Source organism: Spirosoma sp. SC4-14 (assembly GCF_037201965.1).
Taxonomy (GTDB): domain Bacteria; phylum Bacteroidota; class Bacteroidia; order Cytophagales; family Spirosomataceae; genus Spirosoma.
The window spans coordinates 3,306,371-3,364,041 of the sequence record NZ_CP147518.1 but is presented as its reverse complement, the minus strand read 5'-3'; the positions used below and the strand labels follow the sequence as shown (position 1 = coordinate 3,364,041).

49 protein-coding genes (2 of these 49 running past the window's edge) are annotated in these 57,671 nt (G+C 48.1%); 25 read left to right on the top strand and 24 right to left on the bottom strand.

Annotated elements, in window-relative coordinates:
• A protein-coding gene (locus WBJ53_RS13590) for a M28 family peptidase (protein WP_338876681.1) crosses the window boundary here: on the top strand, positions 1–554 show its final stretch. 952 nt of this gene lie to the left of the window's left edge; the window shows 554 of its 1,506 coding nt (coding positions 953–1,506); the start codon falls outside the window, past its left edge; its stop codon occupies positions 552–554.
• Between the two features lie 39 nt (positions 555–593).
• Here the strand turns inward: WBJ53_RS13590 and WBJ53_RS13585 are convergent, their stop codons facing one another.
• On the bottom strand, positions 594–2,453 hold the full coding sequence (locus WBJ53_RS13585) for a hypothetical protein (protein WP_338876680.1): 1,860 nt from the start codon (positions 2,451–2,453) through the stop codon (positions 594–596).
• A gap of 218 nt (positions 2,454–2,671) precedes the next feature.
• A complete protein-coding gene (locus WBJ53_RS13580; protein ID WP_338876679.1) occupies positions 2,672–4,066 on the bottom strand; it encodes a hypothetical protein in 1,395 nt (464 codons plus the stop codon).
• Between the two features lie 418 nt (positions 4,067–4,484).
• Here WBJ53_RS13580 and WBJ53_RS13575 point away from each other — a divergent pair, with 418 nt between their 5' ends.
• The 6 genes from WBJ53_RS13575 (at position 4,485) to WBJ53_RS13550 (ending at position 11,524) form a co-directional block, all read left to right on the top strand.
• A complete protein-coding gene (locus tag WBJ53_RS13575) occupies positions 4,485–5,663 on the top strand; it encodes a serine hydrolase (RefSeq protein WP_338876678.1) in 1,179 nt (392 codons plus the stop codon).
• A gap of 182 nt (positions 5,664–5,845) precedes the next feature.
• Positions 5,846–8,521 carry a glucosidase gene (locus WBJ53_RS13570; protein ID WP_338876677.1) on the top strand — a complete coding sequence of 892 codons (2,676 nt, stop codon included), beginning with the start codon at positions 5,846–5,848 and terminating at the stop codon, positions 8,519–8,521.
• Positions 8,522–8,601: 80 nt separating this feature from the next.
• Complete coding sequence (locus WBJ53_RS13565) at positions 8,602–9,126, top strand: GNAT family N-acetyltransferase (RefSeq protein ID WP_338876676.1); 525 nt, start codon at positions 8,602–8,604, stop codon at positions 9,124–9,126.
• A 50-nt stretch (positions 9,127–9,176) separates the two neighbouring features.
• Positions 9,177–9,725, top strand: coding sequence for a Sua5/YciO/YrdC/YwlC family protein (locus WBJ53_RS13560; RefSeq protein ID WP_338876675.1), 549 nt, complete (start codon positions 9,177–9,179; stop codon positions 9,723–9,725).
• Positions 9,726–9,797: 72 nt separating this feature from the next.
• Positions 9,798–11,309 (top strand): HD domain-containing protein, encoded by a 1,512-nt coding sequence (locus WBJ53_RS13555; RefSeq protein ID WP_338876674.1) that lies wholly within the window; start codon positions 9,798–9,800, stop codon positions 11,307–11,309.
• Positions 11,310–11,317: 8 nt separating this feature from the next.
• Positions 11,318–11,524: a hypothetical protein gene (locus WBJ53_RS13550; protein WP_338876673.1), complete on the top strand. Its 207-nt coding sequence runs from the start codon at positions 11,318–11,320 to the stop codon at positions 11,522–11,524.
• Positions 11,525–11,592: 68 nt separating this feature from the next.
• Here the strand turns inward: WBJ53_RS13550 and WBJ53_RS13545 are convergent, their stop codons facing one another.
• Both WBJ53_RS13545 and WBJ53_RS13540 read right to left on the bottom strand, forming a co-directional pair.
• Positions 11,593–12,384, bottom strand: a complete 792-nt coding sequence (locus WBJ53_RS13545) for a M23 family metallopeptidase (protein ID WP_338876672.1) — start codon at positions 12,382–12,384, stop codon at positions 11,593–11,595.
• Positions 12,385–12,531: 147 nt separating this feature from the next.
• Positions 12,532–13,380 carry an AraC family transcriptional regulator gene (locus WBJ53_RS13540; protein WP_338876671.1) on the bottom strand — a complete coding sequence of 283 codons (849 nt, stop codon included), beginning with the start codon at positions 13,378–13,380 and terminating at the stop codon, positions 12,532–12,534.
• 158 nt (positions 13,381–13,538) lie between these two features.
• Here WBJ53_RS13540 and WBJ53_RS13535 point away from each other — a divergent pair, with 158 nt between their 5' ends.
• Positions 13,539–14,516 (top strand): phytanoyl-CoA dioxygenase family protein, encoded by a 978-nt coding sequence (locus tag WBJ53_RS13535; RefSeq protein ID WP_338876670.1) that lies wholly within the window; start codon positions 13,539–13,541, stop codon positions 14,514–14,516.
• Positions 14,517–14,590: 74 nt separating this feature from the next.
• Here the strand turns inward: WBJ53_RS13535 and WBJ53_RS13530 are convergent, their stop codons facing one another.
• The 6 genes from WBJ53_RS13530 to WBJ53_RS13505 form a co-directional block, all read right to left on the bottom strand.
• On the bottom strand, positions 14,591–15,262 hold the full coding sequence (locus tag WBJ53_RS13530) for a DUF6089 family protein (RefSeq protein ID WP_338876669.1): 672 nt from the start codon (positions 15,260–15,262) through the stop codon (positions 14,591–14,593).
• A gap of 3 nt (positions 15,263–15,265) precedes the next feature.
• Positions 15,266–16,288, bottom strand: a complete 1,023-nt coding sequence (locus WBJ53_RS13525; RefSeq protein WP_338876668.1) for a DUF6089 family protein — start codon at positions 16,286–16,288, stop codon at positions 15,266–15,268.
• A 192-nt stretch (positions 16,289–16,480) separates the two neighbouring features.
• Entirely contained in the window at positions 16,481–17,356 is an 876-nt protein-coding gene (locus WBJ53_RS13520) for an NAD kinase (RefSeq protein ID WP_338876667.1), read from the bottom strand.
• A gap of 119 nt (positions 17,357–17,475) precedes the next feature.
• Complete coding sequence (locus WBJ53_RS13515; protein ID WP_338876666.1) at positions 17,476–18,144, bottom strand: CBS domain-containing protein; 669 nt, start codon at positions 18,142–18,144, stop codon at positions 17,476–17,478.
• Positions 18,145–18,312: 168 nt separating this feature from the next.
• Positions 18,313–19,107, bottom strand: coding sequence for an alpha/beta hydrolase (locus tag WBJ53_RS13510; protein WP_338876665.1), 795 nt, complete (start codon positions 19,105–19,107; stop codon positions 18,313–18,315).
• The gene (locus WBJ53_RS13505; RefSeq protein ID WP_338876664.1) at positions 19,104–19,736 is read right to left on the bottom strand and encodes an aminodeoxychorismate/anthranilate synthase component II; all 633 of its coding nucleotides are present in this window, start codon (positions 19,734–19,736) and stop codon (positions 19,104–19,106) included. The genes WBJ53_RS13510 and WBJ53_RS13505 overlap by 4 nt, the downstream gene beginning before the upstream one ends.
• Positions 19,737–19,957: 221 nt before the next feature.
• Between WBJ53_RS13505 and WBJ53_RS13500 the strand changes: the two genes are divergently transcribed.
• The 3 genes from WBJ53_RS13500 (at position 19,958) to WBJ53_RS13490 (ending at position 23,786) form a co-directional block, all read left to right on the top strand.
• Positions 19,958–21,307 (top strand): FAD-dependent oxidoreductase, encoded by a 1,350-nt coding sequence (locus WBJ53_RS13500; protein ID WP_338876663.1) that lies wholly within the window; start codon positions 19,958–19,960, stop codon positions 21,305–21,307.
• A 41-nt stretch (positions 21,308–21,348) separates the two neighbouring features.
• On the top strand, positions 21,349–22,869 hold the full coding sequence (locus WBJ53_RS13495; RefSeq protein ID WP_338876662.1) for an NAD(P)/FAD-dependent oxidoreductase: 1,521 nt from the start codon (positions 21,349–21,351) through the stop codon (positions 22,867–22,869).
• 80 nt (positions 22,870–22,949) lie between these two features.
• A complete protein-coding gene (locus WBJ53_RS13490) occupies positions 22,950–23,786 on the top strand; it encodes a hypothetical protein (RefSeq protein WP_338876661.1) in 837 nt (278 codons plus the stop codon).
• 30 nt (positions 23,787–23,816) lie between these two features.
• Here WBJ53_RS13490 and WBJ53_RS13485 read toward each other — a convergent pair whose 3' ends face one another.
• Both WBJ53_RS13485 and WBJ53_RS13480 read right to left on the bottom strand, forming a co-directional pair.
• A complete protein-coding gene (locus WBJ53_RS13485) occupies positions 23,817–26,966 on the bottom strand; it encodes a T9SS type A sorting domain-containing protein (protein ID WP_338876660.1) in 3,150 nt (1,049 codons plus the stop codon).
• Between the two features lie 145 nt (positions 26,967–27,111).
• Positions 27,112–28,059, bottom strand: coding sequence for a LysR substrate-binding domain-containing protein (locus WBJ53_RS13480; RefSeq protein ID WP_338876659.1), 948 nt, complete (start codon positions 28,057–28,059; stop codon positions 27,112–27,114).
• A gap of 204 nt (positions 28,060–28,263) precedes the next feature.
• Here WBJ53_RS13480 and WBJ53_RS13475 point away from each other — a divergent pair, with 204 nt between their 5' ends.
• Complete coding sequence (locus tag WBJ53_RS13475) at positions 28,264–29,052, top strand: hypothetical protein (protein WP_338876658.1); 789 nt, start codon at positions 28,264–28,266, stop codon at positions 29,050–29,052.
• Positions 29,053–29,177: 125 nt separating this feature from the next.
• Positions 29,178–30,239 (top strand): ferrochelatase, encoded by a 1,062-nt coding sequence (gene hemH, locus WBJ53_RS13470; protein WP_338876657.1) that lies wholly within the window; start codon positions 29,178–29,180, stop codon positions 30,237–30,239.
• Between the two features lie 65 nt (positions 30,240–30,304).
• Here hemH and WBJ53_RS13465 read toward each other — a convergent pair whose 3' ends face one another.
• The 3 genes from WBJ53_RS13465 to WBJ53_RS13455 all read right to left on the bottom strand — a co-directional run bounded on the left by WBJ53_RS13465 (position 30,305) and on the right by WBJ53_RS13455 (position 32,888).
• Positions 30,305–30,892 carry a carboxymuconolactone decarboxylase family protein gene (locus WBJ53_RS13465; RefSeq protein ID WP_338876656.1) on the bottom strand — a complete coding sequence of 196 codons (588 nt, stop codon included), beginning with the start codon at positions 30,890–30,892 and terminating at the stop codon, positions 30,305–30,307.
• 73 nt (positions 30,893–30,965) lie between these two features.
• Positions 30,966–31,520 (bottom strand): peroxiredoxin, encoded by a 555-nt coding sequence (locus WBJ53_RS13460; RefSeq protein ID WP_338876655.1) that lies wholly within the window; start codon positions 31,518–31,520, stop codon positions 30,966–30,968.
• A 288-nt stretch (positions 31,521–31,808) separates the two neighbouring features.
• A complete protein-coding gene (locus WBJ53_RS13455) occupies positions 31,809–32,888 on the bottom strand; it encodes a hypothetical protein (protein WP_338876654.1) in 1,080 nt (359 codons plus the stop codon).
• A gap of 214 nt (positions 32,889–33,102) precedes the next feature.
• Between WBJ53_RS13455 and WBJ53_RS13450 the strand changes: the two genes are divergently transcribed.
• Positions 33,103–34,044, top strand: coding sequence for an OmpA family protein (locus WBJ53_RS13450; RefSeq protein ID WP_338876653.1), 942 nt, complete (start codon positions 33,103–33,105; stop codon positions 34,042–34,044).
• A gap of 13 nt (positions 34,045–34,057) precedes the next feature.
• Here WBJ53_RS13450 and WBJ53_RS13445 read toward each other — a convergent pair whose 3' ends face one another.
• A complete protein-coding gene (locus WBJ53_RS13445; RefSeq protein WP_338876652.1) occupies positions 34,058–34,942 on the bottom strand; it encodes an EamA family transporter in 885 nt (294 codons plus the stop codon).
• A gap of 231 nt (positions 34,943–35,173) precedes the next feature.
• On the opposite strand from WBJ53_RS13445, the gene WBJ53_RS13440 reads away from it, so the two are divergent.
• On the top strand, positions 35,174–35,380 hold the full coding sequence (locus tag WBJ53_RS13440) for a dodecin family protein (RefSeq protein WP_338876651.1): 207 nt from the start codon (positions 35,174–35,176) through the stop codon (positions 35,378–35,380).
• Between the two features lie 61 nt (positions 35,381–35,441).
• Here WBJ53_RS13440 and nadE read toward each other — a convergent pair whose 3' ends face one another.
• The 5 genes from nadE to WBJ53_RS13415 form a co-directional block, all read right to left on the bottom strand.
• Positions 35,442–37,526, bottom strand: coding sequence for an NAD(+) synthase (gene nadE / locus WBJ53_RS13435; protein ID WP_338876650.1), 2,085 nt, complete (start codon positions 37,524–37,526; stop codon positions 35,442–35,444).
• A gap of 218 nt (positions 37,527–37,744) precedes the next feature.
• Positions 37,745–39,061, bottom strand: coding sequence for a gluconate:H+ symporter (locus WBJ53_RS13430; RefSeq protein WP_338876649.1), 1,317 nt, complete (start codon positions 39,059–39,061; stop codon positions 37,745–37,747).
• A 55-nt stretch (positions 39,062–39,116) separates the two neighbouring features.
• Positions 39,117–40,400 carry an McrC family protein gene (locus WBJ53_RS13425; protein WP_338876648.1) on the bottom strand — a complete coding sequence of 428 codons (1,284 nt, stop codon included), beginning with the start codon at positions 40,398–40,400 and terminating at the stop codon, positions 39,117–39,119.
• 287 nt (positions 40,401–40,687) lie between these two features.
• Positions 40,688–41,470 carry a GTP cyclohydrolase I FolE gene (folE, locus tag WBJ53_RS13420; protein WP_338876647.1) on the bottom strand — a complete coding sequence of 261 codons (783 nt, stop codon included), beginning with the start codon at positions 41,468–41,470 and terminating at the stop codon, positions 40,688–40,690.
• On the bottom strand, positions 41,433–41,864 hold the full coding sequence (locus tag WBJ53_RS13415) for a 6-carboxytetrahydropterin synthase (protein WP_338876646.1): 432 nt from the start codon (positions 41,862–41,864) through the stop codon (positions 41,433–41,435). Before WBJ53_RS13415 ends, folE begins: the two co-directional genes overlap by 38 nt.
• Positions 41,865–42,150: 286 nt before the next feature.
• On the opposite strand from WBJ53_RS13415, the gene WBJ53_RS13410 reads away from it, so the two are divergent.
• The 5 genes from WBJ53_RS13410 to WBJ53_RS13390 all read left to right on the top strand — a co-directional run bounded on the left by WBJ53_RS13410 (position 42,151) and on the right by WBJ53_RS13390 (position 47,547).
• Positions 42,151–43,236 carry an MBL fold metallo-hydrolase gene (locus WBJ53_RS13410; protein ID WP_338876645.1) on the top strand — a complete coding sequence of 362 codons (1,086 nt, stop codon included), beginning with the start codon at positions 42,151–42,153 and terminating at the stop codon, positions 43,234–43,236.
• A 73-nt stretch (positions 43,237–43,309) separates the two neighbouring features.
• Positions 43,310–44,674, top strand: a complete 1,365-nt coding sequence (locus WBJ53_RS13405) for a Gfo/Idh/MocA family oxidoreductase (RefSeq protein ID WP_338876644.1) — start codon at positions 43,310–43,312, stop codon at positions 44,672–44,674.
• A gap of 100 nt (positions 44,675–44,774) precedes the next feature.
• Complete coding sequence (locus WBJ53_RS13400) at positions 44,775–46,001, top strand: sugar MFS transporter (protein WP_338876643.1); 1,227 nt, start codon at positions 44,775–44,777, stop codon at positions 45,999–46,001.
• 212 nt (positions 46,002–46,213) lie between these two features.
• Positions 46,214–46,441: a type II toxin-antitoxin system MqsA family antitoxin gene (locus WBJ53_RS13395; RefSeq protein ID WP_338876642.1), complete on the top strand. Its 228-nt coding sequence runs from the start codon at positions 46,214–46,216 to the stop codon at positions 46,439–46,441.
• The gene (locus tag WBJ53_RS13390; protein WP_338876641.1) at positions 46,438–47,547 is read left to right on the top strand and encodes a galactokinase family protein; all 1,110 of its coding nucleotides are present in this window, start codon (positions 46,438–46,440) and stop codon (positions 47,545–47,547) included. The genes WBJ53_RS13395 and WBJ53_RS13390 overlap by 4 nt, the downstream gene beginning before the upstream one ends.
• 75 nt (positions 47,548–47,622) lie before the next feature.
• Here the strand turns inward: WBJ53_RS13390 and WBJ53_RS13385 are convergent, their stop codons facing one another.
• A complete protein-coding gene (locus WBJ53_RS13385; protein WP_338876640.1) occupies positions 47,623–48,831 on the bottom strand; it encodes an ABC transporter permease in 1,209 nt (402 codons plus the stop codon).
• 61 nt (positions 48,832–48,892) lie between these two features.
• Positions 48,893–49,270: a 30S ribosome-binding factor RbfA gene (gene rbfA / locus WBJ53_RS13380; protein WP_338876639.1), complete on the bottom strand. Its 378-nt coding sequence runs from the start codon at positions 49,268–49,270 to the stop codon at positions 48,893–48,895.
• 267 nt (positions 49,271–49,537) lie between these two features.
• Here rbfA and WBJ53_RS13375 point away from each other — a divergent pair, with 267 nt between their 5' ends.
• Positions 49,538–50,950, top strand: a complete 1,413-nt coding sequence (locus tag WBJ53_RS13375) for a hypothetical protein (RefSeq protein WP_338876638.1) — start codon at positions 49,538–49,540, stop codon at positions 50,948–50,950.
• Between the two features lie 85 nt (positions 50,951–51,035).
• The gene (locus WBJ53_RS13370; protein ID WP_338876637.1) at positions 51,036–51,827 is read left to right on the top strand and encodes a queuosine precursor transporter; all 792 of its coding nucleotides are present in this window, start codon (positions 51,036–51,038) and stop codon (positions 51,825–51,827) included.
• A 32-nt stretch (positions 51,828–51,859) separates the two neighbouring features.
• Here the strand turns inward: WBJ53_RS13370 and WBJ53_RS13365 are convergent, their stop codons facing one another.
• Entirely contained in the window at positions 51,860–52,621 is a 762-nt protein-coding gene (locus WBJ53_RS13365) for an RNA methyltransferase (RefSeq protein WP_338876636.1), read from the bottom strand.
• A 31-nt stretch (positions 52,622–52,652) separates the two neighbouring features.
• Here WBJ53_RS13365 and WBJ53_RS13360 point away from each other — a divergent pair, with 31 nt between their 5' ends.
• The 3 genes from WBJ53_RS13360 to miaB form a co-directional block, all read left to right on the top strand.
• Positions 52,653–55,256, top strand: a complete 2,604-nt coding sequence (locus WBJ53_RS13360) for an outer membrane protein assembly factor (protein ID WP_338876635.1) — start codon at positions 52,653–52,655, stop codon at positions 55,254–55,256.
• Between the two features lie 332 nt (positions 55,257–55,588).
• Positions 55,589–56,131 (top strand): sigma-70 family RNA polymerase sigma factor, encoded by a 543-nt coding sequence (locus tag WBJ53_RS13355; RefSeq protein ID WP_338876634.1) that lies wholly within the window; start codon positions 55,589–55,591, stop codon positions 56,129–56,131.
• A 270-nt stretch (positions 56,132–56,401) separates the two neighbouring features.
• Positions 56,402–57,671 carry the 5' portion of a tRNA (N6-isopentenyl adenosine(37)-C2)-methylthiotransferase MiaB gene (gene miaB / locus WBJ53_RS13350; protein WP_338876633.1) on the top strand. Its footprint extends 194 nt past the window's final position, so only the first 1,270 of its 1,464 coding nucleotides appear in the window; its start codon is at positions 56,402–56,404; its stop codon lies off the right edge, out of view.

The following is a 57,671-nucleotide window of genomic DNA, read 5'->3' as shown; positions in this document are numbered from 1 at the left end:
GCTGCGTGGCCACGATGGCTATTGGACGGGCTTTTGCCAAACAACCCGGAAAACGCTCGGCCCTGTTTGTTTTCCACGGTGCCGAAGAACGCGGTTTGCTGGGGTCGCGTTATTTTGTGGAGAAACCTACTGTGCCTAAAGGATCGATTGTAGCCGTTCTGAACGCCGAAATGATTGGCCGAAACGCTCCCGACAGCGCCTGTATTCTGGGCCAGCAACCACCCCACCGAAACTCTACCGATCTGGTCAATGCCGCGCTGGCCGTCAATCAGTCGGAAGCCCATTTCAAACTCGATACGCTCTGGGACAAACCCGACCATCCCGAAGGCTGGTATTTCCGGTCAGACCACCTGCCCTATGCCCGGGCCAATATTCCGGCCATTGCCTTTACAACCCTGCTCCATGCTGATTATCACACGCCCAAAGACGAACCCGATCGCATCAATACAGAAAAAGTTACACGGATAGCCCGCTGGATTTACCTTACGGGCTGGGATGTGGCCAACCGTCCTCAGCGCGTCCGGGTCGACGATGGCTTTAAGCTGGAACGCTAGACCATACCGAACCCACGTTCCGGCTCGCAAACGGTGTTCTTATTTACTGGCTTTAATCAAAACATTATCAATATAAAACGATGTTGGTGCACAAGGCTCGTCGGCCCCTTTGAGCGGAGGGTCGTTTGTTTCGTTGGGGGTTTGTCGGGTAGGAGAATCCCGAAACGCCCCCGTTCGAACCGACAATCGTTCGATGGATTTCACGGCTTCGGCTAACTGAGCCTTGTTCAGAACCTTTTTACCATCAATTGTCAGCGAATAAGTTCCGTGCAGGGTAGCCTCGGTTTCAATTTCAACACGATACCACTTCCGTTTTTGGTAAACGAGAACCGATTTCTCAACATGGCCATCCGTAGCCATAATTTGTCCACTTTCGTCAAAACGAATGCGTACGGGTCGGTTTCCAAATTGGTCGGCCAGATCAAGTTCAAGTCGACCCGTATTGGAGGCTTCGGCATAAACATCGATGGTTGTATGCACCTTAGTTCCCTCTTCAAAAACCCGAATAGCCCGCGCATAGTCATACAAATCCTGATCGAATAGTTTAAGTGCCTGCCCTGCTTTACCCGGTGTTTTAACCACCGAAACGGGTGCCCAGAGCGGTGCGTAAATATTCCAGTCGGGTACCGAACCATCCAGTATCAGCCCGTCAAATGTATCATTGACAGTACCTTTCACGGCATAGGTTATCGGCACGGGAATTCGGCTAATCCACACATCTTCTTTGTTGACAGTATAACTTAGCCACATATCACTACCGGGAGGATTGCCATTGCCTTCCACAATACCTCGCATGTAGCACGGGCCAAAATCCTTCCAGCGCCCACTAAAACGCCGGGGAGGCACTTCGCTGTGAACCAGCAGCATGTTATCGAACAGAATGCCGTCGTCGCCAGTAATAACAACCAATGGGTAGCGATATTCCGACTGCTCAATAGGGTTATAGCTAATCGCATACCGTCCATCTTCGGTGCGCTGGCCCCATTGTTTTCCTCCCGACATCAATAAGGTCGGCACATTCACAGGTTCGGAAAACGTTTTGCCTTCGTTGTCAGACAAGCCAGCCAGGGCATGTTTCCAGAGAGCCACCACCCTACCGTCTTTGCGGTGGTAGTAGGATAACGCCTGTCCCGATTTGTTATAGTTGTAAAACCCATCAACCCCATGATCTTCGTCGTACCATTGGAATGTTTTCAGCCGGTCCTGCAGCAGCGCATCGCAGGCAGCAATAAAGCCCGCATCAGGCGATTTTTTGTAGAATGGATAGCTGGTATTGGTTTCATTCCAGGATGCCTCGCTTTCATAACGAATAAAAAAGATCGGCCCGAAACGTCCATCCTTATATATTTCCCGCACTACGCGCCCAATTCCTCCCTCTCCAAAAGGGTCTTCGGTATGACCATAGAAACCCAGTACTAAAAGTCGACCATTGGGCGCTACATAAAACCCCATGCGCTGATGCATCATGTAGCCATTATACCCTTCCTTAATTTTTACGCCTTCCGGTGCTTTATAAGGCGGAAACACCACTTCGGGCGTTGCCCAGTGGCGTCCATCTTTCGATTTAATCAGTAGCGTCTGGCCGGGAGCAATATGTTCGTCAACTGGATTACTGAGATACTGCTGGAAAAACGTTCCCTCCCAGTAACAGAGGTTCGACGCATGGTTATACGTCCATCCATATTTTTCGGCATAGTTGGGGTGCGTTCGATTAGCCCGTAATGTCTGACGATTTTCGGTGCCAATAGCATAGCGCAACCGCCCTTCATGCAAGCTGGGGTCTACGGTCTGCCCACCCACGTATCGAACAGGTTCATTTGGGCTACCGGTCTGAGCGATGCCCGGAATTGTACTGAAAAGAAGAACGGAACAGGTTACCGACAGGAAGACTTTTACCATGAAACGTATATGTATAAAACTTCAGCAAAGCTAGCCAGCTCTGTTCTATACTACTGAATTAACCTCGTTTCATACTACTCCTTCAAAAACACGCACACACGCGGCCTACTTTGGGCAGAGCAGTTCTATAACAACTAAATCAGGCCAAAGCTAAGCGAGCTCTGACCTGATTTCCAGTTACAATTTACGGTAAGTTCGGCTTGATTTCGACCATCGGCTTAGCGTCGGCCACCACCGTGGAAACCACCGCCACCGAAGCCACCACCGTGAAAGCCACCACCACTAAAACCTCCGCTGCGGAAACCACCACCATTATAGGTACGAGCACCACCCCAGGCCTGCATATGATATCCACCAGCGTTTGCATTCATGTTAGGGCGAACAACCGTACCCCGTGATGGCGCACTCCAGTTCTGAGGACGATGATACTGACCGGCATTGGTTAGCCAGTTACCACGTGCATTGTTAAAGCCTGCCGTTGGAGCAAATGCCCGACGAGCCGCTGTCATGAAGCCTGCGTTGGCCGGTGCCCAGAAACGGTGTGCCCCGATGTTGCGGGAATAATAGGTGTTAAACCGATTATACAGGTGCGGATAATTGTAGTACCCCCGTCCAAAAAACCAGTTTGAAAAACCAAATGAGGGCAGACCAAACACAACCATATTGCCACCTAAGCCATAATAGAAACCCGTATTATACCACCAGGCTCCCGGATACCACATCGGCGACCCATACCAGTATGGATACCCAAACCAGAACGAATAGGGATTCTGGTAATAGTACGAACTATTAACCCAGGCCGGATTTGGGTTGATGCCGGTGTTGTACCCATTTGCCTGTGCATAGGCCTGCCCGGCCTGCTGTAGCTCCTGACGAGCCTGCGGATCGTTGTTGAGCTGATTCTGATAATCGGCCAGTTCCTGCTGATTCTGTACATCCAGACTATCGTGCAGGGCGGTCAGATCTTTCGTAACCTGGTCGGGATTAGCCATATAGGCTTCTCCCAATTGCGTAGTCAGGTCCAGGTGGTCGGTCAATTGGCTCAGCACGTCGGGCATATCAATCAGTTGCCGAAATGCGGTCTGAGTCGATACATCGAGGGGAGCAATCAGCTCTTCAAAATTTTGCTGAGCCCGCTGATTCAGATTATCGACCTCAACCAAATCGTTGTTGTGATGGCGATATAGTTTCCAGGCTGCCTCCTGCAAATCAGCAGGCAAAGTATTCGTTAAGGCATTTACCGACGATTCGCTACTACCCGCAGGCAAAGTAGCTAACGTGTGCATAAGATCGGGGTACCGTGACAGGGTATAGAACCAGCTTTGTTTATTCTGACCATACGATTGAATCAAGGTAGTAAATGCCTGCTGACTGGCCTGTCGTTGCTGAGCCAGTTTATCGAGTACTAGGGGCTGTGCACTCACCAATAGAATGGATCGACGAACATCGTCGCGATAAGGAGCAATGGCCGGAACAATTGTTTTATCGGTATTGACAATCGACTGCTGCCCGGCGTCTGGTGCCTGAGCAACAGCTAGTTGATACCCGCCTACTAGTAATCCAACAGTAAGCAGTAACGACTTGGCAGGTGTATTCAAAAAAAGCGTTTTCATGATTGACAATCTAGCTTAGGAATGTGCTTCCTCGTCTTGAATGATCTTGTTTAAAACCACAACGAGCTAGCCCGGTACCGCGAAAACCGACACCGTCTGTATCGGGCATCGGGGAGGTTCATTGTCTGTACATAAAACAGAAATAGTACCCAAAACGTAATAAAATGGAGGTTAATGTTTCGTTAAAAATCACAAAACCCAATCGTCTGTTTTCTCCATTCTGTTAAATTATCCTACTATATATATAGAAAAATTATACTTACTCGGCTTTTATAGTACATACCTAAGAGGGTTTATAAATTGACAAAGAAGCTTTAGATTCTCGTCCTCAAACGGGCTAAATTTTTCCTTAAATCCTATAACTTAGAGCTTTAGTTTCTCAAAGCAGTACTGGGAAAACACCGATTCAATAGTGAAGATGCCCTTACCTCTTTTCCGAAGACTTGCTTTCATTGCGTTAGCGCTGCTTGTTTTAGCAGGCTGTCGTCGATCGGCTTCTGTATCGAAACTTTATTTCCCTCCTGAAGGTGATAACTGGGCACACCTTGCTCCGGAAAAAGCGGGTATGGATGCGGCTTTGCTCAACGAAGCAGTTGCCTTTGCCAAAACGCAGGAAACCAAACAGATGGCTCCTGACTTTTCAACGCAGGAAGAAATTTTTGGCAAGCTGCTAGGCCCAATGCCCTCCAGCCGGGCAGCCACGAATGGCATTGTTCTACGGCATGGCTATATTGTTGCCGAATGGGGCGACACCAGACGCCCAGATCCTACTTACAGTGTTGCCAAGAGCGTTTTGTCGACTGTAGCGGGCATTACGCTGGAGCGCGGTATGATTCCCGACATTCACGAACCGGTGGCCAATTTGATTCATGACGGCGGTTACGAATCGGCCCAAAATAAACCCATAACCTGGGAAAATCACCTCCAGCAAAGTAGCGAATGGGAAGGCACTCTCTGGGGGAAAAATAGTGATTTCGTTGGTAAAGAAGCCTTTGGCAAAGGCGAACGCAAACCGCGTACACTTCAAGAGCCGGGTTCTTATTATGAATATAACGACGTTCGGATCAACCGACTGGCACTATCGTTGCTGCGATTATGGAAGAAACCCCTGCCCGAGGTCGTTAAAGATGAAATTATGAACCCTATTGGGGCATCAACTACCTGGCAATATGTGCCTTACCCAAATGCAGTTGCAGAGGTCGATGGTAAGCAAATGCCATCCGTAAGTGGTGGAACTCGCTGGGGCGGTGGCCTCTGGATCAACACCCGCGACGAAGCCCGTTTCGGCTATCTGTTTTTGCGTCAGGGTCGTTGGAAGAACCAACAGATTGTTTCAGCAAATTGGGTGAAACAGGCAACAACGCCAAGTCCTGTTGGTCCTGATTATGGCTACCTGTGGTGGCTAAATACCGGAACGAGCAAAACGGGTAAAAAAGCATGGCCCGATGCTCCTGCCACCAGTTTTGCGGCCCTGGGAGCTGGCTCAAACACTATTTGGGTCGATCCCGAACATGATCTTGTGATTGTCTGGCGATGGCATAATGGTAATCCTAACGAACTGATCAGGCGAGTGCTGGCAGCAGTAAAGGAAAAATGAGACGGTGCTGTACTTTTTCAGTCTAAGGAGATATGCTCTGCCATCGACTTACAGAAACCTATCTAGTAATCAATTAGTTACCAAAACAGGCGTTTTTGCAACTCTTTCAATGTAACTACATGATTTGTTTTTGTTTCAATGCAAGGATAAAAACTAACAACTATTAACCTACCGTACAACAAATGCCAACAGCAGAGCGCGAACGTATTTACGAACGAGCCGACAACAAAGGCTGGAAAAAATGGGGTCCTTATCTTTCAGATCGTGCCTGGGGAACAGTCCGCGAGGACTATAGCCCCTATGGTGATGCATGGAATCATGTAAACCACGATATGGCCCGTTCCCGTGCGTATCGCTGGGGCGAAGAGGGAATTGGGGGCATATCGGATAATAAAGGCCATATCTGCTTTGCGCTGGCGTTCTGGAATCATAAGGATAACATTCTGAAAGAACGCTTTTTTGGCCTGTCAGGCCCGGAAGGTAATCATGGCGAAGATGTGAAGGAATTGTACTACTATCTGGATAGTACACCGACCCATTCGTACATGAAAATGCTGTATAAATATCCGCAGCAGGAGTATCCCTACAATCGGCTGGTCATCGAAACATCGCGCCGGGGCCGTCAGGAGCCTGAGTTTGAGCTAATGGACACGGGCATCTTTAACAATGATGAGTATTTCGATATATTCATTGAATATGCCAAAGCCGACCAGAATGACTGGCTGGTAAAAGTAACGGCTCATAACCGTTCGGAAAAGCCTGCTCCTCTGACTCTGTTGCCTACCATCTGGTTCCGAAATACCTGGTCGTGGGGGTATGAACAATACAATGCCAAACCAATGCTCAATGGCATTGGCAACCGGCAAATCGAGGTCAATCATAAACAGTTAGGAAAATACAAACTGTATTGCGAAGACGCCGACGCCCTGCTTTTCTGCGAAAACGAAACCAATACCGAACGGCTCTATGGTCGTCCTAACCTGTCGAAACACCCAAAAGACTCAATCAATAACTATATTACCTCGGGAGGTAAAAAAGGGTTTATCAATCCAAATCAAATTGGCACAAAAGCCTCAGCGCAGTATACCCGACAAATACCGGCCGGGAGCAGCGTAAGCATTCGCCTTCGTTTTAGTGACCAAACCCATTTGGCTCAACCCTTTGCCGATTTTGATGAAATCTGGAACAAACGGCTGACCGAAGCCAACGCTTTTTTTGGGGAGCTGCAAAAAAACGTTACCGACACCGAACTGCTGGCCATTCAGCGGCAGGCTTATGCGGGTATGCTCTGGAACAAGCAGTTTTATTACTACAATGTGAACGAATGGCTCAAAGGCGACCCTAAAATGCCAGTGCCTTTTCAGGGGCGTGTATACGCACGTAACGAAAGCTGGCGGCATATGTATACGGCCAACATTCTGTCGATGCCCGACAAATGGGAATATCCGTGGTTTGCCGCCTGGGACCTGGCTTTTCATACACTGACGCTGGCCCGGCTTGACCCTCATTTTGCCAAGCGGCAATTGGCCGTTATTCTGCGGGAATATTATATGCATCCCAACGGCCAGATACCTGCCTACGAGTGGAACTTCAGCGATGTAAACCCGCCGGTTCATGCCTGGGCAACCTGGAAAGTCTACGAGATCGACCGCGACCTCAATGGCGTTGGCGACGTAGGATTCCTCGAACGGGTGTTTCATAAGCTCCTGCTGAATTTTACGTGGTGGGTCAATCGAAAAGACGTAGCCGGAAATAATATTTTTGGGGGTGGGTTCCTGGGGCTGGATAATATCGGCGTTTTTGACCGGTCGCAGCCTCTGCCCATGGGCGGACGCATCGAACAGGCCGACGGCACGGGCTGGATGGCAATGTATACGCTGAATATGCTTCGGATAGCCTGCGAGATTTCACTGACCCGCCCCTCCTATCAGGATATGGCCAGCAAGTTTTTCGAGCACTTCCTGCACATTGCGTCGGCTATGAATAACCTCGGCAAACAAAATATTAGCCTCTGGGACGAAGTCGATCAGTTTTATTATGATGTATTACATACACCCGACCAAAACGCCCGCCTGCTCAAAATCCGCTCTATGGTGGGCCTGATTCCCTTGTTTGCTGTTGAGATTCTGGACGAAGAGCTGTTGTCTAAGCTCCCAGATTTTAAACGGCGCGTGGAGTGGGTGCTTACCAACCGACCCGACCTGGCCTCACTGATTTCGCGCTGGCACGAACCTGGCAAAGGCGAAACACACTTATTGAGTCTGCTGCGGGGCCATCGGATGAAAATGATCATGAAACGGATGTTCGACGAAACCGAATTTCTCTCTGATTATGGCATCCGGGCTTTATCGAAGTACCACGAAAAAACACCGTATCAATTCGAACTGAACAGCGAGATCTTCCAGGTTCGCTACGTACCGGCCGAATCGGAAATGAGCATGTTCGGTGGTAATTCTAACTGGCGGGGGCCCATCTGGTTTCCGGTAAACTTCCTGCTGGTCGACGCTTTACTTAAGTTCTACCAGTACTATGGCGACGATTTTGAAATTGAATATCCGACCAACTCAGGGCAGGTCATGAGCATTAAGGAAGCTACGATTCTGGTCGTTGAACGATTAATGAATATTTTCCGACGCGATAGCAATGGACGAATTGCCGCCTATGGCCATCAGGAAAAAATGCAAAACGACCCTAATTTCCAGGGCCTTTACCTATTCTACGAATATTTTCACGGCGATACAGGTGCTGGCCTTGGCGCGAACCACCAAACCGGCTGGACTGGTCTGATAGCCGATCTGATCGAATACTGGTATAACTATCAGCCCGAGGCCGTAACAGCCTTGAATGCAGGAAAATAGCATTCATTAACCAGTTTCTTTACGGGCAAGCCCCGCGGCTCATGCTCGTAAAGAAACTGGTTAATTTCTCTTCTACGTGTATGCTGCCTATTACCACTACCCGCTTAACATTACTTCCGCTCGACCTGCCTACCTACGAAGCTCTCTTTGCTGGTCCAACCGAGCTGAGCCAACACCTTTCGATTAAAGTACCGGCTGTTTTGAGCGAGTTTGGCATGGACATATTTCGGTATACTCACGCCGTTTTGGCCGACGATGCGAGTGAAGGCCCCTGGTGGCTTTATTTATTCATCCATCGGGCTGATAATGCGCTTGCTGGAGTTGGCGGCTACAAAGGCAAACCTGACTCAGCAGGTATGGTCGAAATTGGCTATGAAATCTACCCTATCTACCGTGGACAGGGGCTGGCTACCGAAACGGCCCAGGCACTGATTGACCATGCATTTGAGCACCCCAATGTGTTGATTGTGCAGGCACATACACTGGCCGAAATGAATGCATCCGTACGAGTACTTGAAAAATGCGGTATGCGCTTTAACGATGCCTTTGACGATCCGAACGAAGGCCCTGTCTGGCAGTGGAAAGTCGTTCGACCATCCAAATAAAACTTAGGCGCGCGGTTTTCCTAAACTTGCTGTATTTTCGCGGGTTAATTATGACCTCTAGCATCCGCGATATCACTTACCAACTCCGACAGGGACAACTCATTGCCCTTGCCGACGAAACGGGCTGGTCTCTTGTTGCCGACCCAACCAACAACGCTGCCGTTCAGCAACTACTATCATTTCGGGCTAGTATGCCCGCTGGCCAGTATCCAACTGTAATCATTCAGAGTGCAGACCAACTAGTCTTGTATGTCGCTACGCTTCCAGACATTGCCTACGACGTGGTTGAATTTGCCGAAAATCCCTTAACAATCGTTTATGATCAGGGGAAAAATGTCTCCAGCGAATTACTTGCCTCCAGCAACACACCAGAAACCCTGGGTGAACTTGCCGTTCGGCGAGCACTGAATCCCGACGTTCAACAACTGATTGGGGGGTTTGGGCGTGGATTGCTTAGCATCCCTTTCGAGTCGCTGACGTTACCACCAGCCGCCAAAGCCGCCAGTAAGGGCCAATTTGGCACCCTGCCCGGAATGCCACGACGCCCGCGTATTATGCGATTGGGCATTGGCGGAGAAGTAAACTTTATACGAAAATAATCCGTTTGTGGTCTACAGTTTTCGGTCTGGTTATGGTACTATAAACCCGATCGTAAGCCTGATACCAGAGTTATGAATTTCAGCGACACTTTACATAAAAATCCAGTTTTTGACCTTATTGCCCGTGAGGCTAGTCGGCTTGGCGTGCGAGCTTATGTCATTGGTGGATTTGTGCGCGATCTGATCCTCAATCGTCCGTCAAAAGATATTGATGTTGTTTGCATAGGTAGTGGTATTGCACTAGCCGAAGCCGTTGGGCGTACGCTACATACCAACGTATCCGTATTTGAAAACTTCGGAACAGCCATGCTCCGGACTTCGCACGACCGTACGAGTAGCGATGACTGGGAAGTAGAGTTTGTGGGTGCCCGTAAAGAATCCTATCGCAGCGATTCGCGCAAGCCCATTGTGGAAGACGGTACGCTCGAAGATGATCAGAACCGGCGCGATTTCACCATTAATGCAATGGGTATTAGCCTGAATCGCGATGATTATGGCGACCTGGTTGACCCGTTCGATGGATTGAAAGACATCAAACGCAAACTGATTCGGACGCCCCTCGATCCAGACATTACGTTCTCCGACGATCCATTACGGATGATGCGGGCCATTCGGTTTGCCTCTCAGTTAAACTTCGATATTGAACCCGATACGTTTGATGCCATTGTGCGCATGAACGAACGGATCAGCATTGTGTCGCGCGAGCGGGTAACTGACGAACTGAACAAAATTATTCTGTCGCCAACGCCCTCCTATGGTTTCAAGCTACTGTATCATGCGGGTTTACTGGATCGTATTTTCCCCGAACTGATTGCCCTGAAGGGTGTCGAAACCATTGAAGGGAAAGGGCATAAAGATAATTTTTATCATACCCTGCAAGTGCTCGACAACATCGCCAATCGCGCCGACCAGTCGGAACTATTGCGACAGAATGAACTCTGGTTGCGTTGGGCAGCCCTTTTACACGACATTGCCAAACCTGCCACAAAACGATTTGATGCAAAAGTTGGCTGGACATTCCATGGTCACGAAGATATGGGAGCGCGTTGGGTTCCGGGTATTTTCAGAACCATGAAGCTGCCGCTAAACGAGCATATGCGTTTTGTTCAGAAACTCGTTCGGCTGCACCTTCGCCCTATTGCGTTAACTAAAGAGCAAATTACCGATTCGGCGCTCCGTCGTTTGTTGGTTGAAGCAGGCGAAGATCTGGACGGCCTGATGGCTCTCTGCCGGGCCGATATCACCTCGAAAAACTACGAAAAAGTGCAGAAACACCTGCGCAATTTCGACCGCGTCGAACGAAAATTACATGATCTTGAAGAACGCGACAAACTCCGTAATTTTCAGCCAGTTATCACGGGCGAGCTAATTATGGAAACCTTCAACTTACCCCCCTCAAAAGAAATAGGTGAAATCAAATCTATTGTTCGGGAGGCAATTCTGGATGGTGTAGTGCCCAATAACCTTGAAGCGGCTTTTCCGTTTATGCTTGAAGAGGGACACAAACGGGGCCTGACACCAGTTAAAACCCTGCCGGAGCTCAATCTAAATACGGAATCAACTGAATCTGAAAAATCTGCTTAACTGAATCAATGGAGAATCGAACCAATTTCCGACGTTTTTTTGGTGCCTCGCTCACCATTCTGGGTGTTGTTGTGATCCTGTTTGCATTAATTGCTTTCCTGTCGAATAAAAAACCAATTCTGGGCCTTACGGTATCGAAAGCCGAATCAGCTGCTCCATTCATTGTGGGCATGATTTTCCTGATCACAGGCGTCAATCTGGTGCGGGAAAGTTGATTGGGTTTATGGTTGCCCTGTCCATTAGTATACGTTCTACTACTACAGTGCAACCGCAAACCGTACACTTATTTTGACAATTGGGCTGTTAGTAGCCACTGGTAGGTATTTAGGGGCAGGGGCAGTCCATTGGGTTGAATCTGAAGATACATCAGGTGCAGGTGTGTTGGCGACCGGGCCTTGTAGGCATTAAACCCCGATCGTCCCATTTCGGCAAGTTTCTGCCCGGCCTGCACCCATTGGCCCGGAGTAACCAGCACCTTATTGTTATGGGCATAATAAAACAGACCATGCAAAATTGGGTCATACACCCAAATCCAATTGCCCCCCCGGTATTCGGAACCAGGATGCCAGTCGGTTTCAATAGCTAACACAAGTCCGCTGCTCATGGCCAGCACTTCGACCGGCTCGCCCGTACGGTCGTCAATATTATCCTGATTCCGGTCAACCACAAAAATATCCTGAGCCGGATGACTTCCTCTTACATTATAATCGAACAGGTCGAAGCCATTGCCCCGATAGCCTTCGCCATGTGAACCACCAATAGCGGTTGCTGTATAGCCACGAATCGGAAACGAAAAATAGGTTCCGGACCGGTACAAGCTATCCCGTTGCAGGCTATCGCTCGGAATAGTTTCCGAGCTCAGAAAGCGCTCTTTCAAGCCTTTCATGATACCACTGAATTCGAGTCGGGCCGAATCCGGCGTTATGGTCTGCTCCCGAATTTTGGTATATAGTATCTGATATTGCTGGCAGTAATCGTAAAGCGTAGGCTCATCCGAATAGTTGGTAATCACCTGCGATGATGCTTCATTAATTCCGCCCAGCAGCACTGCCGCTATCAAACCTGCTATTCGCATGAACGACGTCAAACCAATCTTCACTAATTCATTTTTTCAGTTACAGGCTCAAAAATACGCAAAGTCGGCTTCAAACGCAGTGTCTTCCTTTTTCAACCGATAATAAAGCCGTATAAAGCAGCAAAGAACCCTGATAAAAGAAGCTTATTATTGGTCGATATGCCTTTTTTTAAACTGCATTGGATTCTCACCGGTTATTTTTCGGAATGTTTTGTTAAAATACGAAACACTCTCAAAACCACTGGCGAAGCAGGCTTCTGTTACATTATAATCGAGCAGCAGTAATTTTTGTGCCTGATTTATCCGATACTGATTCACAAATTGTGTAAACGTTAATCGGGTCATTTTTTTAAAGTATCGACAGAATGCCGCTTCGGTGAGGTTCACGCGAGCTGCCATTTCCTGTATGTCGATCTTCCGTTGAAAATTTTCCTCTATGTACCGGTGAACCAGCTTCAGTCGTTGTTGCTCTTTCAGATTATATTGATTTTCAATGGGCTTTCCGTCGAGTAGCGTCATTTCGGTACTCGTAGCCAGGTACTGAAAAATGTTTAGTAAGCTCATCAGTCGGTCAAAATGCGACGATTCCACGAGCTGCTCAAGCTTTTCGCCCACAACACGTTTGGTTTCTCCATGAAATGAGATCCCGTGCCGGGCCAGTTCAAACAATTGAGCAATGTCCGAAAACTCTGGAATCTGCAAAAAATGCGGTCCTAAAAAATCTTCTTTCATCTGAACCACTACTTTCCGATGATCGGTCTTCACGCCATAATCGAAATTGAGATGCGGAATATTAGGGCCAATAAAGACAAGATCGCTGCCTTCGTAACGTGAGATATGATCGCCAACGTGCCGGGTTCCGCTCGCTCCCGTAATATAGACGATCTCATATTCTGGATGATAGTGCCAAAGAAAGACCTCGTTGAGATGCGGAGTCAGCAGAATATGAAATGAGCTGTTCAGATCAGGACTGATTTCCTCCCGTTTAACTTTCATAGAGCAGTCAATTTTGTACTAAACTATACTCTTTCCTGATTTAATAACAAACCAAGAGCAATATAGTACAAAAAAAGGCCATCATGGGAGTAGAAATCAGGCATTCAGCAGGAATATCTTTGTTATAACCAAAAAACGCAAAACCCTGATACTTAGCGATGGATACGCAGACAACCATGACTCCAACCATGATTCCCAACAATGCTCATAAAGAGATACCAGGCAATCCGTCAACTGCTACAAGCAGCAAAATAAAGCTCAACGATCGGTCGAATGGCGCGCCCTTACGGGTATTGTCGGAAGCCGACTGGAAATTCTGGCAGGAAAACGGCTACATTGTCATTAAACAGGCCGTCCCTAAAGAAAATGCAGAACGGCTGGCTAAACTGCTATGGGAGTTCGAAGAAAAAGACCCAGCCGATCCTGAAACCTGGTATGCCCCCGCCCGCGCCGAAATGAAGATGAAAGAGCTTACGAACAGCGGCATGGTAGAGCTTTATAATCACCAGTATGAGTGGGATAACCGGCAATATCCGCGCATTTATAATGCCTTCGTCGACATTTGGGGCACCGAAAAGCTTTGGGTGACTATTGACCGAGCAAATCTGAATTTTCCGGTTCGGCCGGGGCATGAGTTTAAAGGATTTATCCATTGGGATTATGACCCGGAAACAAAACCACAGAATGTTCAGGGTGTTCTGGCGCTGGCCGACCAGACCGACGAGAATATGGGAGGTTTCCAGTGTATTCCAGAGCTATACCGCACTTACGATACGTGGAAATTAACCCAACCCGCCGACCGCGATCATTTCAAACCCGATGTTACGGGCTTTGAGCTGGTAAAAGTGAAGATGGAAGCGGGCGATCTGCTGATTTTTAACAGCACACAGCCACACGGCATACGGCCTAATCTATCGAAAGATAAAGTTCGGATTGCTCAGTATATTTCTATGATGCCCGCCGAAGAAGACAACGAAGCCCTGCGGCAGTGGCGCATCACCTCCTGGCGCGAACGGCAGGCACCCGAAGGCTATGCGTTCCCTGGCGACCCTCGCAATTGGGAAAAAACCCGCTACCAAACCGCTACCCTCACCGAACTGGGCGAGAAACTGCTGGGGTTGAAGAAGTGGGATTGAGAAAAGTTATAATGCGCAAAGCCATCCGCAATTTTAGTTTCTAATTCGCGGATGGCTTCATGATATTGGGCAGATTATGGGCAAAAAATCGTATAGAAGGTGTAGCTGACCGTAATAGCAGTATATGTATAACTGTCGTTCAGGGCCGGATTCCCCTGGGCCAGTTTATTGGTTGTTACCCCAAAAGTTCGCTCGCCGAGGCCATCGAGGTAGTCATTATTCGTAAATCGGGTACCAAATTCAATCCCGACGCTCCAGGGGCGTTTGATCTCGTATTTGACTCCTACACCAAGTGGAAAATTAAGCAGGGCGCGTGCTTTAACGACATGATTGGTGTAACTATACAAACCCAGGCCCGCAAAAACATAGGGAGTCCAGTTTTTAACTTTAGGTGTCTGCTTATAGTTAAGAAAGTTATACTCCATATCAACCGTAGCTTCGCTGGTAGTGCTCCTGAATGAGAAATCGCGTGCCTGCTGCAGGGGATCATTACTAAATTTGTCGTCGGCCTGAAAGCTCCCAATAGCAAGGCCTGCCCGCAGCGAAAACGATCGGGTAGCATTATAACGAAAAAACATATTAGCTGCCGGACGATAAAAGCGAGGGTTCAGATGAGGAGAGACATCTCCTTTATAGAGCATCCCCCCTAACCCACCACCGACTTCCATCTTCTGGGCACTGGCACCGAAGCTGATAAAAAGCCCGACTAGCAGCAGTCGGGCCGTAGAGATATGGGCTTTCCTCACAGTTTATTTAATGGGCGGACATTTAATTTTACCCGGAATAATATAATGAATTTGAAAACTCGTCAGCATATAGCCGTCTTTCAAAAAGCCCAGGATATTGCTTGCTGACCCACGAGTTGGCGAGTTTATAGCGGCCAGAACTGATGTCTGACTATCGCCCCCGGCATTGTACATATCTTTTAGGACCTGGTAGCGATCGGGAGGATTATTGTAACGAGCGGCAAACTGCTGTTGCCGACGATCGGCCATTTTCGTTGCTAGCCCGGTTAACACCGCCGGATCAGCATAGGGTCCGCCTACATCATCCAGATAATCTGTAAAGGTATAGCGATAACCTATTTCAAAGCCAAGATTAAAGTTTTCATTTAACCGATACCGAAGCCCGAAGCCAACCGGAATCGATGCCGTAACGAGAGAATACGGTTTGTCGTATCCTGGCTGCCCCTGCCCTTCGGTATGCAATGGCTGTAATTTAACCCATTTTTGAGGATCGTAATCGCCATTGTCAGGCGGAGCTGGAGTCCGCGCTTCGGGACTATGTGCCAGCAAGGCAATTCCGCCAAAAACGTATGGCGTTAGTTTAGCCCGCACGTTTGAGTTTCGCCCATCGGCTACAAAGTTATAAATCCCAGAAATGGCAAATTCCTTAAGGTCATTCCGAAAATGTAGATTTCGGGTGTATTGAACCAGGTTTTCGTTGCTCTTATTTATGCTGCCCTTATTGAAGGTATAATCGTCGCCCGCAATTCGGGCCCAGGTAAAGGAGGCTCTTGCCGCAAAATGAGGAGTAAATTGCCGGGTATACCCCAGGCCAACATTCCAGCGCGGCATAATGTAGGTAGCTTTAATAAACTGCCGGTAACCGGCCAAATCGCCATAGTAGTGGGATGAACCAACGCCAAAACTCACTGACGAATAGGGAACAAATTTGGTGTTCGGCCGTCGTTGGGCCTCACTGTCTGACACACCGCTGAGTAAACATACTCCTGTCAGAACACCCGCTGCCAGATAATGGTATCGCTTCATGTGGTTAAGTTTCGTGAATCAACCGGGTTGCCCCGAAGGTCAGCCATTTCCGAAACGGCCGCCAAGCCGGTTTTATTGGAAAAGACGACCGAAAAATATACAATGGAATAGCAAAGAGAGTGCCAGTATAGCCAAACATGCACTCCAAACCACATCTGCCAGATATGTCTTATCTACATTAACGTGGTTTTATTAATTTCTGATGTCCCAGCCCCAATTTAACTTACTCCGAAGGGTGTTCAGGAAGTTATCGTCGCTGAGTTTCACCAGTCGGGCCTTGAAGGCTTCTTTCTGAACGCTGATCCGGGCCGATACCTCCACCGTAAAGGAGCGGGAATCGAGGGCTGCCAGAAAATTTCCGCTGCGACTTTCAACTTCAAACGCCAGTTGGCAGGTATCCATCACAATCATGGGCCGCACATTCAGGTTGTGTGGGCTAATGGGCGTAATGATAAAATTATTCGTTTGGGGCAGCAAAACGGGTCCACCGCAGCTTAACGAATAACCGGTAGAGCCAGAAGGAGTCGAAATAATTATACCATCGGCCCAGTAGGAGTTCAGAAACTCGCCATCGAGATAGGTGTGTACCGTTATCATCGACGAGGTTTGTGTACGGGTAATGGTAAAATCATTGAGGCCAAAAGGCAGATTACCAAAAATATCCGGATTAGATCGAACCCCAACCAGTACGCGTTCGTCGATGCTGTACTGCTCATTAAAGAGCGCGTCAATCATCAGCCGAATAGACGATGGGGCAACTGTAGCCAAAAAACCTAGTCGGCCAATATTGATGCCTACTATCGGGATTTGTTGAGGTCCCACGTGAGTGACAGCATCCAGCAGCGTGCCATCTCCCCCTAAACTGAAAATAAAATCAACGTCAGAGATACCCTGATCGGTTTGATAGGTGGCTTCGCTGTTGTGGGAAACGGCAGCACTATCTAAGAATTCGCGGTAAACATGAGAGAGAACAACTTCGACCTGACGTTTAGCCAGCTCGTCAAACATAGATTGAATATACGGCCGGGCTTTCTCGGGAAAGTTGCGCCCGTGAATGGCGATTTTCATGGAAAAAGGTTTCGGTTTTCCGTTTATGCTCTACAGGAGTACCGGTTACGATAATAGTCCCGTTTCAATCCAGGCGCCATCGGGCAACTTCTGTAGGCAATAAACCAAAAACCTTAAAACTAGGTATTTAGATAACGAAGCAGCGAATCGAGCCGCTCCTGATCAATGCTTTCGACGGGGGCGTTGGCAAATGCGGCTTCGATATGATAACCAAAGCGCTCAAAGGTAGAAATAACAGACGTAATATCCCGACGATTTAGTTTGAGTGTTAACCGAGACCGGTCTGGCATACCATAGGCAGCGCTGGAGAAATAACTACTGATTATTTTGACGTTATTTGATTCAACCAGTCGGCTTATTTCGGCCATGGAGTAGTCACGCTCATTTAGATTTAGAATCAGAATAGCGCCTGCTTCCTGAACGCCAAGTTCCTGCGCAAACTGTTTTAGCAGTTCATTGGCCGAAATGGTTCCTGAAAACTCACGACCTTCGTTCAGAACGGCGATCACATCCATCCGGTGTTGAATGATCAGACTCATAATCTCATATAAGTGCTGATCCTCATATACGTATATCTGCTCAAACAGGCGCATTGCATTGCTCACTGGTTGATCGATATCGGGAATATCCATCAATAATTCTTCACTAACCACACCCCGGTATTCTCCCTGGTCGATCAGCACGAGTTGCCCGGTACGGTGCTCCTGCATCCAATCCAACGCCTGCTCTACCGTGTCGGTAGGTTTCAGGGCTGGTAGCATCGGGTCTATGAGTTCGGCAGCCAGCATACGAATTGAAATTAAAAGAAACTGTGTGGCAGAAAACTACGGAAATTCTGCCATAGTTTCCAAAACTTAGCGAAAAACAGTTTATCCTGAATTACTTCATTAAGGTATTTACCCCAAAATAGAATAATAAATACCCATTTAATCTAAAAATAGCCAGAACATTTGTCTTTATTGTAAACTACCTACCGACATCGATTCGTTGACAACGGGATGTCGTTCGAGCCAGTCATTGAGCAGTTCGTTAAAGCGACCGGGATGTTCCATCATGGGTGCATGGCAGCACTTGTCGATAAAATGTAATTCCGAATCGGCAATCAATCGATTAAATTCATAGCCAACCTCTGCTGGCGTAATGGTATCATTCAACCCCCAAACCAATAGCGTGGGCACGTTAATTTTGTATAGATCTTTGGCCACATTGTTGCGTTGCGCCGATTTCGCGATACCAACGATGCTCATGCATTTGGGGATGCTGCTGGTAATCTCAAACACCTCATCAATTAACTCCTTGGAAGCAACTTCAGGATCATAGAATGTGTAGGCCACCCGCTCAGCAATGTAGTCATAGCTACCACGTTTGGGAAATGAGCCACCCATGCCGTTTTCAAACAGGCCCGAACTACCCGTAAGCACCAGCCGCTGAACATCCTCGGGATGTTTGAAGGTATACAGCAGGGCCAGATGCCCTCCCAGCGAATTACCTAACAGTGTTAGATCGGTTAATTTCTTTTCCGCTACGAATTTCTCGATAAATGCCACAAGGCCTTCCAGACTGGCTTCCCGAATAGGCATTTCATAGATCGGCATCATAGGAATAACTACCCGATAGCGGTCAGAAAACTCGTTAATAACACCATCCCAGTTGCTGAGCGCACCAAACAGGCCATGGAGCAACAGCAACACGTCGCCCTGTCCCTCATCTACGTAGCGAAATCCCGCTTCTTCCCGAATCTGATAGTTCATACGATGCTGTGTCTTTTATGCAGTAACTCGGCCGAAGCCAATGTTTCCTGCTTAACTGTACTAAATTTTAAAAAATTAATCCAATTCAACAAAATATCGAGTCCAAATGCTGTTAAAGCGGCCTCAGGGTGAAACTGTACACTCCATATGGGTAGATACCGGTGTCGCATTGCCATTAGCTCATACTGATCTGTATGGGCCGTACAAAGCAGTGTATCAGGCAAGCTATGCAACAGCAACGAATGGTACCGCGTTACTTCAAATCGGCGGGGCAATCCACGAAACAATACATCGCTGGTTTGCACCTCAACAGTCGAGACTTTACCATGCATGGGGCGAGCTGCCCTGCTGAGTGTAGCCCCAAAAAACTCGCCGATAGCCTGATGGCCAAGGCAAACTCCCAACAGAGGCACTTGCTGGTAATAATACGCAATTACCTCCATCAGACGGCCTGCATGTTGGGGTGTTCCTGGTCCTGGCGAAAGCACAACACCATCGACAGGCTGCTGCGTCAGGCGATCCAGTGATTCATTGTTTCGTACAACATAACAGGTCGCTCCTGCCTGATGCAGATAGTCTACCAGTGTATACGTAAACGAATCAAAATTATCGACGACTAACAGATTCATGCCCCTATAACACAATCTGCCGCGACAAAATTAACGGTTTCTAAAAAAAAGCATCAAGCTATATTACCTATCTCCTGATTATCAATATATTATTTTTTTATTATCTTTAAATTATACAATAGTTCTAAAAAAAATACTAGACAAATCGTGCCTACTACGCGGTATAGGTTGCAGGATAGTCTAATTTTGGCATTTATTCGGCACTTTAAAACCTGTCTAATATGCCAACGAATTCGTCTGCTTTATCCGCCAACCAGCCTCGTGTTAAGCCATCCGCAGCCGAGGTCAATACGGCTGACCTGGAAACGTCCGTTATCATTGTTGGCGGAGGGATTGCTGGCTTGACCTGTGCTAATTACCTCAAACAGGCAGGCATCCGGGCGCTTATTCTTGAAGCATCAGATGGGGTAGGCGGGCGTGTTCGCACCGATCACGTCGATGGCTTCCGGCTCGACCGGGGGTTTCAGATTCTTTTGACGGCTTACCCCGAAGCACAGCGTTTACTAAACTATGCGGATCTTAATCTTAACCATTTTCGGGCTGGAGCCATGGTTCGTCATCAGAACAACTGGCTTAGCCTTCTCAATCCGTTTCAGGAACCGTTATCAACTTTTCAGGCGCTTGCGTCATCGGTAGGGACAGTTGGCGACAAGCTCCGCATCGTTGAACTCATCCGACGCACACAGGGACTTAGCCTCGACGAACTGTTTCAGCAATCGCCAACCACTACGCTGGCTTTTCTGCGCGATTTCGGTTTTTCAGATCAAATTATTGAGCGGTTTTTCCGGCCCTTTTTTGGCGGTGTTTTTCTGGAAGATGGCCTCACAACCTCCAGCAACTTCTTCGAATTTTGCTTTCGATTATTTTTTACGGGACAGGCTGCACTACCCGCAAACGGTATAGGTGCCATTGCCGATCAACTGGCCAGTCGGCTCTCGCCCGATCAGATTCGGCTCCACAGCGCCGTTGCCCGGCTAGATGGAAAAACCGTTTACCTCACCAATGGCCAATCGCTCATCGCCAACACCATTGTTCTGGCCGTCGATGCTGCTCAGGCGGCTGTTTTGCTGGGACGTCAGGCTCCTGCCGAACACGCCTTTAACCATACAACCTGCACGTATTTTGCCAGCTCTACTCCCTTACCCGATGTGGCCCGGCAAAAACTGCTGTTGCTGAACGCTACCCGTTCTACGGCCGTTCATAATGTGGCTATTCTGAGCGATGTAGCACCTAACTATGCTCCTGCCGGACAAACCCTGGTATCGGTTAGCACGCAGGGCCTCGAAACCGTAAATGCAACGGCTTTAACGGAACAAATAAAGCAGGAATTAACCAGTTGGTTTGGCGACGACGTAAACCACTGGCGACACCTGCACACCTATCACATTCCACATGCGCTACCGGCTTATCCACCCGACCGCGCCGGTACAGATGCAATTCATGAACTACTGAAACTATCCGAAAACCTCTATCAATGTGGTGATCAAACCGCCTATCCATCGCTGAACGCGGCTATGCAAACCGGACGTCTGGTAGCCGATATGATCCGTAAACAGGAAATTCACGTGTAATTAGCAGCTATAGTCTGCAACTCTTTCTCTCAACAAAATCTATGAAAGCTGCTTTTGATGTAGCTATTATTGGTGCGGGGTTTGCCGGACTCACTGCGGCTGCCCGGCTAAAAAAACGTACCCAAACGTCGTTTGTGATTTTTGAACGAGCCAATCAGGTTGGCGGAACCTGGCGCCAGAATAGTTATCCTGGTTGTGCCTGCGATATACCATCCCATTTGTATTCGCTCTCGTTTGCCATGAACCCGAACTGGTCACGAATGTATTCGACCCAGCCCGAAATTCTGGCTTATACCAATCAGATTGTCGACCAGTACGACCTGAACGCGCATATTCGCTATAATACCGACATTGTTAGGGTGGTATTTTCAGATGCTCATTGGCACCTTACCGACCGAACGGGTAATCAGACAACGGCCCGAACTGTAATTCTGGCCGTTGGGCCGCTCAATTATCCGAGTATTCCGAAACTGCCAGGCTTGCAAACATTTGCCGGAACAACCTTTCATTCATCCAACTGGAACACTCACTATGAGTTGACCGGCAAACGGGTCGCTGTGGTGGGTACGGGAGCAAGTGCCATTCAGTTTATCCCTAAAATTGCTCCGCTCGTTAAACAGCTGACTATTTTTCAACGAACGGCTCCGTATGTATCGCCCCGGCGCGACCGGGCCATATCGGCAGTAGAACAACATCTTTTCAGGAAACTCCCGATCGCTCAAAAAGCCTACCGATCGCTGATTTACTGGTACAATGAACTCCAGGGAATGGCTTTTCTGGGCAACGAGGGGTTCAATAAAATCGGCACAAAACGAGCGCTGAAGCACCTGAATCAATCCATTAAAGATCCTGAACTACGGCAGAAAGTAACGCCAACCTACAAACTGGGCTGCAAGCGGGTTTTGATCTCCGATGATTACTACCCTGCGCTCAACCGCAATAACGTTGACCTAATAACGGCGGGCATTACGGAGGTAACAGCCAATTCGATTATCGATGCAGACGGGCACGAACATTCCGTGGATGCGATTATTTTCGGGACGGGGTTTGTTGTAGGCGGTGCCATCGCAAACCTGAACATTACCGGACGTTACGGTCAGAATCTCTTCGAGCACTGGTTAACCAAAGGTGCAGAAGCCTATTACGGCATAGCCATGTCGGGGTATCCGAATATGCTCTTCATGGTAGGACCCAATACCGGGCTGGGTCATAACTCAATTCTTCACATGATCGAATCGCAGGTGAACTATGCACTCAGCTACCTGGATTTGCTCGAAAAAAAACCAGCAGACGCTTATCTGGATGTTAAACCGGAGGTCCAGCAACAATACAATAGCCAGATTCAGCAAAAAATGCAGAACACGGTCTGGGCATCGGGCTGTCAGAGCTATTACCTCGACTCAAAAGGACGAAATACCACAATCTGGCCAGGACTTAGCTCGACCTATCGGAAAGCGACTCAATGCATAAATCCAGCCGACTACGAGCTGGTTTGCCGTAATCGACCCAAGCCCGAAGCTGTTTTCCAGCCGGATCTCATCCAACCTGGTTCGAATCATTGACTGAGCTGTTTTAGGAAAAGTGGCACCATCCTCCTTACTTCGTGTAGTAGCCCATAAGCCGGGCCAATTTTTTATTTTTCATGCGTGGAAACGTGTTTCTCCGGTATGTGCTCCCTCCACTGATTGCCCTGCCGATTGGTTTTTTATTGTTATACCCGCAATTGATTCGGTGTATGCGCATAAGCCAATCGGCAGCTTTTCGATCGCTTAGTCATACTCAGGGAGTGTATGTCAGCCGTAAAACTACGCCCAAACAGGAAATAGTGCTCCGGCAGCATGTTCTGACCGCCCGCGACCGTATTCGACGGTTCTGGAGTGGCCAGAAAGGAAAAGCTATTCTTATTTACTGCCCCTCGCAATCCGATTATGAACAGTATTGCATTGGTGGCGAAGGAGCCGGTTGTAGTCTCGGTTTGCCCTGGGGCGATTCGTATCTGGTTCTGGGTCCAGACGGTAACAATACGGATGTAATTGCCCATGAATTGTGCCACGACGAACTCTTTGCCCGACTTGGCTGGTGGCGTGTCAAACGGCAGATTCCGCAGTGGTTTAACGAAGGGCTGGCCCTAATGGTCGATTATCGATTCAGTAGTCCATCTGTTTGGGAACATCCGGATAGCATACAGACCGAAGATCCTCTGTTTGAACGCCAAGCCCCTGTCTACCGAAATCCTGTAATGATCAAACTTAAGGATCTGGAAACAACCCGCGACTTTTTTGGCGGAGGTTCTGAACACGTGATGCGGGCCTATCAGACGGCGGCCGAAGAAGTAGCCCGCTGGCTTTCTCTGGTGGAGCAACCGGGTGTTCCGGCCCTGGCCAATGCCATTCTGGCTGGAAAACCATTTAGCAAAGCTTATCAGGAGTTGGAACGTACCCATCGGAACAACCAAAAACGCCAGAGCAGCAAGCCATGATGTTTTTGGTTGTTCCAATAAACCGATTAGTTATAGCTTCACAATTCGTTTGGAAGCCGTTCGGTCGCCAACTCGTATTCGTAAAATATAGGTACCAGCCGGATGCTGATCCAGCGTTAAGATCGAAGTAGCCTGGCGAGTCTCCTGCCGGATTGAGGTCCGCCCCGACAGGTCTGTCAATTCCAGCAAAGCAGGCTGACTGGCACTAAGGCCGTTGATCCGAATTGTAAGGGTTGTAGTGGCAGGAACGGGATAAATCTCAAGCGCGTCGACCAGCGACTGGTCTTCGATTCCTAATGGATTCAGGACACTCACAACTGCCACGCCACTCACTTTCGGCCCTACGCCACAATCGTTACTTACACTGGTTAAATAATAGGCTGTTGTCTGGCCAGGACGGGTTTCGAACACATACGGGTTTGTGCTGGCAATAACCGTTTTTATTGTTCCGAGTGTTGTTGTGCTATCGCGGTAGGAAAATTTCCAGGGCCCATCGCCCGTAAATGCGACCGTTAGGCTGGCAGGCTGCCCTTCATACAGGTTCTGATTACCGGTTAGCGTTGCCGTTGCCAGCGGGCGAACCATTAGCTGGGTGGGACTGATATTTCCATATACAGGAATTTTCGGGTTTGTTGCACTTACCCGCACCCAGTATGTTCCGCCCGCCAGCGTATTGGAAAGGGCACCCGTGATCTGTCCATTTTCGGTCTGACTGCTCACCACATCCTGAAAAATTGCGGTGGACGTATCGGCACTAACCGGCGCAATCTGTAATTTAAATACACTACCAGAATTAAACGCCCCCGCTGTCAGAAACCGGGCCGACAGCGTAGTTCCTGCGCATACAGTGGTACTTGTCAGGCCCAGAGTTTGAATGACGGGAACAGTTACGGTTATGGTTGCCGTAGCGCCATTGCCCGGTAATCCAACTCCGCATTTGTTAGCCACCTCCAGCACCTGATAGGTAGTTGTACGCTCTGGTATCACCAAAATAGTGGTGTCTTTAATACTGGTTCCGCTCAATCCGTTCGACAGTTTGTAGCGATAAGGCCCTACGCCGGTAAAACTCAGTTTTAGTGGTACTTCCATGCCCAGATTTACCGTTGTTGTTCCGGCAATAGACATGGTGGGTGGCGTTTGTACAAATACGCGGATTGCTACTTTCGGGCTTTCACAACCATTAGTCCCCGTCTGCGTAACGTAGTAAACATCACCATCAGGTTTCACGGTGGCATTCAGCGTTGGCGGAGTCGGAGCGGTGGTGGTAACGACTCCATTGGGATCTGTCCATTTCAGGTTCTGGCCCACTGCTTCCAGTGGTTGCGCTGTTGCCCCCAGGCAAATTTCAATGATTGGATCGCTCACTGTCGGCGCGGGCGTTGTCAGAATAGTAACCGAAAACAATGCCTTATTACTTTCACAACCATCTACCGTTTGACTCACCAGATAAAACAGTGTATCGCCCTGATTGGTGACAGGTGTAGGGGCCGACAATAGTGCCGTTCCATCAGCAGCATACCATTTCAGATTCTGGCCTGTTGCCATTATGGGTTCAGCATCGGTAAACTGGCAGAGCGTGGTCGATGTAACTCCTGGCGTACTGGGCTGCATTTTTACAGTCACCAGCACCGACGCCCTTGCACTTTCGCAACCATCAACCGTCTGGGTAACGTAGTAATTCGTCTGGCCTGTCAAACTCGTACTGGCCATTGGCGTAATGGTTGTGCTGGTTCCACCTGTGCTAACCATATACCACCGCAAATTCTGCCCATCGGCCGTTAGTAGTTGAGCTGGTGTATTCTGGCATACGGTCAGTGGTGTTGTACCTGGAGCATCGGGAGCCGCCTTTGTAATAACGCTAATTTCGGCACGCTGACTTTCGCAGTTATTGACTGTCTGGGTTACAAAGTAGCTAACCGTACCAGGTTGATCAGTCGAAGGCACCGGAGCATTGCTCAACCGGTTGCCCAACGCATCGTACCAGGTTAAAGCCGTACCAGTGGCAGTAAGGGTAGCAGACGTGGCATTCTGGCAGAAACTGTACGTATTGGTAGCTATTGGTTTGCTGGGCTGAGCCGATACCAACACGGTAACGCTACTCCGCGAACTTTGGCAACCATCAACAGTCTGGCTAACATAATACACAAAACTGCCTACTGAATCCGTTTTGGGGGTAACACTACCGCCAAGCGACGTACCTCCCAACGGCACCGAATACCAGTTCAGATTCTGACCAGCCGCCGTCAAGGGAGCAGCCGATGAGTTTTGACAATAGGCGCTCCCCACCGAATCGACGGTTGGTGCAGCCGGAAGTGGTTTTACCGTTACGGCAATGACTGTGCGTGGACTTTCGCATCCATTAACGGTTTGACTCACGTAGTAGTTTTGGGTACCTGTAACGGATGTAACGGGCGTTATACTGGTCAAACTGGTTACGCCCGTTTCTGATTCATACCATTTCAGATTTTGGCCCGTTGCCGACAGGGATGTGCTTTGCGCATTCTGACAGTAAGCAATCGAATTGGCTTGTACTATTGGCGAAGCGGGCGACTCTTTGATGGTAACCGTAAGGGGCACTCGATCACTTTCGCAGTTATCGCCTACGGTTTGCGTCACATAAAAAGTCTGATTGCCAGCCATACTGGTGTTCGGTATAGGAGCTGTAGCAGAACCAAATCCACCCGAAGCTGCCGAATACCAGTTCAGCGAACCACTGTTCGCAGTTGTTGCCGATAAGGAAGTCGCCTGTGCATTCTGACAGTAGATTACTGCCGATGTGGTTGGTGTGGGCGATACTGCTTTAACGGTCAGGGTAGTTGAACTGGGAATACCCACAACAGACGGATTACTGGCCGACACCCGCACCTGATAATTTGTACCGGCTGCCGTAGTGGCCGGTACAGTGGCCAACACGCTCCAAACAGCCGAAATCCGGTTGGTTTGGATCACATGAGGCATTCCGGTTTCCAGCTTGCTAAAACCAGTTCCATCCGAAAGTTCTACCGTAAATACATTCCCACTATTATACTGACTATCCGTTGTAAACAAAACCTCCAGCGAAGAGCCCGGACAGACCGACGTAACACTGAGCGAATTGGTCAAAATTGTTTGCCCCCGAACAGCGGACGAAAGATTGACTAACAAAAACAACAGGAAGAGCCAACATAAACATCGAAACATACTGCAAAAGATTAGTAGTACTAGCGAACAAATCGGGTGGCAAATATAAAACCCACTTATGAGCTCTTGATAGGCCATAAGCCTTTCTTTTAAGCAACGGTTGGTTCGCCCTATAGAACTATATACCCTTTTGCATAAAGTTTTGTTATTGGGATACTCGTATAACCCGCCCTTTTCCGGAACTAGCCGTTGTTAGTTCGGCAGGTATGTGAAGTAGTATCTCCTGTTTTAAGGCATTGATCAGCTTTCGCTTCAAAAAACTCCGGTGCATCACCAGACTCACCTCCCGCACAGGGTCGGGCTCACTAAATGATCGCAGACGAGCCCGGCGAATGTCGTCCATATCCAGTGTAGCCAGATATGGTAACAGCGTGAAACCATCCTGCTTGTCAACCAGTTTGATGAGGGTTTCGAGCGATCCGGTTTCATAACGCAGGGTCGAATTGGTATTGCTTTTCCGATCGGCACCACAAATGTCTACAACCTGATTGCGGAAGCAATGCCCCTCTGTCAGCAACCAAAGACCCGTGCTTTGCAAGTCCGTTGGTTTCACCCGATCGACCCTGGCAAGCGGATGCGAGTTTGACGTATAAACCACAAATGGCTCCCGAAACAGAGGAATTTCGGTAATACCATTTTCGGCTAAGGGCGTTACCACCAATCCTACATCGATGAGGCCATTGCGCAATCGCTCAATGATCTGTTCTGTAACCAACTCCTGAATCTGCACCGATACGGCAGGATATTTACCCACAAATTCGCCAATAAAATAGGGTAACAGATACGGAGCCAGGGTCGGAATAATTCCCAGTTTTAATTCACCCTGAAAATCATTTTTCGATTCGTTAACGATTTCGGGAATTCGCCGGGCAGCCCGTAAAACTTCTCTTGCCTGGGCCAGTACCGCTTGCCCTGTTTCGGTAGGAACAACAGGTTGTTTTGAGCGATCGAAAACGAGTATACCCAGCTCATCTTCAAGCTTTTGGATCTGCATACTGAGCGTTGGCTGAGTTACATGGCAATTTTCGGCGGCCGTTGCAAAATGCCGGTATGTATCAACGGCAACAATATAATCGAGTTGAGAAAGCGTCATGAGTAGTTACACGATCTGATATTGAGCATTAGCTACTGGACAAAGGCAATATGCTTATTTTTGCGATCAACCACCTTTTATCCATTAGCCCCGTCTTCCATCTATCGAATGTATATCAGTAAAATTTATGCAAATCTAAATCTTATCGCACCAAACAATAACCGTTGTGTTCTACTTTTGTCTAAGAAAGCTTTTCTCCATCTCATGAAACTATACACTCTACTTCTACTAGTCGTTTTTGTTGGCGGAACGCCGGTCTTTGCTCAATCCAAAAAATCGGCAAACCCGCCTGCACAGGGGTTCGACCTGGCAGGCTCCGATCCTAAAGCCATTCAACTGGCCGATCAGGTGATGCAGGCAATGGGTGGCCGCAAAGCCTGGGATAATACACACATCATTGCCTGGAATTTCTTTGGCGTTCGTAAGCTCGTCTGGGATAAATGGTCGGGCGATGTGCGGGTCGATAATCTTCGCGACGACCAAACGGTTATTCTGAACATTAACAACAACCAGGGGCGGGTATTCAGAAATGGAAAAGAAATAACGGAACCCGATTCGATAGCCAAGTACGTAAAACAGGGCAAAAGCGCCTGGATCAACGATTCGTACTGGCTGTTTATGCCCTTTAAACTCAAAGATTCAGGAGTTACACTCAAATACCTTGGCGACGACGCAACCAAAGATGGGAAACCCGCCGACGTTATTCAGCTAACGTTCAAAAATGTGGGCAACACCCCGGATAATAAATACAAGGTCTGGGTCGATAAACAATCGCACCTGGTAACGCAATGGGCACACTACACAAAGTTTACCGATGAACAACCTCGCTTCACACTTCCCTGGGCCGATTATCAGCGGCATGGCGACATTCTGCTTTCGGGCGAACGGGGCGACCGCGACATTACCGACATCATGGTATTTTCGGGCTTACCCGGCGAAGTTTTCAGCGACTTTACGCGTACCGATTTCAGTCGATACCCGCAAGCCAAGTAAACGCCTATACGATCGTTTACCTTTTTTCTTTTCGATCGGTTAATTTTGCAGTAGTCAATGTATTGCCCAATGCCCAATTATAGCCTTGTGGCAAACTAACCTCAACCTATCGTGGTTTTCCTGGCATGGAAGCACCTGTTTTACAACCACCCGTTGCCCGTGTAAAAACACCCGGCAAAACGGGCGTTCTGATTGTTAATCTCGGCACCCCCGACAGTCCGTCTGTATCTGATGTACGCAAATACCTGCGCGAATTTCTGATGGATGGCCGCGTTATCGATATACCCGTTCTTCAGCGCACTCTGCTCATCAATGGCATCATTGCTCCGTTTCGCGCGCCTAAATCGGCCAAAGTGTATAAAGAACTATGGACTGAAAATGGCTCTCCCCTGAAACATTATGGGTATGTTGTTGAACGGGAACTTCAGAAAGAACTAGGCGACGCCTATATAGTGAAACTGGCAATGCGCTATCAAAGCCCCAGCCTCGAAGCCGGGCTCAACGAACTCCAACAGTTGGGGCTGGCCGACATTGTAGTGATCCCTTTCTTTCCGCAATATGCCTCTGCCTCAACCGGCTCTGTCTACGAAAAAGTGATGGACATTGTGAAAAACTGGCAGGTAATTCCGGCAATTCGTTTTGTTAACCGGTTTCACAATCACCCTAAATTCATCGAAGGCTTTGTGCAATTAGGGCGTAAATACATGCAGGCCTACAATTACGATCATTTTATTTTCAGCTACCACGGTTTGCCCGAACGTCAGATTTCGAAAGGCGATAGTACCGGAAAAGTCTGCCAGTTTGGCTCGTGCTGCGATTCGTATCATGCCATGAATCAGCATTGCTACCGGGCGCAGAGTTTCGACACCACGCGCCTGCTCGTTCGCGAGTTAGGCATTCCCGAAGGTAAATACACAACCTGTTTCCAGTCGCGGTTGGGTCGCACGCCCTGGATTAAGCCCTATACCGATGATGTTATTCGCGAGTTAGGCTCAAAAGGTATTAAAAGCGTACTGGCATTCTCGCCCTCGTTCGTAGCCGATTGCCTGGAAACGACCATTGAAGTGGGCGTTGAATACAAAGAACTGTTCGAAGCTTCGGGGGGGCAGCACTGGCAGTTGGTCGAAAGCCTGAACGATAGCCCCATCTGGATCGAAACCCTGGCCGATCTGGTTAAATCGGTCTGAAGCAAAAACCGCTCTGGCTGGTCAGCCAGAGCGGTTTTTGCTTCAGAGTGATACATATTAATCGTTTAAAGCACTGTAATCAATCCTTTGATTACGGCGGCCAGCCGAACTGCATCGAACACACGAGCTTCGGTAGAACCATGCTTTAGTACACTCTCTTCGTGCGACCGAACGCAAAGTTCGCACCCATTAACAGCAGACACGGCCAGACTCATCAGCTCGAAAAATTCTTTTCCCAATGCCGGATTCATCATGATACTCATCCGAATACCAGGCTGCGTTTGCTGATAATAATCCTTACTGACAAAATGCCGGAACCGGTAAAACACATTATTGGTGCTCAACAAGGATGTGCAGGCAGTAGTCTCCGTAATTTCGGCATCCGAAGCACCTTCCTGCTTCGCCATGGCGGTCAATGAATCGATCAGTGGCTGGTATTTTTCATTAACAGCTACCGAAAGTGCCAGTAATGTTGTTTCTTTCTTAGTCAGCGTCTGACTGCTATTCAGAACATTCCCAACATTGATTTTCAGATCGCGCAGGTAGCGATGTTCAGTAACAGCCAATGCCTCAAGTCCTGGATGGTCGCCCGATGCGTCCAGCCCAACCAGCGCCAGTAGCGACGCTACCGTTTCGTTTTGTGTGGTTGTCATAGTGAATGATTGAATTGTTGAATGATTGAGCTGTTGAATGCCGAATTCAACAATTCAATCATTCGCTCATTAGTTAGGCCGTCAGCGTAGCTTCGCCTTTTTGCCAGTTGCAGGGACACAGCTCGTCGGTTTGCAGTGCATCGAGTACACGCAGCACTTCGTTTACGTTCCGGCCTACCGACAGGTCGTTTACGCTAACCCAACGAATAATTCCCTGTGGATCAACAATATAAGTTACGCGGTAAGCCACTTTTTCGTTAGCTTCCAGAATGCCCAGATCTTCGGCCAGCGATTTCGATGTGTCGGCCAGCATTGGAAATTTCAGTCCACGCAAATCATCGTGGTTTTTGCGCCATGCCAGGTGCACAAATTCGCTGTCGGTCGACGCCCCAATCACCATCGTGTCGCGATCCTGAAAATCTTCGAATTTCTTGTTGAATTCAGCGATTTCGGTTGGACAAACGAACGTGAAATCTTTTGGCCACCAGAACATCACCAGCCATTGGCCAGCATTTTTGTGGTCTTCCGACGAGATTTCATAAAATTCTTTGTCTTTGTCGAGCGACACAACGGCCAGTTTCTTGAATTCAGGAAACTCAGAACCAACGGAAATAATTTGATTTTTCATAGAAAAATTCAGGTTGTATTCGATACGAAATCTAAACTGAATACAAAGGTCGGAAGGAATCACGTATCAGCCGTATTGTTTTTATCAATAAGCGATAGAGAGATAGGAAGCCATATAAGCTAATTGCGCGTAATTCAGGTGCTTATGTTAAAAACGCGTTAATAAAAGCCTGTATACTTCTTTAAAGAATAATACAATCAATCAAAAATCTACAAATTATCACTTTGCCAAGAAAAAGAACCGGCCAACTCTTTGAGTTGGCCGGTTCTTAAGCAATATAGATGCTGGTTACGCTGCCATTGGCAACTGATCCTTCTGCTCAGACGAAGTTGCTATCATAGGCGCTACAATGGAGTTCATGCGGTCGCGCACGAAACTTTCCTGTAGATACGAAGGCAGTTTAGCAACCAGTTGCCGATATGCATCCATTCCAAGTGCTTTGGCCACATAAGCTTCATGTACTGAGTTGACATGTGCCACAATATTTACCAGGCTCTGATGGAAAAGCTTCACATCGATCTCTGAATCGACAAAACGTTCGATCTCCCGATTGGTTGAAGAGATTCGCAGGCGGCTCAACATATCGAAGTAAGTTGTATAGCCGATTTGCCTGGCTAACTGTTTGTATTGTTCAATACTGAATTTCTGTAAAATCTCACCCGTTTTCGAGCTACGAAGTGCCGTTTTAGGGTTATTCTGAATAGCATTACGAAGTGCTTTTATCCGCTGATCGCGCGTAGTTTTCAGAAACTGCGACAGTTCAGCCTGCACCGATCCCTCCCGCGATGGCAATAGTAAGTCGCTCTTACCTGCTGCCGCAAAGCGTTTTGCCATAGGCAATCGTTGAATCCGATAGCTGTTGATTGGCCCAAGCGCATAGTATCCGATAGAAGCCGGATAATAGCCACGCACAACCATATTTCCGATCCGTTTCCGAATCAACTCTTCATTGCTAACGTTGATTCCCTGCACGGCCAGAAAAGCCCGTGCACTAAATAACGCACTATAATAGGCCTGCGGAAAGGTCCAGTGCAATGAGCTTTGCAGATATTGCTCATCATTGACAACCGGTGTAATACGCAACGCATATTCCGCACTCCAGCTATTGAGCAATAATTTTTCCAGTGCTTTATAACTCGCATCAGTAACCGAGCCATGAAACTGCTGAAAGATCGGAAACTTAGCGACATCGAAGAGGTCCTGCTGGTGCTGGATATGGTAATCCATGGCAAAAAAATGATTCAGAAACACCTGTGCCGGAATCGATTTACGCCAATTGTCATCGAGCGGCAAACTGCCCCCTGAATTCGGAGCAAGAGGTGCCTGAGCGTTCGGAGAATGCATCGTCACGTTGGTTATCTGTGTCATACTTCATTAACGAAAAAAGTGTTTTTTACGTTCATTTTTCAAACACAATTTCACTACCAAAATACACTGATTAACAGATAGTTAACTGCGATTATTTGAACCCATTTCAGGTACCGAAAAACCGCCTAAAATCTGTTCTTCGAAACTAGCCCACTGGGTTGGTTTTTGACGGTTTGGGCGTACTTTTGAGGTATGTTTTTCGTTGCTTTACATAATGAAGCGAATCTATTCAATACTTTTAGTCAGTCATCTGTTCTTCGGTTCATCGGCGTTTGTTATGAGCTGGGGGCAGTCCAGACCTCAGTCAGCCACCAGCAGTGCCCCAGTCTCTCTTACACTTGAAGGAACCATCGTCGATGCCGGAACACGCGATCCGGTTGTAGGGGCCCTAATCTCCGTAAAGAACCAGAGTGGCACTGCGAGTGATAAACAGCGGGTTGGAGCCGATGGCACTTATACGCTTGTTCTACGGTCGAAAGAAGGCTTCCATATGTCGATCATTGCTGATGGTTATGAGCCATATGAAAAAGATTTAGCGCCTACCTCAACTTATACCAATAAAATTACGGGCTCAATGATTGCACTGGATCGCATTAGTACAAAACCAGCAAGCAAGCCCGTTGCAGCCGCTCAGCAACCACCTAAATCGGAACCTACAGCCGCTCCAGTGGCTTCGTCAACGGTTAGCCCGGTTGCCCAACAAGCGACAGATGCTGGCAATGCTTCAGCGGCTAATCAACGGGTTATTCCGCCCAAAACACTTGATGCCAAGGTTAGCTATACCCCACCGCTGGTTGTAGCACCCAAGGGAAAGGTAACCCAGCTAAAAGCTCTGCAGTTTGTTCAGAGCAAGGCCGAACTTCTACCTGATGCGCAACCGGCGCTGGAACAGCTTTTACAGTTTATGCAGCAACATCCTGCTGTTGAAATCCAACTGGCCGGCCATACCGACAATCAGGGCGATTTCGACAAAAACGTGCAGTTATCGAAAGAACGGGTCGAAGTAATCAAGGAATTTCTGGTACAAAATGGTATCGATCCAAACCGCATTACGACTCGTGGCTACGGCCCTACCCGCCCTATCGCCAGCAATAACTCCGAAGCGACCCGAAAGCTAAACCGTCGCGTGGAAATGACGGTAGTGAAAGCCCCCTAGCCCCCAAAAGAGGCTATTTTCTCCCTAGCCACAACCCACCGATCACCAGCGTTGTGCCGATAACCGTAAACAACGTAATGGGTTCGTCGATAAGCATATACGCATAAACAAAGCCGAATATTGGGCAGAGGAACAGCCAGAGCGACGCCCGGATGGGGTCTTGCCGAACGAGGTAAAACCACAATTGCAACGCTGCCACCGATACGGGTATAATAAGCCAGAACACCGATGTCCAGAATCGTAAATCGAACTGTGAGTTGCGGAACGCAGCCGGATCAAGAAAAGCAGCCAGTATAGTAAAGGGCAACAAGAGCAATCCACCCAGAAATACCTGCCATCCATTAATGACCAGATTAGGCAACCGCCATTGAATTCGGGCATAATAGACTGTGGCAGCCGATACCGATATCATCCCCCCCAACAAAATAAGAATTCCCTCCACTGTGGCATAACTATTCTGAAGCAACGGATAGGTAGCAATACCGACGCCCAATAGCCCCAGCAACAACCCGGCTGTTTCATTCCAGCGCGGCATCCGGCGTAGCCATAGCGCCGAAAGCATGGCTATAAACAGCGGATTAGTAGCCGTCGACAAACTACCAATTCCGGCCGACACCTGTTTTAGCGCCAGCACAAAAGCGCCCAGGTAGATGGTCGTATTGAGCAGCGCAAAAACAGTTAACTGGCGAAATTCCGTAGCCGTAGGCCAGGCGTTTTTAGTATGCTGAATGCCATAAGCAAAAAGAAGCATACCACTACCAGCTATAAAAAAGCGCACTTCGGCCAGAATGAGCGGATGTACTGATTGAACACCAAACTTGGTCGCTGCCGAAGCCGACGCCCATAGAGCCGCAAAAAGAAGGCCAGCTAAGAAACTGGCAGACATCGTGGATTTCATAAGCTGTTTCCCGTCCACTGAGCCAGCCTAAATAAGGTCTCAGAAGTGGGCAACCGGTAAAAAGTTAAGCCGCAAAAATCGGGAATAAACTTCGGATGATGCCAGCTTCTCCTACGTATGTTTTACTAAAACTTTTATCGGCTTTTGTTACTTCTGCTCCGACAACTCGTAATAAGACATAGACAATGAAAGTGTATACTTTCAAATCGATCACTAAAACCCAACAACCAAATGGCTATTGTTAAAGTAATTGAAGTAATTGCCTCGTCGGAAACAAGTATTGATGATGCCGTACATAATGCTGTTGCCGAAGTGTCTAAATCCGTTCGGAATATCGATTCTGTTTACGTGAAAGACATCAAAGCCCATGTCAAAGATGGTAAAATCAGCACCTTCGGCGTAATTTGTCAGATATCATTCCGGGTCGATGCAGTGTAATGGTTTTTAAATGCACAGATCGGTCCCTAGCTTACGGAAACCGATCTGTGCATTTTCCATTCTAAAACCCAATTTTTCCTTTTCGGCTACCAGGCTTCTGATCGGTGGCCCAGTCTCTCATCTCGGCCAGTTCTTTCTCGAAACCACCCGACAGAATAGGGAAACGGCACCACGAACGCGGATCGAGGTTGTGATCGTCGAGGTGGAATGAGGGGGCGTAACGCTCGCGTTTCCACTGGTTGCGGCTCCAGAGCCGGAAAAACCGCTCCACCCAAATCAACAACCTGTCGCGTTCGTAGCGTCCGGCATACCGAACTTCCACCAGTTTCAGCACCTCTACGGGCGGTTGTTTATCCCGGATAGCCGACTCTTCAATGGAATTCAGCACATCGTAGGGCATCAGGTCATCTTCGTCGGTCTGCATCTTATCCAATGGCCGTAGTTCGGCCGTAGGTTGCAGGTTGTTGACGGCATGAAGCCCCTTTATTCGGATCAACTGATCGGATGTGGTCGGATCGGTTGTCGAGCCGGTGCGGTCGGCGGGTGTCCATTCGTTTTTCACGTTGAGCCCAACCGTTTCTAGCCAGCGCAGCCAACCCCGCAAAAAATGCTTATCGATACCCGTAATGGGACTGATACTACCGGCCGTATCGCCATCCATTGTGGCATAGCCAACGGCTGCTTCAGAACGGTTCGACGTACTCAGCAATAGCGCGTTGTTGAGATTGGCCAGCATCCAGATGCTCGGAGCCCGCACCCGTGCCTGAATATTTTGTAGCGCCAGATCGTCTGTCTCCCACGACAATTGTCGGCCAATTTGCTCCTCAATCAACCCGCGATAGGTTTCAACGAGTCCGTTGATATTGATATGCAGGAATTTGGCCCCAATGTCTTCGGCCAGTTCCTTAGCCGAATTGAATGTATTGTCCGATGAATTTTCGGTCCCCTGATACATCACCGTCAGCAGTTTACCGACCATCTCTTCGGGGGTCTGACAATCCTGAATAGCCTTAATGTAGCTCAGTTTTTTCTTGACGCCTTTCAGGCCGATATTCTGAACAGCCATCCGGATCATCAGAAATACCGTAGCCGCAATAGCCGACGAATCGGCACCACCACTCAGCGACAGCACATATCCCTGCGATCGGCTCTTCCGGAGGTAATCGAACAGACCAAGCGCCACTGCCCGTGCAAATTCTTCCTCTTTCAGATAGCCACCCCGCTCCCAGCCTTCTAATTCGGCTTTCTGGATAACGGGAGCAATCTCAGGCCAGTCGAACAGGCTTGTTACGCGCAGATTCGGATACGCCAGCGCCAGGTTAGCGCGGTTTTGGGCCTGGTTCAGACGGGTAGCCTCGACATCGACAACGGCCGGAACAATCAGAAAATCTTCGTAGCTCAGCCGAGGCCCCGACACCAGCAATTCGCCGTTTGAGGCAACCATCGCGTCGCCATCGTAAATCATCCGACCAGCTTCGTTGCCCAGCATGTTGCTATAGATATAACTAACACCAAACGACCGCGACGCATCGACTACAAACCGCTCACGCACCTGCGACTTCAGAAACGCGAAGTGACTGGCCGTTGGATTGAGGATAAGATCGACTCCCCGTTCATACAAAATACGGCCGGGTCGGCTGGCAACCCAGGCGTCTTCGCAAATTTCGAAACCGATCCGAATCCCCGACAGGTCGAAGACAATATCGCCAAACGGGTACATGAAATCACCGATTTTGATTTCATCCCGAACATAAGCAGGCCAGGGCTGAAACCAGCGGGTTTCGTAGTGGACGCCATTGTTGGCCATAAATTGCTTGGCCACAAAGCCCTGAATGCGCTTGTTGGCAATCAGACAAGCCACATCGAACGTTCGGTTGTTATGCCGCAATGGCAGGCCCACCGCAACGGCAATATCGTTGGTGTATTCAACAATGTCGAGCAACGACGCCACCGACTGATCGATAGTATTTTGCGCAAAAAACGCATCCTCGCAGCCGTAGCCCGAAATACAAAGTTCGGTTAGACAAAGCAGGCTAACATTCTGCCGCCTGGCTTCTTCAATGGCATTGATGATGTTTTGTTTGTTGTGATCCCACGCTAATGGGATTTGGTTTAGTACACCTGCTGCTACTTTAAGAAGTTTCATATTCAATGAGTGAATGAGCGAATGAGCGAATAGTTTCCTTGGCAACTACTTGTTCAATGCTCATGAAATAATGTATTACAAGAATAACAAAGATCGAGCGAAAATGGGTTTATACGCGTAAATGTTACTTCTGAACAGCCATTTCCTTCAAAGCATAAAAAAACAGCCCCAGCGATTGTCGATAGAGGCTGTTTTCAAGAAAAATATATATGGAGATGTTACACCACCAGATTCAGCGCCAGCACGCCAAGCAGCCCTACAATCGAAACAATTGTTTCCATCAGCGACCAGGTTCGAATGGTTTCTCCGATGGTCAGGTTGAAGTATTCTTTGAAGAGCCAGAAGCCACCGTCGTTGATGTGTGAAAACATAAGACTTCCCGAGCCAATGGCCAACACCATCAATTCGGGCTTGATGGTCTGACTTTGAATCAACGGAGCGATGATACCGGAGGTTGTAAGGCCAGCAACCGTAGCCGAGCCTACACAAACACGAATGAAAGCCGCAATGCCCCAGGCAAGCACTAAGGGCGGTATAGACACATCGGCCAGTATACTACCAATGTATTTGCTGGTACCGCTGTCGCTGAAAATCTGCTTTAACGCACCGGCTCCGGCAATAACCAGTAAAATGGGAGCCACCGCCTTTACGGCTTCTTCCATGTCTTTTGTGATTACCTTCATCGACTGCCCCCGCCGGATACCCAGCGAATACATAGCAACCAGAACCGACAAAAGCATACCCATATAGGGCTCTGCCAGCAATGTAAAAATTGTTCTTAGCAGTGATCCTTCAGGAAATGAATTCTTCAATGGGCCAAACAGCGTCAATAACAATACGGGCAGCAACGCAACAAAAAAACTGATGCCCGTTCCTGGCAAGTCTTCATCGGGCACCTCCCGAATATCGAACAGGTCTTTATCGGGTGTCACTTTCATATTAACCAGGGTCTTGCCAAAAACCGGACCGGCAATGATAATGGCCGGAATTGCTACAATTAACCCATAGAGCAGGGTTTGGCCAATATTTGCATTCAGTTGACCCGCCACGGCCGAAGGCGACGGATGCGGGGGCAGATACCCATGCGCCACCGATAACGCCGAAAGCATCGGTACTGCAACCGACAGTAACGGCAACCGCGACGAAGCTGCAATTGTAAAAATCAGGGGGACAACGATAATGAAACCGGCATTGTAGAACAGCGGAATCCCTACCACAAAACCGGCCAGAGCCAACCCCCAGCGAATGTTCTTGATGCCAAACAGCCGAATCAGCACATTGGTAATCCGGCGGGCGGCACCGCTTTCAGCCACAATTCGGCCCAGCATAGCCCCAAATCCGATAATGAGAACAAGATCACCGAGGGTGCTACCAATGCCCGTCTGAATGGATTTTCCAACATCCTGCACCGGCATGCCTGCGGCCAGCCCAAGCCCCAGCGAAACCAGAACGAAGGAAATAAAGGTGTCTAAACGAACAAAAGCGACGAGAAGAACAAGGGTAAGAATACCAATCAGGGTAAGAAGGAGGGGCATAAGCGGTTACGGTGTTCAGGTTGAGCAACGTGTTTTCTAGCGCAAAGAAAGCACATCATTGATACGACAAAGCGTAAATGGCCAGTTTTTCTACTTCATTGGCTAGCGGCACTGCTACATCAAACGGCACTACATGCAGTCGTGTATCGGCATCATAACCAAAAACGGGCAATGGCTGTCCAAACGTTTCGCTGGCCGGATAGACCAGAAACAGGTCATGGGCACCGTATTTTTTCCCATACGCATAAAGCTGATACAGATCTCTCTGATCAATTCCATAACTACCTGTTGTATCACGACCATTCAGCTCTTTCCATTTGGTATCCAGCACAATCGTTCGCTCGCCCTGCCGAATCAGAATGTCGGGACGGAGCTTAAATTTTGGCGTTCCAATGTGTTCGTTCACCAGGTGCGCCGACGATTCCTGCACCATTATGGACCCGGCATTAGGCCAGAATCGTCGGATTCCCTGCGCCACATAGTCTTCAAAAACCTGCTCCATGGGAAACAGCAGCGACAAATCAGCCGTTTTTCCGGCTTTTACACCATAGCCTCGTTTACCCAGCAAGGCTATGGCCCATCGCAATACTGTTTCGTAGCGCACAAATAGACGGCTGTTTCGCCTAACGGCATATAAATCATCGTTGACCGATTCCGAAACCGGAATTTCGTCAAACACCCAGTCAAGTTGACGTATTCGCTGCCGAGTTAAAAGACTGTGCTGTTGCTGACCCAGATAAAGCAAGGTGGTTTTCAAAATTCGGTTTGGCGGCACATTGGCTGTCAGTACATCATACTGAATGGCAAGGCGTTCGGCGTGTTGGGCATTCTCCCGTTGTTGCCGGTTTGCCTGAAATTTCCCTTTCCAGAACCGTTCGTTGTTCTCAACCGCTACATAGGACCGTTGAACGCCCTGCCGCACCAGCGTTTCGAGCGCATCCAGAAAAGCCGTTACAAAGACGTCCCAGAGGGGCAATTCCGTTGGTGTTGTATTGGCCGTCGATACGGCTCGAAACGGACCATTGTGCAGGTATCGTAGCATACGAAGCAACATGATCCGGGAGGCTGGGCCGTTCCCGATTTTTGGCAAAACCTCTAGTTGTGTTCCGTCCGGAAGTGTTAGCAAACCAACATACTTGCTTACCCGAATGTATTCGATGCTTTTCTGCACAAAAAATGTTAACAATCCGTCAATCCCTTCTGCGTCGAAAGCCAGTTGCCGGAGTGCGTCAAAAACGGTATCCGACACAACCACATCCGTTGGCAGAACCGGCCGGCCACCGTTTGGGGTTGCTTTCCGAATCAGGCCATTTTCAGCAACAGAAATAAGTGACGGCATAGCAACGTTTAACGTAAATAGTGATTTGTCAATGGTGTAATTGTCCACAGAGACCACAAAGAGCGTATACTCAACTATAAATAGTCTGGAGTTATTACAAGAGCGTTTTTGTAATGCTTCCTTCCTCAGCATTACAAAAAATAATCTAATGCATTTTCGCTAACCTGCTTACCCTCTGTCAGCAGAAAATTTCGGGCAAGTTACGGACTATGCACATAAACCCGAAGGCCCAAAACACCTCAATGCGGTGTGTTTTGGGCCTTCGGGTTTATGTTGACTAATGTTATTTATATGCTCACACTTGGCTGAGCAATGTAGCGCAGAAGTTCCTGTTTGGTAGCCTCTTCCGCAAACTTGCCGCCATAGGATGCCGTAATGGTCGATGAATTCACATCATGGACACCCCGTGTTGATACACAAAGGTGCTTGGCATCAATAATCACCGCTACATCGTCGGTTTCGAGAACGGTTTTCAATTCATTGGCAATCTGCACCGTCAGACGTTCCTGCACCTGCGGACGTTTACAGAAATATTCCACAATCCGATTCAGTTTCGACAGGCCAATTACCTTTCCGCTGGAAATGTAAGCTACGTGTGCTTTTCCAATAATGGGGACAAAATGGTGCTCACAATACGTCTGAACGGTAATGTCTTTCTCGACCAGCATCTCATTATACCGAAATTTATTGTCGAATAATGTCGATGTGGGCTTATTGGCGGGATTGAGACCCCGAAATATTTCTTTCACATACATCTTGGCAACGCGCCGTGGCGACCCTTTCAGACTGTCGTCGGCCAGGTCGAGGCCCAGGATGTTCATTATTTCCCGAAAATGTTCCTCGATCAGGTCAATTTTCAGATCATCGTCCAGATCAAAAGCATCCGCACGCATGGGTGTGTCAATAGATGAAGCGCCATGTGCATCGCCAAGTTCATCCACTAACTCGTCGCTTTCCGCTGTTGACGAATAGGCTCCATTCAGGTCGTGGCCATTTATGTAGCTACCGTTGTGGTGATGTCCATTCGAGCCACTAAGCGGGGTACTCGACGAAGTTCCGTTCAGTTTCATACAATCTAATTTTAAGATCTAAGCCCTCGCTTAGCTGATTACGTAAAATGTTGTAAATAACGATTGCAATGTTTTCGGCAGAAGGGTTCAGATCAGCAAACTCTTCGGTATCGAGGTTCAGATTCTTGTGGTCGAAACGGTCTGTAACGTGCTCTCTGATCAGATCGCCCAGATGTTTCATGTCGATAACATAGCCGGTTTCAGGATCAACAGAACCTACAACCTGCACAACCAACTCGTAATTATGACCGTGGTAATTTGGATTATTGCATTTACCATAGACACGTGCATTTTTCTCGTCCGACCAATTAGGATTGTTCAGACGATGTGCCGCGTTGAAATGTTCCTTTCGAAACACGGCAACCCGTGGGGCGCTGGCCCTGGATAGTTCCATAAAAAGCAAATCGAAAAAAGGGTTCGATCAACCTGTCGTTACAAAGTTTGTGTACAACACAGGCAGACGTCGGAGCGTGTAGCCAATACGCCCCTCAGTGTGTTCATACGGTCTCGTAACGGCGTGTTTTTGTATTTTGTTCAACATTACCTCAACAAAACTTAAACAAATTTGCGCCATTACGCCTTCATAACACCTGCTACCCCGGTATTGTTCCGCTCGTCCTTTTAAGGAACTGTATACTTTTGATGGTCGTTCAGATGGCATGAAACGATTGCGTACCACCATGATAACATTTGCCCTTATAGTAGCCGTTGCGGTTGGGTCGACCATGCTGTTCATGCAGCAAAGCGCCTTTGGCAGCGATCCAACGGCGGTTCGGTTAGCGCGTATTCAGCGTTCGTCGCACTACCGAAATGGCGTATTCGAAAATCTGGAACCCACGGCAGTCATGCGCGAAGGGGCGTCGTACTGGAAAGTGATGAACGATTATTTCAAGAAAGATAAGTACAACATCCCTCCTCAACCCCTTCCGTCTGTAAAAACAAACCTTAAAACGCTTCCCGACGATAAACCAACAATTGTCTGGTTCGGCCATTCGTCCTATCTCATTAAATCAAACGGGACAACCGTATTGGTCGATCCGGTTTTCAGTGGCCATGCTTCGCCCGTTTCGTTTTTCGGCAAATCGTTTGCGGGTTCGGATGTCTATAGCGTAGACGATATGCCCAACATCGACCTGCTTGTTATTTCGCACGACCACTACGATCATCTCGATTATGAGACGGTTTCGAAACTGGCCCCGAAAGTCAAAAAAGTATATACAGCACTGGGTGTAGGTGCCCATCTGGAACGCTGGGGCTTTCCGGCCGATAAAATCGTTGAATTCGACTGGTGGGAAAAGCAAACTGTTTCCGACGCCATTAAACTGACCGCCACGCCCGCCCGGCATTTTTCGGGCCGGAGCTTTGCACGCGGCAAAACGCTATGGACTTCTTTCGTACTCAACCTGCATGGGTATACCATCTTTTTGGGTGGCGACTCTGGTTATGGCAAGCATTTTCAGGAAATTGGCGATACGTATGGTCCGTTCGATCTGGCCATTCTCGAATGTGGACAATATGGCGAAGACTGGCCCAGCATTCATATGTTTCCCGAAGAAGTGGTTACGGCAACGCAGGACCTGAAGGCTAAAACGCTATTACCCGTCCACTGGGCCAAGTTTTCGCTGGCTAATCATGCCTGGAACGAACCCATTCAGCGATTGATCAGAAAAGCCGATGATGAAGGACTGGATGTGACAACACCACGCATTGGCGAACCGGTTGTGCTGAAAGCTTCGTACCCCAGAGCTGTCTGGTGGAATTTTTAAGGGTAGGTGTTTCGGTCGGGAGGGAGTTACGGAAGAATGCTTATCTTTCCAGTCCAAATTAACTGTTTACCAGATGGACCTTACGCCCTCCCGACGCGAGTTTCTTCGTACGGCTGCCCTTACCGGTGCTACCGCCACGGTTTTTCCTGCCATTCTAACCAATGCAAAACCCGTTGAAACAAAAGTCCGGCTAGGGTTCATTGGCGTTGGATTACGGGGTCGAAATCACGTAGAACAGGCTTTATACCGCGACGATGTGGTGATTCCGGCCATTTGCGACATCGACCCTGAAAGCATTGCCCACGCCAACGAGCTTTTTAAAAAGAAAGGAAAACCCCTGCCAGAAGCGTACTCAAAAGGCGACGAAGCGTTTTTGCAGATGCTCAAACGCGACGATCTTGACGGTGTTGTGATTGCGACACCCTGGGAATGGCATGTACCAATGGCCGTGGCAACCATGAAAGCCGGAAAATATGCGGGCGTTGAAGTATCGGCTACAGTAAAATTGCAGGAATCCTGGGATCTGGTCGATACATCCGAAAAAACGGGAATGCCCTGCATGATTCTGGAAAATGTATGCTACCGACGCGATGTGATGGCCATCCTCAACATGGTCCGCCAGGGTATGTTCGGCGAAATGACCTACGCCCACTGCGGTTACCAGCACGACCTGCGCGAGGTGAAATTCAACAACGGGAAACAGCCCTACGGTGGCGGTGTCGAATTTGGCAAAAAAGGCTATTCAGAAGCGCACTGGCGCACCCAGCACTCCGTCGACCGAAACGGCGACCTCTACCCTACCCACGGACTGGGACCCGTAGCCCACTGGCTCAACATCAACCGGGGAAACCGATTTACTCACCTGACCTCCACGGCTACCAAATCCCGCGGACTCCATAAATACGTAGTCGATCATGGCGGTGCCAACCACCCCAATGCCAAAGTCAATTTCAAACTGGGTGATATTGTAACAACGGTTGTCGAGTGCGCCAACGGCGAGAACATCGTAATCATTCACGACACCAACTCGCCCCGCCCCTATTCGCTGGGCTTTCGGGCACAGGGCACGCAGGGCATCTGGATGGACGACAACGACATGATTTATTTGGAAGGCATCAGTCCCAAAGCCCACAGTTGGGAGTCGTTTGCGCCGTATCAGGAAAAATACGACCACCCACTCTGGAAACGCCACGCACAGGCAGCCGAAAATGCCGGGCATGGCGGCATCGATTTCTTTGTGATCCGGGCGTTTATCGAATCGATCAAAAACCAGGTAGCCCCGCCCATCGATGTGTATGATGCTGCGGTTTGGAGTGCCATCAGCCCCTTGTCGGAAGAGAGCATTGCCGGAGGCAGCAAGCCCGTCGAAATTCCGGACTTCACGCGGGGCAAATGGAAAACCAACAAACCCATTTTCGCGCTGAACAACGAATTTTAAGGTGTTGTTGACGGAAGATTCCAATTTCTATTCTTAATTTGTAAAAAATTTTAAAATATAGAAACCTACTCCCCAAACGCTTTCTTACTGACTGCTAATCATGACACCAACCGCAACAACTCCGCAGGTTCGTCCGAATTACACCATCCCTCTTCTGATTATTGGTGCGTTGTTTTTCATTTTTGGTTTCGTAACCTGGGTCAACAGTGTGCTGATTGCCTTCTTCAAACAGGCGTTCAATCTCAGCACAGTTGGGTCTAATCTGGTGGCTTTTGCGTTTTTTATTTCCTACACGCTTATGGCCATTCCCTCATCGGCAGTGCTGAAAAAAACGGGTTTTAAGAACGGTATGTCGTTAGGGCTACTGGTAATGGCCGTTGGCACGCTGATTTTTGTGCCCGCTGCTAAGGCAGTATCCTACCCGTTATTTCTGGTAGGTTTGTTCCTGATTGGTATCGGGTTAACCGTTCTGCAAACAGCTTCGAATCCTTATGCAACGATTCTTGGCCCCCGCGAAAGCGCAGCTCAACGAATTAGCTTTATGGGTGTCGCCAATAAAATGGCCGGTATTTTCAGTCAATTCATTTTTGGAGGTTTGCTACTGGCAGGCGGAAATGCAGTTTCGGGCGCTGCGTCCTTAGAGAAAGTGGTAACACCCTATCTGATTCTGACGGCCGTTCTGGTTGTACTGGCCATTCTGATTCGGTTTTCGAGTTTACCCGAAGTATCGGAAGAGCAGGACGATTCGCCAGCCGATGCAACCTCTCATACCAGCGTGTGGCAGTTCCCAAACCTTGTGCTGGGCGTTCTGGCGTTATTCTGCTATGTAGGGGCTGAAGTAATTGCAGGCGATACCATTATCAATTATGGTAAAGCCCTAGGTTTCGATAACGAAGAAGCTAAGTATTTTACGACCTATACGCTTTATGGCTTACTGGCGGGCTATGTGTTGGGTATTGTACTGATTCCACGAGTGATTTCTCAGCAAACGTCGCTTCGGTTTGGGGCTATTTACGGCCTGGTTTTCACAACGGCAACTTTATTAACCAGTGGTTTCACATCGGTTCTTTGCGTAGCATTGCTGGGTTTTGGGCTTGCGCCGATCTGGCCAGCTATGTGGCCACTGGCGCTTAACCGGTTAGGAAAATTCACCAAAATCGGCTCGGCACTTTTGATTATGGGTATTTCGGGTGGTGCGTTACTGCCACTGTTACACGGTTACCTGACCGATGCGATTAGTCCTAAAATGGCTTATGCATTACTGCTTCCACTATTCGGCTTTATTCTGTACTATGCAACCATAGGCTATAAGAAGACGAGCTGGTAATGTCTGTCGACATCATAAAACTCAGGCAGGCAATACATAAGGGACCCGTTGAATAGCGCACACACTACAACGGTTAGCGGAACGCCACATTTCGCAAGAAGTTACTACATTAAAGCAGCTTCTTACGACGACATTGCTTCTATAGCTTATCAGGGCTTTTTCATAACAATGCCGTAGGCATGTCATCGTAGTAGTTATCAGGATGAAAAGCAATGACACAACCCGATAAATGTCGTTTGTGTGGCGGCATGAAGGCATCAGGACATACTACATTCAGTGTTGATCCTGGAGATGGGCCGGTTGTAGCACACCATGTGCCAGCCACGATTTGTAATCAATGTGGAAAAGAATGGATTGAGACCCAAACAGCTCAGCAATTGGAAACCATTGTAGAAGAAGCACGTCAGAAAAAGCATCAGCTAGAAGTCTTATCCCTTTGATTCCGTCATTAGTCACTAAAACCCTAACGGCTTCTACGCCGGGCCGTATCTGTCTGTTCGGTGAACATCAGGACTATCTGGGTTTGCCGGTTATTGCCGCTGCCATTTCGCGACGAATTCAGATCACCGCTCAACCTGTTGATATCAGGGGTTTTAGGCTTAACCTGCCCGATATTAGCAGTGCGATCGATATTCCATTTGATGGTATGCCCCTGACTTATTCAGAAACCAGGGATTACTTTCGGTCGGCCGTCAATATTCTGCTTCGCGAAGGGTTTCGGTTTACAAAGGGCATCGACGGCGAAGTTCGGGGTACTATACCGATCAATTCCGGCACATCCAGCTCTTCGGCTTTACTGGTTAGCTGGCTCAACATCCTCACGCAATTAGCTGATATACCACAGACCTTGCCGCAGGAACGGCTTGCCGAACTGGCCTACAAAGCCGAAGTGCTTGAGTTTGGCGAACCGGGTGGCATGATGGACCACTACGCTACGGCTGTTGGGGATGTGATTTACCAGGAATCTATTCCCTCGGTTTCGCTCCGAAAGTTCCATCCAAAACTGGGTACGTTTGTGCTTGGCGATTCGCAGGAACCAAAAGATACCATCGGTATATTGACACGGGTGAAGTTTGGTATGCTGGATATTGTTGCCCGCATTCAGGTAATCAACCCGGCGTTTTCATTGCATACATCCACTCTAACTGAAGCTACTGAGTTCAAAGACATTCTGACTAAAGACGAATATATTCTACTGAAAGGAAATCTGGCCAACCGCGACATACTTCGAAATGCGTTGGCTATTCTCGACAATCCGACCGAATCCGACCGTTCTATCGATCATCATGCGTTTGGCAAACTCCTGACCGAACATCAGAATAACCTGCGAGACGCTCAGCGGATAAGCACCCCAAAAATCGACCGGATGATCGACGAAGCACTAAAAGCCGGTGCACTTGGTGGTAAAATTAATGGTTCGGGTGGAGGAGGTTGCATGTTCGTTTATGCACCCGAGCAACCGGAAACCGTTGCCGCTGCCATCGAACGTGTTGGTGGCAAAGCGTATGTAATTACCATTGATCGGGGGGCAGAGGTTAGGAAGTAGTTTTCAGTTTACGGTTTTCGGTGGCTCCGCGGGAGTTGGGTTCTGAACCAGCGAAGCACTGAAAACTATAAACGTTCACCTCACCTCTGCCGCTCGCTGGGCGGGGAACCACGAGGTCAGGAACGTTACCAGCACAACCAGCAAACCCGTCATCACAATATCGCTGGTATCGAGCCGAACCGGATAAGCATCTATAATGGAGCTAACGGTTCCCATTCCAATGAACCCATAGCGTTCCTGAGCCAGACAAATAACCACTCCCAGTACCAGGCCCGTAATGGCACCAGTCAGGGCAATAATTGCTCCTTCAGTCAGAAATATCCGGCGCACCAGTGTTGTTGTGGCCCCCAAGGCATATAAAATTCGGATGTCTTCTTTTTTCTCGATCACCAGCATCGATAGTGTAAAGAATATATTGATCGATGCCACCAGAATAATGAACGACAACGTAATGGCGACCAGCAGTTTTTCGATACGAATAGTACGATACAGATCCACATTCAGATCGTCGCGGCTTTGTACGAGTAATTTGTCGCCAACAACATCCTGCAAGGCCTCTTTAGCAGTGGCTTCGTCAGTGCCGGGTTGAAGTTGAATTTCGAGAGCACTGACTTCGTTGGGTTGATAGCCAAACAATGATCGGGCAACGGACAATGGCGCCAGCACAAAATTGTCGTACTTCGATTCAATAAAAAACACCCCCGAAACCGTGAGTGCTTCTTCGTTAAAGGCATTCGGGTTCAGCACATTAAACGATTTATCGCTCTGAGGGTAGAGTATTTCGAGCGGGGTCAGAATATCGACGGGCGAAATACTAAGGTCATTTCGAACGCCATCGGCCACAATCGCATAATTAATACCCCGATCGCTAAGACGTAGCTTTCCTTCCAGCAAGGACGAATCAAGTTGTTTTCGCTGGAGATAGTTTTCATCGACACCTTTTAAACGAACAACCGTTTGCGCATTTGCGTAACGGGCCAGCGCATTATCCTGAGCTACCGACGTTAGAAGACTGACCCCCGGCACGTTGCGTAAACGATTTAACAACTCAGGCGAAGCAACAAACCGTTTTCCCTGTTTGGGCGACACCGTCATATCGGCCTCAAACGTCTTGAAAATTTGCCGGTTGAGCTCATCCATACCATTGAAAACCGACAGAACAACCACCAAAGCCATTGTGCCAATGCCAACACCCAGCATCGACAGAATCGACAACCAACTAATAAAACTACGCTTCTTGCGAGAGAAAAAATAGCGCCGGGCAATCCAGGAGGGGAGATTCATAAAGTAATTGTAAATGAGCGAATGAGCGAATCGTTAACGAAAACATTATTCGCTCATTCATTTATTCGTCCTCATCCTCCTCAGGGGCGGGTGGGATGTCGAGGCCAGCGAATAGTTTATCCATTTTGTCGGCATATTCGGCCGTATCGTCCAGAAAAAAGCTTAACTCTGGAACAATTCGTAATTGATGCCGAACCCGATCGCCAAGGTGCTGACGAATCACTTTTCCTTTCTCCTGAATAGTTTCCAGAAGCATTTCTTTGTTTTTGGCAGCCAGAAAACTAAGATAGACCCTCGCTACACTCAAATCGGGCGAAATGCGCACGTTGGTTACCGTGATAAAGGCTCCATTGAACAAATGCGGCACATCGCGCTGAAAAATTTCACTTAAATCTTTCTGCAACTGCCGGGCTACTTTCTGTTGTCGTTTTGATTCCATAATTTCTTCCAGGGTATCTGTTTCAACAGTCTGCCGAACGAATAGTTTCGCCGGGCAGACCAAGTATACCGTCGTTTTTCAGCACATAGCTGCTCTGCCTAACGGATTACCCATGTGCAAATATCTATACCTTTTTTCGTTCTGCCGAAATTGACCGTAAATTCGCAGAAGTAGTCAGGCTATTGCTGTTGAGTAAGAAGACGTAAATTCGTTAGATTTACCAGTAGTTCGCTGATTAACTGATATACGATTTATCGCTTTCCTGTTTTGTTAAGTTTTTTTCGCTCCTATTATCCGTATCAATACGTAAGCCTGTTAGGGCTACTGCTACTGATTCGTCTGCCGCTACTTCTGCATCCCTTTCCCCTGTTGATTCCAGAGCTAAACTGGATGCTGGTTGGCGAACAGATGAGCGATGGCCATCTGCTCTATCGCGACATTTGGGATAGTGTTAGTCCACTTTCAGCCGTAGTTTACTGGGGTTTGCATACGCTTTTTGGCCGGTCGGCACTGTCTCTTCATGTAGCAGCAACTGTTGTCTCTGTTTTTCAGATTGTTTATTTCAATTACCTTACCAATAACCGCGACATTTATCCCGATCGGTCGTTCTGGCCGGGTCTGATTTATATGCTGTTTCTGCATCTCTCGTTCGATTGCCTTACGCTCTCGCCCGTTTTGATGTCGACCAGTTTTCTGCTACTGGCCTTCGGAACGCTAATTAAACAGATGGATCGCCGGGGCGCCACCGACGAGGTCTTTGAAGTAGGGTTCTACATTGGAATTGCAAGCCTGTTTTACCTTCCTTCGGCTTTATTTATCATCTGGGCAACCATTTCGCTACTCTTTTACACCGGCTCCAGCTTTCGTCAGCACTCACTGTCGTTGTTTGGTTTTCTGTTCCCGATTGCTGCCACAGTCCTGTTTTACTACCTTAATAACTGCCTCGACGATTTTAACCGGAATCTGCTGGCATCGGTCTTTCGGGTACGGCAATACTCTCTCTCCGACTTTCAGTCGCTCATTGCGTCGTTATTAGTTCCGTTGGGGCTGGGTATCCTGGGCTTTTTGAGTCTGTTCAGAAGTACGAGCCGGTTTGTCAATTTTCAGCAACGGATTCAGCAAATTATGGCGATCTGGTTTGCCACGTCTGTTCTGACAATTGCGCTCATGCCCTTTCTGGCCCCTATGTTGTTCCTTAGCTTTGTTCCGCCAATGGCTTATTTCACCTTTTTCTACTTCGAAAATGTACGTAAAGCGTGGCTGGCCGAACTGGGTTTTTCTGTGGCATTTGGGTTAATGCTTCTTTTGTTCTACCAGGGAATATTAGGGCTCATTCCAGGGGCCGAGCTGGGTCGACTCAGCAGTCTGCGTGTACGGTCGGCTCCACTTCCCGACAATATTCGAAATCAGCATATCCTCATTATTGGCGAAGATCTGAGTGCTTATCGGCAAAATCGTCCGGCTACTCCGTATTTAAACTGGGATCTGGCAAAATATGACCTGAAAAATCTGGACAACTACGACGCTGTCATTAATGTATTCAAGCATTTTCAGCAAGATCCACCCGACTACATTATCGATCGCGAAAATGTAGTCGATAAACTGTTCCAACGGGCCCCCGCTTTGGCAGCCCGCTATCAGCAAACCAACACGGCGGGCGTATATAAGCGAAAAAATTAATACTGACCGATAAATTACAGGCAGTTCATGGTGTAAATTGTCACTATCAACAGGTGCTGACTACCAACCACAAACTACAAAATCTATGCCTTCCTATTCGTTTACGAACAAACGCACTAATCTCTACATTTTCTTAAGTGCAGTTTTCCTGACCAATGCGCTGGTTGCCGAAATTATTGGTGTCAAAATCTTTTCTGTAGAAACCCTGCTCGGTACTAAACCCGCCCAGATTCATCTCTTTGGTGATTTTATCCTCGATTTCAATCTGACAGCCGGTGCCGTTATCTGGCCGTTTGTGTTTATCACCTCCGACATTATCAATGAATATTTTGGCAAAGCGGGCGTTCGTCGTATTTCATTTCTGACAGCCGGATTTGTGGGCTACAGCTTTCTGATCATTTATGCCGTTACGAGCCTGCCTCCAGCCCAATTCTGGCTTGAAGTAAACGCAACTGATTCGGCCGGTAATCCGATCAATATTAACAACGCTTTTCAACTGATTTTCCGGCAAGGGCTCGGCATTATTATTGGGTCGTTAACGGCATTCCTGATTGGACAAATTCTGGATGTGTATGTATTTCACTCGCTCCGAAAAATAACGGGTAGCCGCAAAATATGGCTTAGGGCCACAGGGTCGACGCTCGTATCACAGTTGGTCGACTCGTTTGTGGTATTGGGCATTGCCTTCTATATCTTCGGCAACTGGTCGCTAACGCAGGTGTTCGCCGTTGGCATTATCAATTACATCTATAAAGCGACTTCGGCTGTTGTACTGACTCCGTTATTATACGCTGCCCATTTTGTCATCGACCGCTATCTCGGGAAGGAACATGCCGAAGAACTAGCCAACGAATCGGCCATGACTTCGTTTATGTAGGTTTACGGTTGCGCTGCCAATTAGCCGACAACCTACGCACTTCTACGCCAGTTATCGAGCAGGATTGCCGTGGCAATACCAACGTTTAGCGATTCGGCACCACCATAGGCCGGAATGGTGATTCGTTGGGTTATGAATTGTTCTACCTCGGGCCGAATCCCGTTCGATTCGTTGCCCATAACCAGATACCCCGAGTGCTGAAAAGAAAGCCGGTGTACATTTACGCCCTCCAGAAAAGCCCCATAAATCACTGGAGAGCCATTAGGATTCTGGTTTAGCTGTTTCAGAAACTGGACAATATTGCCATACCACCAGCTTACCCGCGTAAACGACCCTTTACTGGCCGAAATTACTTTCGGATTATAGACATCAGCCGTTGTTTCGGAGCATATAATCTTTTTTACGCCATACCAGTCGGCAATTCGCAGAATTGTTCCCAGATTACCAGGATCACGAATATCATCCAGAATAAGAGCCATTTCGTCTGGCTCAGCCAATAGAGAGCGGTTTTCTTTCGTTTTGACCACAGCCAGGGCGGCATTGTTGCTTTCCAGCGTACCAATTCTTTCGAGCTCGGCCACAGAAACGATTTCGACTGGTTTTGGTTGGCTATCTATCAGTCTGGTGTTTTCTTTGTAAAACATTTCCGTGATCAGGAGTACTTCAAGCTGAAAATCGGATTGTAGAACTTCCTGAACACTTTTAGCTCCTTCCACCAGAAACGCTCCGTACTGTTGCCGGTACTTTTTCTGGTGCAGGGATTGAATATATTTGATTTGATTTTTTGAGAGCATGTTTTTAAAACTGAATAACAGGGTATGGGTAATGGGTAGAGAGTGGCGCAGGAAGCACATTCGTCATTATTCATTCCTTCTTATTCATTGTTCCTTTCTATTTTGTCTGTCGGGTTGTCTAAGTACGAAGCAACTCCGTAACAACAGCTACCTGCTAACCGCCCAAACGGTTCGTGGTAATCATGCCATTGAGAAAGAACAGCTCGAAAGCCTGATTCCGCAGAAACCCAATCGTCGGATTCTTGGCCTTCCCATTACCCCTCCGCTCTGGTTCTACCTATTTGGGCTCCGGCACTATGACCGTGATGCTATTTTGCGCCAGTTGCAGGCCAAAACTAATGAATTCGAACAGCAAAGCCAGCAACTGGCCAATCAACCCCAGGAGCTGAAAAAACTAAACCGGCGGTTTAGCAAGCAGGCCAAACGGCTCCGCCAAAAAGCAGAAGAAGGCAACTGGTGGATGCGCAACCTGGGCGAACCTCCTTCCTACTTCAACGAACGCGATGCCCAGACCAACGCCGAAAAAATGCAGAAGTATCTGGCCGACAAAGGTTTTTTCCATGGAAAAGCAACGTATTCGCTCGATACACTCCGCCGACGACAAATCCGGGTTAACTATCAGATTACCGAAAATGCCGGATTTTACTTACGAAACATCACCTACGAAATAGCCGATTCCCGCGTTGATTCGATTGTCAGAAAATCACTCAACCAGTCGCTACTCAAATCTGGCGATCGCTTCGACCTGGAAAATATTTCGGGCGAAAAAGTTCGTATTGAATCGCTACTGCGCGACAATGGCTATTACACATTTTCGCGCCAATATATACCCGTTACGGATGTTGATACGACCCGCCGGGGAAACGATCGCCTGCCTACGGCCGACACACTACACCGTCATATGGACGTTTATCTGCAGGTCCTGAATCCACCGGGCCAACCGGCGCACCCAATTTACCGCATCGGTGATGTGGAGGTTCGCGTTAGTCCCGATGAACATCAACCGGCAATTGCCACGACTCAGCTAGATACGGTTAAGCGCAACGGTATTACTTATCTGTTAGGTGGCCGCACCATTTCGACCCGATTGCTCGATAGCAAAATACGCCTTCGTCCTGGTGAGTTATATAGCCAGACCAATTATCGGGAAACACAGCGGTCGTTATTTCTGCTTAATCAGTTCAAATTTGTGAATTTGAATTTTATCGACACAACCAATCGCCGACTGCGAACGCTAATTACAGCCACTCCGCTGGATAAGTACGAGGCAACGGCCGAAAGCGGGGCAACGGTTCTTTACCAGGGTCAAAGTTATCCGGGCGGATTTGGCAACCTGACCTTTCGGGTACGCAATCTGTTTGGCGGCCTGGAAACCTTCGAAACCAGCCTTCGTTATGGGATCGAGTTTCAGACAGGTTTTGCCACAGAAAAGAACCCGACCAACAAGGCCTATAAAGCCCAGGAGTTGGGAGTAAGTGCTTCATTCATATTTCCCCAAATCCTGTTTCCAGGTCGTTTGCGGTTTAAATTCACACCCTATAATCCCCGAACGCAGGTCAGTTTAGGGTTCTCCAATACAATCCGTCCAGATTATCGACGCTCTACGCTTCGGGCTACTACCGCCTACAACTGGCAGGTTTCGCCAACCAAACAATTTAGTTTCTACATTGCTGATATTAACCTTATCAATGCCGGTAGCGGCACCAACTCCGACATTAGTCAACAGTTTAGTGACACGCTTCGCTCTCTGATTGCCAAGGGTAGTACCATCTATCTGGGTTTTCGTCAGTCATTTGCTTCCGGAATCAGTTTCGCTTACACCTATAACACTAATACAGCAGGCCAAAATCGACGAGCCAACTTTCTGCGGACCGTGGTTGAATCGGGCGGAACTACACTCAATTTCTTTCCTGCCAGTCAGCTACGCCGTTTTTTCAATACCACCGACACATCGGGTTTGCAGTATTATAAATACATCCGGTTTAATATCGACTATCGTCACTATATTCCGTTACGGGCACACACTACACTCGCGTTTCGGGTCAATACAGGGTTAGTATACGGCTACGGTTCAAACCGGACAGCCCCGTATGAAAAACTGTTTTTTGTGGGCGGCAGCAATAGCATTCGGGCATGGCTTCCACGTCGACTTGGCCCCGGTTCAGAATGGCCTCAAACATCGGCCAGCAATTCGAACGAGCCCGCAATGAACTCCTCGGGGCAGTTTTTATACACATTCGAAAAGCCGGGCGATATGATTATCGAAGGCTCTGCCGAACTGCGTGGGCGGCTTTTTCACTTACTGGCCGATATTAACGGGGCTTTGTTTATTGATGCCGGAAACGTCTGGACGATCCGTGATAATCCGAACCGCAATGGCGAAAATTTCAGTCTCGACACGTTTATACCACAAATTGCGGTTGGGACCGGTGTAGGAATTCGATTCGACTTCTCTTTTTTCATTATTCGCCTGGATGGTGGCATAAAAGTATGGGATCCGGCCCGGAAGTATTTCGATGAATTTCAGGGTAAATTGATCGATGACCGATTCATATTGCCCAAGTTTTCGTTCAGCAAGCTTTCCAGTGGTCCGAATCCGCTGATTATCAATTTTGGTATAGGATACCCCTTCTAGTAGGTACATTGAGCCGGTTTGCTGGCTTCATTTAAATCCAGGTTTCGACCAGGCTATGTTAATCTATTCTGCCGATAAATAAATTCATTATGTTTATAAGACAAAAAAATGTATACTAATATACAATACATTTACGACAAAAAATACAAAAAAGCCTATACAGAGAACATAAAATACAAAAAGAAAGATTGATTAATTTAAGAATAGACACTTTTCAACAAATAGCTTATTAAATAGTTTCACCTGCTGTATAGGCCTGGTATTTATACTTAAAAATATAACATACCTTTATGTCTGTAACTTACTTAACACCCAGTTAATAGACCAGCCTCATGAAATCTTATCGTACTGATGAACAAACTCATCAGAATGTATCCACCGACACGTTTGATCTACTTTATAAGCAGTATGTAAAAAAAGTATTTCAGAAGTGCCTTTCGATGACAAAAGATTCTGATACTGCCCAGGATTACACGCAGGAAATCTTTTTAAAAGCTTTCACAAAACTGAATAGTTTTCAAAGTCGTTCTACCTTTTCGACCTGGCTGTTTTCGATTACACACAACTACTGCCTCGATCAATTACGGATAAACAGCCGCTATGTACTGGAGGATTTATCAGATGATCTGGTTTCTCAACTGAAAGAAACCGAATACCAGCAGTCTGCCGACTACAAATTACAACAACTTGAAAACCTACTGGCGCAGCTATCAGCCGAAGAAGTAATGCTTCTCCGGCTGAAGCACGAACAAAATATGTCAGTTAAAGAACTCAGTAAACATTATCAGCTTACCGAAAGCGCCGTCAAGATGCGGTTAAAACGAAGCCGGGATAAGCTGATAGCCATTTATACGGCCCAACAAACAGCGTCTTAGCACCGACTATTATAAATCCACTGAAAATCAATATATTACCCAAAACCCCGCCCCTAAAGGTCCGGGGTTTTTGTTTTATTCTCTTGCCAGGCCCAGTAGCCAGTAAGCTTTCAGCCATTGTCTTAAGAGAATTTAACGATCAAAAGCTGCCAAAATGACAGCATCGTTTAGGCTTTCTTTGTAATTTTGCATCTCCGTTGATGATCATACGCATTCTTGGCCGGGGCTCCGGCTTTGGCATTCCATCAACTCCCTGATTTATTGATACTTATGACGCTCATTCCCGAATTAACTATATTACAGCCAGCCGATAAGGAAGCAATTGACCTGCCGCGCACATCTGAAGAAGAGCTGGCTGTAGGCAAAAAACGCCTGTATATTGAAAGCTACGGCTGTCAGATGAATTTTGCCGATAGCGAAATTGTTGCGGCTGTCATGCGCAACGCGGGCTTTGCCACTACCTCGTCGCCCGAAGACGCAGACCTGATTTTTCTGAATACCTGCGCCATCCGGGAAAATGCGGAGCAAAAAGTTCGGCACCGGCTAAAGCACCTCACCGGCCTCAAACGCCAGAAACCCGAACTACTGGTCGGTATGCTGGGCTGCATGGCCGAACGGCTCAAGACCAAGCTTCTGGAAGAAGAAAAAGTTGTTGATATTGTAGCCGGCCCAGATGCCTATCGCGATATTCCGAAACTAGTCGAAGAAGCCGAATCAGGCCAGAAAGCGGTTAACGTATTCCTCTCGCGCGAAGAAACCTACGCCGATATTTCGCCCATCCGTCTAAACTCAAACGGCGTAACAGCGTTTGTATCGATTATGCGGGGCTGCGACAATATGTGCAGTTTTTGTGTAGTTCCATTTACACGTGGTCGCGAGCGCAGTCGCGATCCACAGAGCATTGTCCGCGAAGCGCAGGATCTTTTCGACCAGGGCTATCGTGAGGTAACGCTGCTTGGCCAGAATGTGGATAGTTATAAATACAGCCCCCCAACCCCCGAAGGGGGAGTTCCAGATACCCCTGCCGCGCCCCCTTTGGGGGATGGGGGGCTTTCTTTTGCTGGGCTTCTCGAAATGGTTGCCCGCATCCATCCCGATCTGCGGGTACGCTTCTCAACGTCTCATCCAAAAGACATAACCGACGAAGTGCTACATACGATGGCGAAGTATGAAAACATCTGCAATTACATTCATCTGCCTGCTCAAAGTGGCAATAGCCGGGTGCTTAAGCTGATGAACCGTACTTATGATCGGGAGTGGTACATCGGCAAAATTGATCGAATCCGCGAGATTCTGGGTGAAGATTGTGGTATTTCGACCGATATGATTTCGGGATTCTGTACAGAAACCGAAGATGAACATCAGGAGTCGTTGTCGTTGATGGATTATGTTCATTACGACTACGCCTATATGTTTGCCTACTCGGAGCGCCCCGGCACACTGGCCGCAAAGAAATACGTCGATGACATCCCCGAAGACGTAAAAAAACGTCGACTAAACGAGATCATTGCCAAACAACTTACGCACTCGGCAGAACGAA

Bases quoted from the DNA above. Each gene is read 5' to 3' on its own strand.
- rbfA (WP_338876639.1), bottom strand. From the start codon at position 49,270: ATGGAATCAAAACGACAACAGAAAGTAGCCCGGCAGTTGCAGAAAGAT.
- WBJ53_RS13490 (WP_338876661.1), top strand. From the start codon at position 22,950: ATGCGTGGAAACGTGTTTCTCCGGTATGTGCTCCCTCCACTGATTGCC.
- WBJ53_RS13585 (WP_338876680.1), bottom strand. From the start codon at position 2,453: ATGGTAAAAGTCTTCCTGTCGGTAACCTGTTCCGTTCTTCTTTTCAGT.
- WBJ53_RS13395 (WP_338876642.1), top strand. From the start codon at position 46,214: ATGACACAACCCGATAAATGTCGTTTGTGTGGCGGCATGAAGGCATCA.
- WBJ53_RS13465 (WP_338876656.1), bottom strand. From the start codon at position 30,892: ATGACAACCACACAAAACGAAACGGTAGCGTCGCTACTGGCGCTGGTT.
- WBJ53_RS13445 (WP_338876652.1), bottom strand. From the start codon at position 34,942: ATGAAATCCACGATGTCTGCCAGTTTCTTAGCTGGCCTTCTTTTTGCG.
- WBJ53_RS13410 (WP_338876645.1), top strand. From the start codon at position 42,151: ATGATAACATTTGCCCTTATAGTAGCCGTTGCGGTTGGGTCGACCATG.
- WBJ53_RS13575 (WP_338876678.1), top strand. From the start codon at position 4,485: ATGCCCTTACCTCTTTTCCGAAGACTTGCTTTCATTGCGTTAGCGCTG.
- WBJ53_RS13565 (WP_338876676.1), top strand. From the start codon at position 8,602: ATGCTGCCTATTACCACTACCCGCTTAACATTACTTCCGCTCGACCTG.
- hemH (WP_338876657.1), top strand. From the start codon at position 29,178: ATGGAAGCACCTGTTTTACAACCACCCGTTGCCCGTGTAAAAACACCC.
- WBJ53_RS13460 (WP_338876655.1), bottom strand. From the start codon at position 31,520: ATGAAAAATCAAATTATTTCCGTTGGTTCTGAGTTTCCTGAATTCAAG.
- WBJ53_RS13480 (WP_338876659.1), bottom strand. From the start codon at position 28,059: ATGACGCTTTCTCAACTCGATTATATTGTTGCCGTTGATACATACCGG.
- WBJ53_RS13555 (WP_338876674.1), top strand. From the start codon at position 9,798: ATGAATTTCAGCGACACTTTACATAAAAATCCAGTTTTTGACCTTATT.
- WBJ53_RS13430 (WP_338876649.1), bottom strand. From the start codon at position 39,061: ATGCCCCTCCTTCTTACCCTGATTGGTATTCTTACCCTTGTTCTTCTC.
- WBJ53_RS13400 (WP_338876643.1), top strand. From the start codon at position 44,775: ATGACACCAACCGCAACAACTCCGCAGGTTCGTCCGAATTACACCATC.
- WBJ53_RS13455 (WP_338876654.1), bottom strand. From the start codon at position 32,888: ATGACACAGATAACCAACGTGACGATGCATTCTCCGAACGCTCAGGCA.
- WBJ53_RS13515 (WP_338876666.1), bottom strand. From the start codon at position 18,144: ATGCTGGCTGCCGAACTCATAGACCCGATGCTACCAGCCCTGAAACCT.
- WBJ53_RS13475 (WP_338876658.1), top strand. From the start codon at position 28,264: ATGAAACTATACACTCTACTTCTACTAGTCGTTTTTGTTGGCGGAACG.
- nadE (WP_338876650.1), bottom strand. From the start codon at position 37,526: ATGAAACTTCTTAAAGTAGCAGCAGGTGTACTAAACCAAATCCCATTA.
- WBJ53_RS13560 (WP_338876675.1), top strand. From the start codon at position 9,177: ATGACCTCTAGCATCCGCGATATCACTTACCAACTCCGACAGGGACAA.
- WBJ53_RS13485 (WP_338876660.1), bottom strand. From the start codon at position 26,966: ATGTTTCGATGTTTATGTTGGCTCTTCCTGTTGTTTTTGTTAGTCAAT.
- WBJ53_RS13520 (WP_338876667.1), bottom strand. From the start codon at position 17,356: ATGAAAATCGCCATTCACGGGCGCAACTTTCCCGAGAAAGCCCGGCCG.
- WBJ53_RS13440 (WP_338876651.1), top strand. From the start codon at position 35,174: ATGGCTATTGTTAAAGTAATTGAAGTAATTGCCTCGTCGGAAACAAGT.
- WBJ53_RS13510 (WP_338876665.1), bottom strand. From the start codon at position 19,107: ATGAACTATCAGATTCGGGAAGAAGCGGGATTTCGCTACGTAGATGAG.
- WBJ53_RS13505 (WP_338876664.1), bottom strand. From the start codon at position 19,736: ATGAATCTGTTAGTCGTCGATAATTTTGATTCGTTTACGTATACACTG.
- WBJ53_RS13405 (WP_338876644.1), top strand. From the start codon at position 43,310: ATGGACCTTACGCCCTCCCGACGCGAGTTTCTTCGTACGGCTGCCCTT.
- WBJ53_RS13360 (WP_338876635.1), top strand. From the start codon at position 52,653: ATGGGTAGAGAGTGGCGCAGGAAGCACATTCGTCATTATTCATTCCTT.
- WBJ53_RS13540 (WP_338876671.1), bottom strand. From the start codon at position 13,380: ATGAAAGTTAAACGGGAGGAAATCAGTCCTGATCTGAACAGCTCATTT.
- WBJ53_RS13365 (WP_338876636.1), bottom strand. From the start codon at position 52,621: ATGCTCTCAAAAAATCAAATCAAATATATTCAATCCCTGCACCAGAAA.
- WBJ53_RS13415 (WP_338876646.1), bottom strand. From the start codon at position 41,864: ATGGAACTATCCAGGGCCAGCGCCCCACGGGTTGCCGTGTTTCGAAAG.
- WBJ53_RS13425 (WP_338876648.1), bottom strand. From the start codon at position 40,400: ATGCCGTCACTTATTTCTGTTGCTGAAAATGGCCTGATTCGGAAAGCA.
- folE (WP_338876647.1), bottom strand. From the start codon at position 41,470: ATGAAACTGAACGGAACTTCGTCGAGTACCCCGCTTAGTGGCTCGAAT.
- WBJ53_RS13370 (WP_338876637.1), top strand. From the start codon at position 51,036: ATGCCTTCCTATTCGTTTACGAACAAACGCACTAATCTCTACATTTTC.
- WBJ53_RS13495 (WP_338876662.1), top strand. From the start codon at position 21,349: ATGAAAGCTGCTTTTGATGTAGCTATTATTGGTGCGGGGTTTGCCGGA.
- WBJ53_RS13535 (WP_338876670.1), top strand. From the start codon at position 13,539: ATGGATACGCAGACAACCATGACTCCAACCATGATTCCCAACAATGCT.
- WBJ53_RS13580 (WP_338876679.1), bottom strand. From the start codon at position 4,066: ATGAAAACGCTTTTTTTGAATACACCTGCCAAGTCGTTACTGCTTACT.
- WBJ53_RS13550 (WP_338876673.1), top strand. From the start codon at position 11,318: ATGGAGAATCGAACCAATTTCCGACGTTTTTTTGGTGCCTCGCTCACC.
- WBJ53_RS13525 (WP_338876668.1), bottom strand. From the start codon at position 16,288: ATGAAGCGATACCATTATCTGGCAGCGGGTGTTCTGACAGGAGTATGT.
- WBJ53_RS13450 (WP_338876653.1), top strand. From the start codon at position 33,103: ATGAAGCGAATCTATTCAATACTTTTAGTCAGTCATCTGTTCTTCGGT.
- WBJ53_RS13385 (WP_338876640.1), bottom strand. From the start codon at position 48,831: ATGAATCTCCCCTCCTGGATTGCCCGGCGCTATTTTTTCTCTCGCAAG.
- WBJ53_RS13355 (WP_338876634.1), top strand. From the start codon at position 55,589: ATGAAATCTTATCGTACTGATGAACAAACTCATCAGAATGTATCCACC.
- WBJ53_RS13545 (WP_338876672.1), bottom strand. From the start codon at position 12,384: ATGCGAATAGCAGGTTTGATAGCGGCAGTGCTGCTGGGCGGAATTAAT.
- WBJ53_RS13500 (WP_338876663.1), top strand. From the start codon at position 19,958: ATGCCAACGAATTCGTCTGCTTTATCCGCCAACCAGCCTCGTGTTAAG.
- WBJ53_RS13570 (WP_338876677.1), top strand. From the start codon at position 5,846: ATGCCAACAGCAGAGCGCGAACGTATTTACGAACGAGCCGACAACAAA.